Source organism: Defluviitalea raffinosedens (genome assembly GCF_016908775.1).
GTDB classification, from domain to species: domain Bacteria; phylum Bacillota; class Clostridia; order Lachnospirales; family Defluviitaleaceae; genus Defluviitalea; species Defluviitalea raffinosedens.
The window spans coordinates 173,015-230,685 of record NZ_JAFBEP010000003.1; the positions used below are offsets into that span (position 1 = coordinate 173,015).

General features: G+C 37.1%; 47 protein-coding genes and 1 other annotated feature (2 of these 48 running past the window's edge). Of the genes, 6 read left to right on the forward strand and 41 right to left on the reverse strand.

The annotated features are described in order from the left end of the window. The 24 genes from JOD07_RS04025 to JOD07_RS04140 all read right to left on the reverse strand — a co-directional run. Nucleotides 1-4,344 carry the 5' portion of an IPT/TIG domain-containing protein gene (locus JOD07_RS04025; protein WP_204612408.1) on the reverse strand. 1,821 nt of this gene lie to the left of the window's left edge, so 4,344 of the gene's 6,165 nt are visible here — the first part of the coding sequence; its start codon is at nt 4,342-4,344; the stop codon falls past the left edge of the window. A 44-nt stretch (nt 4,345-4,388) separates the two neighbouring features. Beyond that, complete coding sequence (locus JOD07_RS04030; protein WP_204612410.1) at nt 4,389-6,845, reverse strand: hypothetical protein; 2,457 nt, start codon at nt 6,843-6,845, stop codon at nt 4,389-4,391. A gap of 91 nt (nt 6,846-6,936) precedes the next feature. Beyond that, nucleotides 6,937-7,818: a UTP--glucose-1-phosphate uridylyltransferase GalU gene (galU, locus tag JOD07_RS04035; protein WP_243144524.1), complete on the reverse strand. Its 882-nt coding sequence runs from the start codon at nt 7,816-7,818 to the stop codon at nt 6,937-6,939. Between the two features lie 50 nt (nt 7,819-7,868). Continuing rightward, complete coding sequence (locus JOD07_RS04040) at nt 7,869-8,369, reverse strand: YwiB family protein (protein WP_158739343.1); 501 nt, start codon at nt 8,367-8,369, stop codon at nt 7,869-7,871. An 87-nt stretch (nt 8,370-8,456) separates the two neighbouring features. Further along, nucleotides 8,457-9,263, reverse strand: coding sequence for a glutamate racemase (gene murI / locus JOD07_RS04045; protein WP_158739342.1), 807 nt, complete (start codon nt 9,261-9,263; stop codon nt 8,457-8,459). Nucleotides 9,264-9,281: 18 nt separating this feature from the next. After that, nucleotides 9,282-10,349, reverse strand: a complete 1,068-nt coding sequence (locus JOD07_RS04050) for a D-alanine--D-alanine ligase family protein (protein ID WP_158739341.1) — start codon at nt 10,347-10,349, stop codon at nt 9,282-9,284. Nucleotides 10,350-10,685: 336 nt separating this feature from the next. After that, nucleotides 10,686-12,098 carry a germination protein YpeB gene (gene ypeB / locus JOD07_RS04055; RefSeq protein ID WP_204612415.1) on the reverse strand — a complete coding sequence of 471 codons (1,413 nt, stop codon included), beginning with the start codon at nt 12,096-12,098 and terminating at the stop codon, nt 10,686-10,688. A gap of 21 nt (nt 12,099-12,119) precedes the next feature. Beyond that, a complete protein-coding gene (gene sleB / locus JOD07_RS04060; RefSeq protein ID WP_158739339.1) occupies nt 12,120-12,824 on the reverse strand; it encodes a spore cortex-lytic enzyme in 705 nt (234 codons plus the stop codon). A gap of 18 nt (nt 12,825-12,842) precedes the next feature. Continuing rightward, a complete protein-coding gene (gene sleB, locus JOD07_RS15785; RefSeq protein ID WP_330576518.1) occupies nt 12,843-13,748 on the reverse strand; it encodes a spore cortex-lytic enzyme in 906 nt (301 codons plus the stop codon). Nucleotides 13,749-14,029: 281 nt separating this feature from the next. Beyond that, on the reverse strand, nt 14,030-15,496 hold the full coding sequence (locus JOD07_RS04070) for an aminotransferase class I/II-fold pyridoxal phosphate-dependent enzyme (protein ID WP_158739338.1): 1,467 nt from the start codon (nt 15,494-15,496) through the stop codon (nt 14,030-14,032). A 209-nt stretch (nt 15,497-15,705) separates the two neighbouring features. After that, nucleotides 15,706-16,401 carry a stage II sporulation protein R gene (spoIIR, locus tag JOD07_RS04075; RefSeq protein WP_158739337.1) on the reverse strand — a complete coding sequence of 232 codons (696 nt, stop codon included), beginning with the start codon at nt 16,399-16,401 and terminating at the stop codon, nt 15,706-15,708. Nucleotides 16,402-16,465: 64 nt separating this feature from the next. Then, entirely contained in the window at nt 16,466-17,632 is a 1,167-nt protein-coding gene (locus JOD07_RS04080; RefSeq protein WP_330636129.1) for a Ger(x)C family spore germination protein, read from the reverse strand. After that, entirely contained in the window at nt 17,610-18,716 is a 1,107-nt protein-coding gene (locus JOD07_RS04085; protein ID WP_204612419.1) for a GerAB/ArcD/ProY family transporter, read from the reverse strand. The genes JOD07_RS04080 and JOD07_RS04085 overlap by 23 nt, the downstream gene beginning before the upstream one ends. Before the next feature lie 9 nt (nt 18,717-18,725). Further along, complete coding sequence (locus JOD07_RS04090; protein ID WP_204612421.1) at nt 18,726-20,321, reverse strand: spore germination protein; 1,596 nt, start codon at nt 20,319-20,321, stop codon at nt 18,726-18,728. Nucleotides 20,322-20,335: 14 nt separating this feature from the next. Then, on the reverse strand, nt 20,336-20,545 hold the full coding sequence (locus JOD07_RS04095; RefSeq protein ID WP_204612423.1) for a CLC_0170 family protein: 210 nt from the start codon (nt 20,543-20,545) through the stop codon (nt 20,336-20,338). 105 nt (nt 20,546-20,650) lie between these two features. Continuing rightward, complete coding sequence (locus JOD07_RS04100) at nt 20,651-21,340, reverse strand: GntR family transcriptional regulator (protein WP_158739332.1); 690 nt, start codon at nt 21,338-21,340, stop codon at nt 20,651-20,653. Next, entirely contained in the window at nt 21,340-22,215 is an 876-nt protein-coding gene (gene ispE / locus JOD07_RS04105; protein WP_204612425.1) for a 4-(cytidine 5'-diphospho)-2-C-methyl-D-erythritol kinase, read from the reverse strand. Before ispE ends, JOD07_RS04100 begins: the two co-directional genes overlap by 1 nt. Nucleotides 22,216-22,429: 214 nt before the next feature. Beyond that, nucleotides 22,430-24,004, reverse strand: a complete 1,575-nt coding sequence (locus JOD07_RS04110; protein ID WP_204612427.1) for a DUF3794 and LysM peptidoglycan-binding domain-containing protein — start codon at nt 24,002-24,004, stop codon at nt 22,430-22,432. A gap of 88 nt (nt 24,005-24,092) precedes the next feature. Next, a complete protein-coding gene (locus JOD07_RS04115; RefSeq protein WP_158739329.1) occupies nt 24,093-24,368 on the reverse strand; it encodes a Veg family protein in 276 nt (91 codons plus the stop codon). 140 nt (nt 24,369-24,508) lie between these two features. After that, on the reverse strand, nt 24,509-25,342 hold the full coding sequence (yabG, locus tag JOD07_RS04120) for a sporulation peptidase YabG (protein WP_158739328.1): 834 nt from the start codon (nt 25,340-25,342) through the stop codon (nt 24,509-24,511). A 132-nt stretch (nt 25,343-25,474) separates the two neighbouring features. Continuing rightward, the gene (locus JOD07_RS04125; protein ID WP_158739327.1) at nt 25,475-26,614 is read right to left on the reverse strand and encodes a cation:proton antiporter; all 1,140 of its coding nucleotides are present in this window, start codon (nt 26,612-26,614) and stop codon (nt 25,475-25,477) included. Nucleotides 26,615-26,848: 234 nt separating this feature from the next. Continuing rightward, entirely contained in the window at nt 26,849-28,585 is a 1,737-nt protein-coding gene (locus tag JOD07_RS04130; RefSeq protein WP_204612429.1) for a phospho-sugar mutase, read from the reverse strand. 132 nt (nt 28,586-28,717) lie between these two features. Then, on the reverse strand, nt 28,718-30,064 hold the full coding sequence (locus tag JOD07_RS04135; RefSeq protein ID WP_204612431.1) for a PEGA domain-containing protein: 1,347 nt from the start codon (nt 30,062-30,064) through the stop codon (nt 28,718-28,720). A 96-nt stretch (nt 30,065-30,160) separates the two neighbouring features. Continuing rightward, on the reverse strand, nt 30,161-31,150 hold the full coding sequence (locus JOD07_RS04140; protein WP_204612433.1) for a CotS family spore coat protein: 990 nt from the start codon (nt 31,148-31,150) through the stop codon (nt 30,161-30,163). 179 nt (nt 31,151-31,329) lie between these two features. On the opposite strand from JOD07_RS04140, the gene JOD07_RS04145 reads away from it, so the two are divergent. The 4 genes from JOD07_RS04145 to JOD07_RS04160 are packed head-to-tail and all read left to right on the forward strand — an operon-like array spanning nt 31,330 to nt 35,282. Then, the gene (locus JOD07_RS04145; protein ID WP_158739323.1) at nt 31,330-32,301 is read left to right on the forward strand and encodes an ABC transporter ATP-binding protein; all 972 of its coding nucleotides are present in this window, start codon (nt 31,330-31,332) and stop codon (nt 32,299-32,301) included. Further along, nucleotides 32,285-32,986, forward strand: coding sequence for an ABC transporter permease (locus JOD07_RS04150; protein ID WP_158739322.1), 702 nt, complete (start codon nt 32,285-32,287; stop codon nt 32,984-32,986). Before JOD07_RS04145 ends, JOD07_RS04150 begins: the two co-directional genes overlap by 17 nt. A 17-nt stretch (nt 32,987-33,003) precedes the next feature. Next, nucleotides 33,004-34,329, forward strand: coding sequence for a GldG family protein (locus tag JOD07_RS04155; RefSeq protein ID WP_158739321.1), 1,326 nt, complete (start codon nt 33,004-33,006; stop codon nt 34,327-34,329). After that, on the forward strand, nt 34,326-35,282 hold the full coding sequence (locus JOD07_RS04160; protein WP_158739320.1) for a DUF4340 domain-containing protein: 957 nt from the start codon (nt 34,326-34,328) through the stop codon (nt 35,280-35,282). The genes JOD07_RS04155 and JOD07_RS04160 overlap by 4 nt, the downstream gene beginning before the upstream one ends. 85 nt (nt 35,283-35,367) lie before the next feature. On the opposite strand, the gene JOD07_RS04165 is transcribed toward JOD07_RS04160, so the two are convergent. Further along, nucleotides 35,368-36,708 (reverse strand): CCA tRNA nucleotidyltransferase, encoded by a 1,341-nt coding sequence (locus JOD07_RS04165; RefSeq protein WP_243144523.1) that lies wholly within the window; start codon nt 36,706-36,708, stop codon nt 35,368-35,370. A gap of 133 nt (nt 36,709-36,841) precedes the next feature. Here JOD07_RS04165 and JOD07_RS04170 point away from each other — a divergent pair, with 133 nt between their 5' ends. Beyond that, nucleotides 36,842-37,318, forward strand: a complete 477-nt coding sequence (locus JOD07_RS04170) for a general stress protein (protein WP_158739318.1) — start codon at nt 36,842-36,844, stop codon at nt 37,316-37,318. 44 nt (nt 37,319-37,362) lie between these two features. On the opposite strand, the gene proS is transcribed toward JOD07_RS04170, so the two are convergent. The 15 genes from proS to ytvI all read right to left on the reverse strand — a co-directional run bounded on the left by proS (nt 37,363) and on the right by ytvI (nt 56,277). Continuing rightward, complete coding sequence (proS, locus tag JOD07_RS04175) at nt 37,363-38,799, reverse strand: proline--tRNA ligase (protein ID WP_158739317.1); 1,437 nt, start codon at nt 38,797-38,799, stop codon at nt 37,363-37,365. A 190-nt stretch (nt 38,800-38,989) separates the two neighbouring features. Further along, nucleotides 38,990-39,221, reverse strand: a binding site (T-box leader). Between the two features lie 61 nt (nt 39,222-39,282). Next, entirely contained in the window at nt 39,283-40,221 is a 939-nt protein-coding gene (locus JOD07_RS04180) for an AEC family transporter (protein WP_204612435.1), read from the reverse strand. 229 nt (nt 40,222-40,450) lie between these two features. Then, the gene (locus JOD07_RS04185) at nt 40,451-42,127 is read right to left on the reverse strand and encodes a methyl-accepting chemotaxis protein (RefSeq protein WP_204612437.1); all 1,677 of its coding nucleotides are present in this window, start codon (nt 42,125-42,127) and stop codon (nt 40,451-40,453) included. Nucleotides 42,128-42,169: 42 nt separating this feature from the next. Then, complete coding sequence (locus JOD07_RS04190) at nt 42,170-43,405, reverse strand: sugar ABC transporter permease (RefSeq protein WP_243144522.1); 1,236 nt, start codon at nt 43,403-43,405, stop codon at nt 42,170-42,172. Between the two features lie 4 nt (nt 43,406-43,409). Further along, nucleotides 43,410-44,942 (reverse strand): ATP-binding cassette domain-containing protein, encoded by a 1,533-nt coding sequence (locus JOD07_RS04195; protein WP_158739314.1) that lies wholly within the window; start codon nt 44,940-44,942, stop codon nt 43,410-43,412. Nucleotides 44,943-45,020: 78 nt separating this feature from the next. Further along, a complete protein-coding gene (locus tag JOD07_RS04200; RefSeq protein WP_204612439.1) occupies nt 45,021-46,208 on the reverse strand; it encodes a sugar ABC transporter substrate-binding protein in 1,188 nt (395 codons plus the stop codon). Nucleotides 46,209-46,387: 179 nt separating this feature from the next. Beyond that, nucleotides 46,388-47,464, reverse strand: a complete 1,077-nt coding sequence (locus JOD07_RS04205) for a substrate-binding domain-containing protein (RefSeq protein ID WP_204612441.1) — start codon at nt 47,462-47,464, stop codon at nt 46,388-46,390. Between the two features lie 40 nt (nt 47,465-47,504). Continuing rightward, a complete protein-coding gene (locus JOD07_RS04210) occupies nt 47,505-49,088 on the reverse strand; it encodes a response regulator (RefSeq protein WP_204612443.1) in 1,584 nt (527 codons plus the stop codon). After that, the gene (locus JOD07_RS04215; RefSeq protein WP_204612445.1) at nt 49,081-50,601 is read right to left on the reverse strand and encodes a sensor histidine kinase; all 1,521 of its coding nucleotides are present in this window, start codon (nt 50,599-50,601) and stop codon (nt 49,081-49,083) included. The genes JOD07_RS04210 and JOD07_RS04215 overlap by 8 nt, the downstream gene beginning before the upstream one ends. Next, nucleotides 50,602-51,609, reverse strand: a complete 1,008-nt coding sequence (locus tag JOD07_RS04220; RefSeq protein ID WP_204612447.1) for a substrate-binding domain-containing protein — start codon at nt 51,607-51,609, stop codon at nt 50,602-50,604. 195 nt (nt 51,610-51,804) lie between these two features. Further along, the gene (locus tag JOD07_RS04225; protein WP_158739309.1) at nt 51,805-52,230 is read right to left on the reverse strand and encodes an ACT domain-containing protein; all 426 of its coding nucleotides are present in this window, start codon (nt 52,228-52,230) and stop codon (nt 51,805-51,807) included. 13 nt (nt 52,231-52,243) lie between these two features. Next, the gene (locus JOD07_RS04230) at nt 52,244-53,542 is read right to left on the reverse strand and encodes a phenylacetate--CoA ligase family protein (protein WP_158739308.1); all 1,299 of its coding nucleotides are present in this window, start codon (nt 53,540-53,542) and stop codon (nt 52,244-52,246) included. 16 nt (nt 53,543-53,558) lie between these two features. Next, nucleotides 53,559-54,122, reverse strand: coding sequence for a Fe-S-containing hydro-lyase (locus tag JOD07_RS04235; protein WP_158739307.1), 564 nt, complete (start codon nt 54,120-54,122; stop codon nt 53,559-53,561). Between the two features lie 182 nt (nt 54,123-54,304). Next, nucleotides 54,305-55,150 carry a fumarate hydratase gene (locus JOD07_RS04240; RefSeq protein WP_334296496.1) on the reverse strand — a complete coding sequence of 282 codons (846 nt, stop codon included), beginning with the start codon at nt 55,148-55,150 and terminating at the stop codon, nt 54,305-54,307. A gap of 59 nt (nt 55,151-55,209) precedes the next feature. After that, nucleotides 55,210-56,277 carry a sporulation integral membrane protein YtvI gene (ytvI, locus tag JOD07_RS04245; protein WP_158739305.1) on the reverse strand — a complete coding sequence of 356 codons (1,068 nt, stop codon included), beginning with the start codon at nt 56,275-56,277 and terminating at the stop codon, nt 55,210-55,212. A 147-nt stretch (nt 56,278-56,424) separates the two neighbouring features. Between ytvI and JOD07_RS04250 the strand changes: the two genes are divergently transcribed. Further along, entirely contained in the window at nt 56,425-56,625 is a 201-nt protein-coding gene (locus tag JOD07_RS04250) for a hypothetical protein (RefSeq protein ID WP_158739304.1), read from the forward strand. Nucleotides 56,626-56,693: 68 nt separating this feature from the next. Here JOD07_RS04250 and dpaL read toward each other — a convergent pair whose 3' ends face one another. After that, nucleotides 56,694-57,671 carry the 3' portion of a diaminopropionate ammonia-lyase gene (gene dpaL, locus JOD07_RS04255; RefSeq protein ID WP_158739303.1) on the reverse strand. The gene runs 249 nt beyond the window's last position, so 978 of the gene's 1,227 nt are visible here — the last part of the coding sequence; its start codon lies beyond the right edge, outside the window; the stop codon is at nt 56,694-56,696.

A 57,671-nucleotide genomic window follows, 5' to 3' on the forward strand; every position in this document is an offset into this window, starting at 1 on the left:
AACCTGTCGTCCATCAATGATCACCTGTTCTGATACAGGAGAAACATTTTGATTGGTAATGTCAGTAATAATCGGCTTGCTATCAGGATTTTTATAGATGAAGGTGGATTTAGCCTCTCCTCCGTCAGGATTAATTACTCTTAAAGATACTGTTCCAACGGTATAGTATGGTGGAGTCGTAACAGAAAGTTCCGTGCTGTCAATGTTGTTAACCGCCGGAGCAAATCCTCTTTCAACGATAAATCTTCTGTCCACAACAGAGAATCTTATTAATTCGCTGAAAGGATAAGCATTTCCATCTTTATCTACAAGTAAATTCGTATTGATAAAAGATTCTTCGTCATTAAAGTGTATAAATGTATTGGTATACGTTACGTCATTGTATTTTAAAGTCACCTGAATCTGGGCTGTAGAACCTGTTTTTGTGTCATACACTGCTTTATAAACAGCAGTAAAGTCCTTTTCAAGAGATACTTGTGCATTCCCCTGGTTAATAAGGCCCGAGTTAGGTTTATCTCTCGCAATGTCCTTATTGGTATTGTCTCCAAATTGGACCAATGTCATATTGCGGTTTTCTTTCTCTGATGTTGACGTATAAACCTTTATAGGTGACTGTCTGAAATCTGAACCATAAATGCCGATATTATCATTCCCCGACTTATTTCCTGTATTAGGAGATACCTTAGTAATTTTGGGGTTAGACCCTTCATAGGTATAGGTCACGGTATTGGATCTTCCTCCATCATTGTTTTCAACATATACCGCTGCCGTTCCTTTCTTGCCTTTTGGAGTAATTACTTTTATATAAGTACTGTTAAACTCTACAATCATTGCCCTTTCCATACCAAAGTACACTTTAGGAAGAAGTGGCGATGTATAATAATATTCATAAGGATATATAGGCGGGCTAAGCTCTTTTTGATCGTTTGGATCAAAGGATTTATCATATTTCCCATTGCCGTTTAAATCTGTAAAGGGTTCTCCTTCATCATACTCCTGATTTCTGTTAAGATCTTCAAAAGGTTCAGCAGATCTAAAGTCATTTCCAAATATTTCTACGATGGTTCCTCCTGCTGCAGTACCTGCACTGGGAATAATCCTTGTGATTTCTGGATGGCTCTTAGGAACAACGTAAGTGTACCCATTTTCTACAGAATAACTTCCTCCATCAGGATTAATCACAACAACAGGAACAGACCAGCGTCCAACGCCTTTATCTGCAAACAAATCTCCGGAATAAGGCGGAACAACAACCGTTATGGTGTTTCCAGAAGTTGAAATCTGAACTTTAGAAGGATCCACTTCTACACCATTGATAAATACTTTTGCCTTTTTATCTCCGGTTTCTATAAAATTACTACCGTAAATTGTAATAATATTGTTTCCAGCAACACTTCCTTCGGAAGGATCGATCCGATCAATTTTCGGTTTGCTTTGTGGCTGTGCATAATAGTAAAAACCATTTTCATCTTTCTTTGTATCTTTCTTCGTATCCGGGTTTTGAACCGTTACATCGTACCAGCCATCTGGAAAATCCAGGGCAGGTACAGTGAAGTAAATCGTATTTTTGTCTATTACTTTTACATTGTCTCCAACAATCCGATCTCCCTTTATCACAAAAGGCGTAACGATTTTAAAAGTAAGGATTTCAACAGAGCCTTTCCCAATTATAATGGTTCCATCTGCTTTAACCGTCAGGTCAAAGAGGTCTCCTCCTACCTTATTGGCCTGAAGTTTTAAACTGCTGCTGTCTACTTGAACTCTATACTCATTTCCAAGACCATCGGAAATAATGGGAATTCCGGATGGATCTAAATCAACGGTATAATATTTCCCTCCAGGCATTTCTTCTAATAAAATACTATGATAATAACTAGCTGTTATCAGTTCTTTATTCTTTATTGAAAACAAAAGTTCACCTGGATTTGTAAATTCTTTAAGTTCTATTTCCTTTGTAGAGGTATTGATATTATATGAATTAATGTCTTGCCCTTCGATTAAAACTCTTGTTCCGATCAGGCGATAAATCGCATCTTTCCCTCCGGTGGGGTCCGGTTTTAAGAAGTTATCCCCTTTAATCACAACCAAAGTTCCTGTATTTCCTTGTCTTGGCTGTATGGAAGTAATTTTGGGATCTGTAAAGGTTTTTACGTAGCTAAAGGGGAAAGTCGCCATTGCTCCTTCAGGATTCATCACCTGCAATTGGGTCTGTCCTTCTCGTCCTGGTGGCGCTTTAAAGGTAATGGTTCTTCCATCCGCTTCTCTTTTAATAGACTTCACTTCTGCTCCGTCTATAAATACTCTAACCCCATCAGTAAAATTACTACCTACAATAACAATTTCATCTCCTCCCTCTACAGGTACAACATTAGGAGTCACATTTTGAATTGTAGGATGCTTTGAAATATCCGGACTTACAAATTCAATAAAGTCATTAATCTGCGTACTCAATCCCATTTCTGTAGAATTTCTTATGGGATTTGTTACTTTAAGCGGAGCCTTTCCTATATTCACTCCTGGATCAGGGGTTCCTTCCTTTAATCTGATTAATATTTTGGTACCTAATTCGCTGCCGCTGGAACCGTCCAACTCTCTTCCATTGGCATCAAATATCTTTAAGAAAATATCCGGAGAACTGTTCTTGTCAATGACTATGGTTCCTAATTCCACAACAGGATAACGAACGATTTCTTTTCCTGTTTTTTCATCAGTAAATTTGTGAATCAAAAAGTTTTTCCCATAAATGGCAATGTATCTGTCACTGGGAATCTTTCCTTTGTCATTCACCTGAATCAAATTGGGAACTGCTTCTGTAATTTCGGGGGATACTTTACTTACAATATATGTGTATCCCTTTTCTTTCACTGCTCTTTCTCTAATAACAATATTTCCATCTGCTTTTGTTAAAACCGTCTCTGTTTCAATAACTACGTCTTGTATCGGAGATATATCTGCATTGGTAACCTGGGGAGTGCGCACTATTATACTGTCCAAATCTTTATTAAAAGAGTATTTATACAAGTTTCCCTCATTGTCTTTAAAAGAAGCCTTATTTCCTATAATCACACTAATTTTTTTAGTTACCGATGAAATAGGAGTGGATGAACCAGCTTTTTTATCATATTTTAAAACAAGGGTATTGGCATCGGCAGCTGATACATCTGTTAATTCATACTCATCTGAACTAAAGTTATCTATATTGGTTATATTAAGACTTCCAATAAATTGTCCTGTAATAGTAACCAGTTCTCCAGTATCCGGACCTGTTTTGGGATACACGGTAAGTATAGTCATCTTATTTTGAGAATCGATAATTGTAAATTTATCCTCAAGAATTGCTTCCCCTGTTATTTCCTGCATAGGATCTTTGCCTTCAGAGATCTTATTGGTTATTACCACATAATATTCTCCCAGAGGAAGATTCGGCACTTGTACAGAAAGGGTATCTTTCTCACTTGCAGATGTTTTTTGCTGATAAGTAGGATTAAGTCCCTTATTGGAATTGGTATAGGGATCAGTTCCATCTAACGTTGTTAAGAAAAATACATCATACAAATCTAATTTATCTGCTGTAAAATAGATGGTTTCTCCCGGCTGTGCTCTATTGGGAAACATTTCAATTTTCCCGCTGATAGGCAAGTCTTTGGTTAATTGAAATTGATCTTTGTAAGTATGGGTAATGTGTACATTAACATCTTTTTCTATGTTATTAATTTTAGTCTTTGTTTTGAGTTCACTGGTAAAAACAATATTTTGAATACCCAGATCTCCTGTGAGATTTTCAATTTCTACACTTGCTTCACTATCTTTAAATTTAGTTGCATCAAAGGTTGTATATGAATTACCTTTACCATACTTTGCCTCTATGATCTGGCCTTTTCCTGAACTGCTGGAATACTCATATACATTTTTTAGCTTTGATCCTTCAATTTTTAGCTTCTCCGTTGGTCCTTGCTTTACCTTTCGTGTTATTCCCGTTAATTGAGGCATATTTTGCTCATTAATAGAAATTACTGCGCCGCCTACATTAAGCTGTACGCCTAATTGATCTTTTTGCGCCAATTCAAACTGCAAAATATTATCGGTATTGATTGTTCGATTTCCTAAAGGCTTATAACCGCCATCAGTTGTCAGCATCAGGACGTCTGCATCCTTTAAGTATGCTCCCTCGATAATAATATACGCTTTTTCAATTAAACGATTTCTGTCATAAGTCTTACCGATAGTAACGTCAGTAACTTCAAACTTATCCGGATCAAAGGCATATATTACTTCTGTCGGCAAAAGACTTAAAGTCATGATTAAAATCATAAGTCGTGCCAAAAATTTATTGAATTTACGCATGTCATCATCCCCTCAATAAAGTAGGGAAGTAACTTCCCTGCTTTTTATTGTTCTATAATTACAAAGATTCCTGCCTTATTTGTCATGGCATTGACCTTTTGATTGATTTTATCCACATAGCTGTTTTCTTTCGTCCAGGTTCTTCTTGTAATATCGTATCTATATATGGCTAAACGATCCCCACTGCTGTTTTTGTATGGAATAGACAGTAATATTTCATCCCACACACAGTTTTCGCCTTTTATCTCTATAAAGTCTGATCTGGGGATCATTCCCTTAAGCTTACTTTTCGCCGCTTCCATAGCAACCGGCTCCAATCTGCCTATATAAAGGTCGATATCCTTTGAGTTCCCTCTTTGATCCAGAGTCAGATTATAAATCGTTACATCTGTGTATTTTGATTTTGTAATAAGTTCTGCAATGGAGTCTTTTGTATCTCCTCTGTAATTAATCCTTCTCGTCCATACTTCTTCTCCCATTAACTTATCGAGGTCCAACTCTACTCTGACATTGTCCCTGTAACTGCTTCTTAAATACAGGGTATCCCGGCTTACCTGAATATCAGATAATACATCGCCTTTAGCACTTTCATTTTTTACCCTGTATTCCTCTGTAGGAATATGCTCTCCCTCAGAAAGCACACTCAGAGTTCCGTAGGTTGTTACTGTATGATCATCGTCGTTTTGGATGATGATATTATATAGTCCAGGCTTTAACTTTCTATTTCTGGGAAGGAGAACTTCCAGATAAGTCCTGCCATCATGATCCTGTTTGACTGTAACATCACTCGCTTCTCTGTCATTGAAAAAAACTCGTATGGAAGATTTGTAAAAATAATCTCCATAAATTCTAATGGTTGTATCAGAATCATAATCCTCAATCACAGTTTGGTCCTTTACGCCCGTATCTGTTACCGCAGGAACTGCCATGGTCGTAAATTCCCAGGAGATACTCGGGCTGTATCTTTTGTTCTCATCGATGACACCATTTTCTGAGGCATCATTTCTTAATACTTTTTCTGCTATAGTCACTGTATAGGTTGCCTGAGGTGACAAAGGCTTCACAGGAATATAGAGATACGCTCTGTGACTGGCTCTGTCCTTCTTAAACAAATACTGGTTAATATAATCCGTATTTTCCTTACACATTTCAAGAAATTCTTTATCCAAATAATCTGTATTGCTTCCTGTAGCATATACACTGCTGGAAAGCAAATAACTAACACCTAAAGGCGAATTGAACTCAAGTTTTCCATCAATATCTTCAAAAGTTATTCTTAAAAAACTCCTGTCTTTTAAAATACTATGGGATAAGTCGTTTTCATTAAACCAAGGATATTCTCCAACGGATTTAGGATAGACTTCCAATACCTTAGGAGTTGATTTGGATAATAAGGTAAACCTTAAAGAGTCTTCTATATAATCCTTTTGATCAAACTTAAGGCCTCCGGTAATGACAAGGGTTTCTTTAAGTTGTATTCCGTAATTGTATAATACTTTAAAATCAACATCTGCAATATAATTCTTAAGACCTGATCCGCCGGAATAAACAACCATAACGTTGTATCCTCCCGAGCGATTATATGTCTTAAGTTTGTCTAAGGTATCTTTTTCAAAATAAACGTTCAGTTTGGTATTGCTTGCTACCGATAAATCTTTCTTTTGAATGACAATATCTTGTTCTTCAACGGGTAAAGATAAGGCTTGACCTGATATGGGCCTTAAAATAACCTTTTCAACTCCTTGGTTGAAATTGTTGCCAAAAATAGTCATCGTCCAATTTTTCAAGTCATCACTGAAGATCATATTGGTTTCATATTCTATAGTCATTTGTAAATCAGTACTGTTAATGCCTCCTGAAAAATATTTGGCATTATTGGCATCTAGGTTTAAACTTAAGGTTGTTTCATTTATGTATTGAACTTTTTCTTTAGGTAAAGTAATTTCCCAGGCTCCATTCTTGATATTGCTAAGAATCACCTGTTTGATGTCTTTTTTAAAATTCTGCCCTGTTACAGTAATTGTTCTGGGCTGATATTCTCTGTCTTTTCCAATGGTTAGTTTTGTTCCGTCGATATATTGAATTTCTATTTCATAAATTCCAGTAAAACTTTCTAAAGAAAAATCTGTTGCATTTTTGCCTTTTATACTAACTTGAAGTTCCTTATCTTTCGCAACGATATCACTTTGAGGGATGGTAATCGTTTTTAGATCAAAAGTTCGTATTAAATGAATTTCTTTTATGTCTTTAGTATTAACACCGTGGATTGTAAAAGTCCATCCTTCTTTTTCTCCCTTTAGATATAGATCTGTCACTTTTGCCGCATTGTTTTTTAAGCTGTATACATTCTCTGACACGGTTTGACTTTGAGCTGAACTGCCAGTGGCTGCTGGATTCGTGTCCGCGGCCAGCAAAGTTCCTTGGGGAACAATGCCAACAAGCATGGCAAAAATAAGACCCCATGCCATCTTTTTAGTTTTCTTTTTATGTAAATTTTTCAACTATATTCCCCCTTCAAACGCAAAAATACTATATTGTCTTTATCGTCAAATTATATAACCATCTTTAGAAAAAAAACCCCTGGAATAGGGGTTAATTTTGGTTGTTTTGGTTTAATATTGAATTTAAATATGCCAAAAACTCATCTTTTAAATCATCACGATTAAGGGCAAATTCAACCGTTGCCTGCAAAAAGCCCATTTTATTGCCTACATCGTATCTTTTTCCAATAAAATCATAGGCATACATTGCCTCTTCCTGAGAAAGTCTCTTTAAGGCGTCGGTCAATTGAATTTCTCCTCCTGCTCCCGCTTCCTGGTTTTCAAGATATTCAAAGATTCTGGGGGTAATAATATATCTTCCAAGAATGGCAATATTGGAAGGTGCTTTTTCTTTCTTGGGTTTCTCTACCATATCGGTTACTTTATATACTCTGCCTTCAATATGTTTTGCATCTACAATGCCATATTTATCCACATCTTCAAAAGGAACTTGCTGTACGCCTAAAATGGATGTCTTATACTCGTTAAATACTTCGATCATTTGTTTAAGACAAGGCTTTTCTGAAACGATAATATCGTCCCCAAGTAAAACTGCAAAAGGCTCGTCTCCGATAAAATTCTTTGCGGTGAGTATTGCATGGCCTAATCCCTTAGGCTCTTTTTGACGAATATAGTGGATATTGGCCAGATCTGAAGCTTGTCTTGCCAGCTCTAAGAGTTCGCTTTTGCCTTTTTTCTCCAATTCCAATTCCAATTCTATAGATTTGTCAAAATGGTCTTCTATAGATCTCTTGCTTCTTCCTGTTACTATAATAATATCCTCAATACCTGATTCTACAGCTTCTTCTACAATATACTGAATGGTAGGTTTGTCCACTATTGGAAGCATTTCTTTGGGCTGTGCTTTGGTTGCAGGAAGAAATCTTGTTCCTAAACCCGCAGCTGGAATAATGGCTTTTCTTATTTTCATCATCATTTCATCTCCTGTTTTTTTGGTGAACACACTTCACCTAATATTATGGTTTATTGAGGGCTTATCTGGTGTTCATCCATGTTATAAGGCTGGAGGGGAATACTAGCCCCCCCTTGTTCTATGGGATGAATTTTAATATGAAACGAATTGATGCCCATGGATACATGATCCATTTCCAATCCGTAAACTACTTCCAGTTCTCCTTCTCCATCATGCAAATTAATATTCATTTTTTTGGCAAAAACTGAAACAATTAAAGCCCCTTGCTTTGTATCATAATAGGTCGTATGCTTTTTATTCAGTTCAAATGTCATATTAGAATTAATGCTCCCAAAACGCATAATGGATACTTTTTGTCCGTCTATCTTAATGGTAGTAGTAGTATCTTCGTCTTCGCCTTCATGTCTTTCTTTATAAGTAATGTATGTTTTATCATTCTTTATATAGTAGCGTCCTGGTGCGACTACTTCAATAGAATCATCATAATCTTCGTATCTTTGAACTCCTAATATAGAGATCAGTACTTTCTTTTCTGTTGTTGTATTTCCCATAGGTCCACTCCTCGTTCAATCTTAGTATAATTATATCGACAAAAAGATATATTGACAAGGATAACTCAAAAACCCATAGGTTCTTCCTTAGTATCTCTCAATGTCAATCTTTTGTGCATGGGGAATTGATGTTTTTAGGGCCATTGCCGCTATTTGCTCAAATTTGGTTGTGTTGTCACTCACATAAAAAGCATGCCTGGGACTTTGCAAAGAATCCCTTAATCCGTCTTTTGAAATTAAAAGGTCTTTTAGATTTTTTGCAACTTCCAAAGCCGGGTTGATTAAGCAAACATGTAAACCCGTCACTTCCTGAATGACATCTTTAAGAAGAGGATAATGGGTACATCCAAGAACCAAGGTGTCAATTTGCTTTTCCTGGAAACACTCTAAATATTTTTTGGCCACCAGGTAAGTCACTTCATTATTGATCCAGCCTTCTTCTGCTAAAGGCACAAATAAAGGACAAGACAGGGAAAAGGTCTGAATATCCTTATTATGCATTTTTATGGCATTTTCATAACTCTTAGAGCGTATTGTTGCTTCTGTTCCAATGATGCCAATGCGATTATTTTTGGTCGTACGGGAAGCCATCACCGCTCCTGGCTCAACTACACCTATAATCGGAATATCAAAGGTTTCCTGAACTTCTTCTAAGCTGTTGGAACTAGCTGTATTACAGGCTATGATAATTGCTTTAATATTTTTAGTGAGTAAAAATCTGATGATTTGCTTGGAGTACTTGGTTACAGTTTCTTTAGACTTGCTTCCATAAGGAACCCTTGCTGTATCTCCAAAATAGATGATTTCTTCGTTGGGGAGCTGATCCATGATTTCACGGACAACAGTCAGTCCTCCGACTCCTGAATCAAATACTCCTATAGGGCGTTGATCCATATTTCTTCCTCTTCTCCATTAGTTTTCTGATTTTTTCAATGCTAATTCTATCAGCTTATGAACCAGTTCTTGCTTTGAAATCCCCATATTTTCCCAAAGCATAGGATACATACTGATGGAGGTAAAACCTGGCATAGTATTGATTTCATTAAAGACTACTCTGTTAGTGTCTTTTTCTACAAAGAAATCCACCCGTGCGAGTCCGGAACCGTCAACAGCTTTAAAAATGCGAATAGCCTTTTCTCTGACTTCTTCTATAATTTCTTTGGGAAGATCTGCGTTTAAGATGGTTTTGGATTCACTATTATTATATTTTGCATCAAAGTCGTAAAATTCTGCTGCCGGAATGATTTCTCCAACTAAAGACGCTTTAACATCCTTATTGCCTAATACTGCACATTCCACTTCTCTTCCAACAATGGTTTCTTCTATAAGTATTTTCCTGTCGTGTTCAGCTGCTGTTTTTAACCCTTCTATAAGTTCTTCCCTGTTATGGGCTTTAGTGATTCCGACGGAAGATCCGGCATTAGATGGTTTAATAAAGCAGGGATAACTTAAGGCAGCTTCTACTTTTGATACCGCTTTGTCCATTTCATCCAATTCGTCTTTATAGATCACCACATAAGAAGCCTGATCAATATTTTGCTTTTCCACTATGATCTTCGTAAATACCTTATCCATAGAAACGCTGGAAGCTAATACACCACAACCCACATAAGGAATCTTTGCCATCTCCAGCAATCCCTGAACTGTTCCATCTTCTCCATATAAGCCATGCAGCACAGGAAAAACCACATCTATTGGAATCGCCTTATATTTATCTCCTACAAGTTTTATAAGACTTTTTTTGGTCGCATCAGGACTGATAAATGCAGGAGTTGATAATTTTTCCCATTCTCCAGTTTCAATATGATTTAAGGGTCCATTATAGAGCATCCATTTACCTTCTTTTGTAATTCCAACTGTCAATACGAAATATTTATTTGGATCAATATTGCTGATGACATTTTTTGCAGATACCAAGGACACATCATGTTCCGATGATTGTCCTCCAAATAGCACAACAACTGTTTTCTTATTGTTCACGACAATCCCTCTTTTCAAATTATAAATATAATATATTGTATGACTTATAATTTATGAGAATAAATGAATATGTATAAATTATATAAAAATATATAATATATTATCCCATACCATTTTAATGTTTTGTACTAATGAATTCAAGTAATATTATTCACTGGAAAATTTTAATCCATAACAAGAAAGCCTTTCCCCTTCTAAACTCTCGCGCCGAGTGCAGCCAGCAAAACCGGCAAATTACAACATATACGAATGTGCAGCTTTCCGGAAGGATTTTTATTGTATAGGAAATTCTTTCGAATTTCCTATACAATGAAAAGGAGTGCTATAGGGCACTCCTTACTGTGTCAGAACTGAATCTTTATTTTGAATGATTTGCAGGATTTTTTCTTGTTTTCCGCTTTCCACATTGATATAAACGATAAATGGATTGTTTTCATATTCTCCTTTAAATTCATAGCATAATACTTCTCGTTTAGATTCCAGAGGAATAACGGCTAAATTGACCTTTTTAATTTTAAAATCCTGTTTGATTTTCTCCCTTGCTTCTTCTTCGGTAAGTTTAATTTCAGGAAGTTTTCTGTCATGGTGCATCATAATGTATCCTAAGGATTCAAAGCCGATGATTTCTCCATCATCCATAGATACTTTAACTTTGATTAAATCAGGATACATGATCACATGATCTTCCACTGGGGCAAAATTGATGACGACTGTACTATCTACCTTTTCATAATAACTGGCCTTCATATTGGGGTAGTTTCTCTCTTCTAAAAACTTTTCTGCTTTTTTTCTTGCTTCATCTAAAGTAAGTTCTTTCCCGGTCTTTTCTTTATCAGTGTAGTTAAGCATCCAAAGGACCATGCCCCCTTGTTGGGTAACGTCTATGGCTATGGTGGGGTCTTCCTGGTCTTTTAAAACTACTTCATAACTGTAAACAGGAATCGTATGTTCTGCTTTTGTATCCGTTTCACCTGTGAGTTTAACAGAAGCGATTTTGTCTTTTCCTATAAATTTCTCTACGACTTTTTTCCCTTCTTCTTTTGTTATCTTTTTCTTGTCCCTGATCATTCTGGGTTCCATTCTTTCGATATGGTCCGAAAAAGGTCCGTCATAAATTAACTGCGGCATGTCTTGAAACTGTTTGCTCACTTCCGATAAGGAACCTGTGATTTTTGTGGCGCCTTCTTTTCCTAGTTTTTCTTCTCCGCCTTTTTCTACTTCTTCCCAATCGATTCTTTTGCCATCGTTAATGTCCTTTTTGATATCATTTAGTTCTTTCGCCAGAGTTTGGGCATACATTTGAAGCCTTGATACCTTTTCCCAGTCCTCCTCATCCAGCTGGAGCCCATCTATAGCCTTACTGGTCATGGAAAAGGAAAAATCACTTAGCTGTGATAAAAATTTTAGAGCACTGGAAACACTGGCATGCTGATAAGGAAGCTCGCCCAGGTTTTCCTGGGCTGCAGCAGCTTCCTTCCAGATTTGGGCAAAGATTGGAGCACTTTGCTGGGGTTCCTTTGTAAGCTTTATTTTTGCCAGCAGATTGTCTACATTGTCTACATATGTTGTCGCCTCATAAAAGGCCTGCTGAAAACGGTTTTGCAGGTACTGCCTGTAATTTAGCTTCTGTTTGTACTGATAGATCCCAAAGCCTAAAGCAAGGGCTAAAGCAACCATTGTAATACTGTACATATGAACACTGGACAGACGTTTTTTCCAATCATACAATTTATTATTTTTTTCTTCCAATGCACTCACCTCTTTTTCGCTCTATTTTTTGCCAAAGACATGTTTTCCGATTCTCTTGGTAATGGGTATGGACCAAATCCATTTGCTTTTGGCGGTTGCAGGATTCCAATAGTAAGTCGCGCCTCCTGTGGGATCCCAGCCATTTAGAGCATCCCGGGCAGCTTTAAGAGAAGATTCATCCGGTTCCAAATTAATCTGACCGTCGGATACGGCATCAAAGGCTCCCGGCTGATAAATCACTCCAGCTATGGAGTTAGGAAAGGAGCTATGTCTTACCCGGTTTAAAATTACTGCACCAATGGCCACCTGCCCTACATAAGGTTCTCCTCTTCCTTCTCCATGAATGGCTGCAGCCAGAAGTCTTATGTCTTTATTCGTAGCGGAAGTACCTCCTCCTTGATTTTGATTGCTTTTCTTCACTTGAATGCCAAGCTTTTCTAAGGTTTGCTCTCCTGCTATTCCATCAGCTTTTAGTCCGTTTTTGGCCTGAAAAGACTTCACTGCTTCCCAGGTTTGATAGCCATATTTACCATCTACATTTCCTTTCAGATAGCCCCACTGCTTTAATTTTTGCTGTATTTGCCGTACGGTATCTCCTTCTGAACCCCAGGTATAGGAAGCCGTTTCTATGCTCTTTGGCGTTACCCTGTAAATCCATCCGGCATATAGCACATTGACAATCATGGCAAAACTAAGGATAAGAAGCAAAATCTTTTTTAAGTCCATTAGCCTACCTCCTATAGATTATTTAGCAAATACATGTTTTCCTATTTGAGTAATAATAGGTCTTGACCAAATCCATTTACTTGTGGCCGTTGCAGGATTCCAGTAATAAATGCAGCCTCCCGTAGGATCCCAGCCGTTTAGAGCGTCTCTTGCCGCTTTATAAGCTGTTTCATCCGGAGTAAGATTGATTTGTCCGTCTTTTACAGCATCAAAGGCTCCCGGCTGGTAAATCACTCCGGCAATCGTATTGGGGAAGGAGCTATGTCTCACCCGATTTAAAATCACTGCTCCTACAGCTACTTGTCCTGTATAAGGTTCTCCCCTTGATTCTCCATAAATAGCAGCCGCTAAGAGATAGACGTTTCTGCTGTCAGAACTTTGAGTACTTCCCGTTGCAATTCCTAAAGCCTGTAATGTAGCATTGCCTGCCACCCCATCTGCTTTCAGGCCGTTTTTTTGCTGAAATTTTTTGACCGCCGACCAGGTTCCATAGCCATATACTCCATCAATGTTGCCGTCATAATAGCCCCAGTTTTTAAGCCGTCTTTGAATTTCCCGAACAGTTTCTCCTCTGGCCCCCCATGAATACACACTGCCTGAAGTCGTAGTGGTGCCTGTACTGATCCCTATTTTCCTTAAAGTTGCAGGCCCAGCGATACCGTCTACTTTGATTCCGTTTTTCTCTTGAAACTTTCTTACTGCCAGCCAGGTTTGATAGCCGTATTTGCCATCCACGGCTCCGTTATAATATCCCCATTGCTTTAACTTAGTCTGGATCTCCCTGACAGTGGATCCTTCAGAGCCCCAGGTATATGTAGCAGCTTCTACCGCATCGGGTGTGATATGTTCTGTAAAAAATGCAGTACCCGTACTAATCATCATGGTAAAAAGCAATACGATCAGAATCACTCTTCTGGTATTCATGCATAACCTCCTCTAGCCCTTATAAGAGTACTGATAGTATTATTTGTTAAAATCAATTTTTTATCCCTTAAACATAGAAAGAGTTTCTCCCTCTCTCAAGGATTTCCTATGTAACAAGAAAGAGTTTCGCTCGCGAAACTCTAGCGCCGAGCGCGGTCGGCAAAGCCGACAAAATACAATATACGAGAGTGCGCATCCTGCCCGGAAGGCTTTTTATTGTATAGGAAATCCAGAGGATTTTCCTATACAATAAAAAAAGCAGGTACAACTCTGTACCTGCTTTACTCTCCTACACTTCTTCCAAGGACTCTTATGTAATTCACATAGGGGTCTGCCGTTCCCTGCATTTGACACTCTTCTTCTTTAAGAAGTTTTACATAATCAATAATGTCTTTTGTAAGTCTCTCTCCCGGACAAATAATAGGAATTCCCGGTGGATATGCCATGATCATTTCTGCACAGATGTGTCCTGCGCATTCTTCTAAGGGGACAGCTCTTTTAGGACTGTAGAAAGCATCCCTGGGAGACACAATAAGCTCCGGCATATCCGGCATATAAACGATATTCTTCACCTCATGAACGCCTCGTTTTTTTGCAATATCAGCCACTGCATCAACCAATTTGTCAATATCTTCTTTTCTGTCCCCCAAAGTGATAATGGCCATGATATTATAAATATCTGACATTTCAACCTGAATATTGTATTCCTTTCTTAAAATCTTCTCCATCTCAAACCCAGTAATGCCAAGCCTTCTCACATGAATACCAAGCTTTGTTTCATCGAAATCAAAACATCCCGGAGTTCCTACCAGTTCTCTTCCGAAGGCATAAACCCCTTCTATTTCATTTAATCTTTTTCTGGCATACCTGCAGAGCTCCAGAGTCTCTGTAAGCATTTCTTCCCCTTTGGTTGCCATAAGTTTTCTCGAGGTATCAATAGATGCCATCAAAAGATAAGACGCGCTGGTAGTAAAGTTTAGGTTTAATACCTGTTTTACAACTTCTTTTTCAATCATATTTCCCCTGAGAAGCAATACAGAGCTTTGAGTTAAACTTCCTCCGGTTTTATGCGTACTGCATGCACTCATATCTGCTCCCACTTCCATGGCTGTCAGAGGAAATTCATCATGGAAATGCATATGGGCTCCATGGGCTTCATCCACTAACACGGCCGTACCGTTTCTGTGAGCACTTCGAACAATGGTTTTTAAATCCGATACTGCCCCGTAATAAGTAGGATTGACAACAAAAACCGCTTTTGCAAAATCATGGACTTCCAGTGCCTTTTTGATTACTGCTGCCGATACACCCATGGCAATTCCCAGTTCTTCATTAATTTCTGAGGGAACATAAATCGGAATTGCACCGGCTAAAATGATACCCCCTATGGTAGATTTGTGAGCATTTCTCGGGATAATAATTTGTTCTCCCGGCCTTACAGCACTCATGATCATTGCCTGTATTCCGGAAGTTGTTCCATTGACAAGAAAAAAGGCCTCTTCCGCTCCAAAAGCATCTGCCACATATTCTTCGGCTTCTTTTATGACTGAAATAGGATTGCAGGCATTATCAAGGTCTTCCATCCCGTTTACGTCTGCTTTCATTGTATTCTCACCGAAGAATTCCAAAAGTTCCGGATTGCCTCTTCCATATTTGTGACCCGGCACATGAAAGGGTATGACATCTTTATTCATATGTTCTTTTAAAGCGGTGAATAATGGGGTCTTTGTATGATCTATTCTTCTCAACTGCCTGCCTCCAATTCTTTGCTATAATGTTATTAGGCCGGTAAAGCCGACAAAATACAATATGCGCGAGTGCACATCCTGCCCGAAGGGCTTTTATATTGCACAGGAATCTGGAAGAATTTCCTATGTAATATAAAACAAACAAAACAATATAATATTAATCAAAACTATTATTGCTTGCAATAGAAAAAAAAAGAATTATGAAAAATTCATAATTCTTTTTTTACAAATTGGTGTTTTTTGTCTTCTTTTCTTTCTTGCCACCATTCTACAATTTTCAGTTTAATTTTAATAGGAATGTCTTCTTCATAACTTGCCCTGGTAACTAATCTATACTCTTCATCACCAAGCACACTTTTTAATTCTTCTTTCGTTTCTTCTGGCACTACCCCATGGGTAACATCCACAAAACAGAGGGGCGGAAACATAACACACCACCAATTTTTCCCCTCTCCTTTCCCAATGGTTACCTTAAGTGCCTCATATTCTCCTGTTGGAAGAACAATATCACCATATTGCTTAGTAGGAAACACTGCCGGTCCCAGAGCAACTTTGACCGGATAGGACTTGCCCCATTTTTTAACAACTTCTTCGGCAATCGCTTTCATCTTGTCCATATTTTCTATAAGAAGCTTTCTTGATCCTTCGATCGAAGAAGAATCTGAAAGAATAGGGCTCATTTCTTTTAAAATAGCATCCCTTACTTCTTTCTTTAACTCCTGATCTTCTTCTGAATCACTGTTGGCAATCACATGAAAGCGAATAACATATTCGGCTATACCTGTTTGGATTGTTTCAGAATATGCTTTTGTATAATGAAGAATAATTCCTGTAATCAATGAACCTAAAATAAGTGATGCGATTAGAAAATTTTTTTCTTTCTTAAACCAATTTAATATTTTCATTTTTATTCCCCCTTTTCAATTTATTTTTATTATTTCCATTTATATTCTTTCTATACAGAAGAATCTATTTTGATTGTCCTATACGGCGAATATTGATCTGAACATCTATTGAAATAGGCAAAGTTTCAAATACTTCTTCCCAATGATCCTTCACTTTTTCCCATTCCTTCGGTTTTTGTCTTTCTAATTCTTTGCCGATACCTACAACATCTGCCTGATATTTTTCCTGGAGGGTTTTAAGGGAATTCTCTACTTCTTCTTTAATAGACTTCTCAATGGCTTCTTCCACTTTTTTTATTTCTTCCACATTTAATATGTTTCTATCCAATATGAATTCATCGAGATTTCCTTCTGCCTGGATGGTAATATGGCAGGAAAGCTCATTATCTTTATTCATAAATTTCATTTCTGATTTTGCATTGGATACATGATAAGCCACATGAAAGTCTTCATAGGGGGCACTGATTTCTAATCTCTGATTTTTCTTTCGTAGCCAGAGGGCCCCTCTGGTTTGTTGTTCATCCAGCCAACCCTTTAACTCATAATCTTTAATAATAGCTGCACCGGCAATTTTAATATCTTTTTCTCCTATAGAAAGCTTTGGAATCATTGCCATCTTATCTTCCTGGAAGTTTTGCAAAAGTTCTCCCAAATCCTTCTCTTGAAACCGCATGGTTTCATTTTTATTACTTTCAAATAACTGATTAATATAAATACTAACCAAAGGATTACCTTCTGGAATAATTTGAATAGCTTCTGTAGCAAGCCCATCAATCGCTACAATAGGAATACTTCTGCTAAAATCAGAATTTCTTTGAAGAGTATCCAAAACCTCTTTAAATAATACTTTATCTTTTAGAAGTTCTTTCCCAAATATAATGGACTTAATGTGCCCGAAATAAGGAGATTTATTAAGACGCCCTCCAAGGCCCTTATAAGTATTAGAAAAAGTTGGTCCACTGCTAATCATGACAAACTTCGGCTCATCACTTAAACCTTGTTCTCCTGCAAATTTAGCAATATTGGGAAAAGAAAAGGCAACCCTATATTTTGTTTTGTCGTTATTTAAGCTTGGATCGTCTTTCGCTTCATCAAAAATAAATTTATCTATTCCTAACCCCAGTACAAACGCTCTTCTGTCAATACTCATATTATCCCAACATCCTGTAAGCAGGGCTAAATTTAAAATCATACAAAGCAATAAAATTTTATTTTTCTTCAATGGACTCACCCAGCTTTCTTATCTTGGCCACAATTAATAAAAGAAGAGGAATGGGCAGCAAAAACAGTATTCTAATATACTTACGGAGAAATTCAATCCAATTAAAGGCCTCCACAATATTGTCAGGAATAAGAGAAATTAAGTATATGATTGGAACCAAAGGAAGTACCAAAAATTTATGTTCTTCTGCTTTTAAAATTCTTGTCAGTATAAAACTAATGAAGTACATCAATGTACTAATAAAAGAAAATACGATCAAAATCCAAAAAATCGTCATCAGTGCATCTTGTCTTTCAACAAAAGCTCCCGGAATTTCTATGATCTGCATTAAGGTCATAACCGGCCATATCTGTTGTTTTGTGCCAACAGATCCCAGTACACTGACTGTAATAATAGTTAAAATGACATTTATTATTCCCGTAAAGGTGATAGCAATAAAACTAACCCGTCTTGCTTTCTTAAGATCATTGACAAGGGGGCCCACCAGTAAAATTAGCTCTATTGGCGTATAGATAAATGATAAAAAATAACTGCCTTTTAAAAGTCTCGGAAAAGGTGTCGTAAAAATGGGTTTTAAATTAGAAAAGTCAGTGTCTGGAAGTACAAACAGCAAAATAGCAATTAAAGGTATAAATATGATAAAAACAAGAATTTCGCCAAGTCTTGCATTACATTCATATCCCTTACGTACCAGATAAGCACATGTAAGAAGCATGGACGCCATGATGATTTCAATAGGCGTCCTCGGAAGTAAAACCTGTTTGACCAGTTCTCCAAAAATTCTCAATTCCATAGCCATGGTAATACTGAGCTTGATTGAAAAAAGAAGACTGAGAAAGATTCCTACTGATTTCGATAGCACTTTGGAAGAAAATTCTACAAACGTATCTTCTGGAAAACGCTTAACAATACTGGTGATCGTATACCCGTATATAAAAGCTAACAGCGTTGCTCCTATGACAGCAATCCATGCATCCTGGTTAGCAATTTCTACCGCCATTCTGGGAAAAGAGAGTATAGAAACACTAAATAAATCTAAAATGAGTAGAATTTCTACCTGACGAACGGATACCTTATCATTTTTTGAAAACATAGTGTCCTCCTACTCATTCTTTTTCTTGTTCGTTCTTAATCGCACTCTTTTATCAGCTCTCGAAAAAATAGGTCTTTTGTTCATCATAAATACTGGAAGTCTAAAAACGGAATCTTTTAAATCCTCATAATCATTGATGCCAGAAGCAACAAAGGGAGACATATAGGGCATATTAAAGCTCTTAAGAGAAACCAGATGAATAAGGACAATTAAAACTCCCAGCAAAAATCCATACAATCCAAATATAGACGAAAGACCAATGATCAAATATTTTACAAGACGAAATCCTACCGTCAGAGCATTATCAGGAATCGCAAAACTGGAGATCGCCGTAACAGCTACTACAATAACAACAATAGGACTTACAATTTTTGCTTCAACAGCAGCTTGTCCTATGATCAGTCCTCCTACAATTCCAATGGTGCTGCCTATAGGCCCCGGAAGCCTCGTGCCTGCTTCCCGGAGAAGCTCAAAAGCCAATTCCATTAAAACTACCTCTACAACTGAAGGAAATGGCACCTGTTCTCTTGAAGCAGCGATCGCCATTGTAAGCTGAGTTGGAATCATTGAAGGATGATAATCTGTCAATGCCAGATACAAGCCGGGGACCCCCGCTGCAAAAAAAGCTGCCATATAACGGATCATTCTTGTAAAACTCATAATGCTCCAGCGCTGATAATAGTCCTCCGAAGATTGAAAAAAATTGTTTAAAGTCGTTGGGACGAGTAAAACAAAAGGTGTATTATCTACAATGATAGCAATTCTTCCTTCAAGGATGGCAGAAGCTGCTTTATCCGGCCTCTGGGTTGCCTGAATCTGGGGAAAAGGGCTTCTCCAATCATCTTCTATAAGTTGTTCCAGCTGCCCACTGTCCAGAATTCCATCAATCTTAAAATCCGTCAGGCGTCTTTCTAGATCTTCTAAGATATCTTTTCTCACAATATCTTCTATATACATAAGAGCAATATCCGTTCTGCTTCTTGTGCCTATCTGAAGCTGCTTGACCTTAAGTTTGGTGTCTCTTATTCTTCTTCTGATTAAAACAGTATTCATCCTAAGTGCTTCGCTAAAACCTTCTTTTGGACCTCTTACCACAACTTCCGAATCCGGTTCCTGGATCCCTCGATTTGGCCATCCCTTTGTAGCAACCACTATAACTTTCGCATAACCGTCAATGAATAAAATCGTATCTCCCGATAAAATGGCCAAAGCTGCTTCATCCAAAGTATCTACTTCTTTAATATCCGCAGTGGCAATGCCCCCGTCCCGGATAAAGTCATAAATAGATGATCTGATTTTATCCATATGGGGCGGAACACCTCTTACCTGAAGCATAAGCTGTTCTAATAAAGACTCTTCGATAATGCGGCGATCAATCATCAAATCAATATAAGCAACATACATATTGACTTCTTTATGAATACCTACAGGAAACTTTCTGCTGACAAAGTCTCCGCAATCTTTAAAGAGTAACTCTAAATTCTTAATATTTTCTTCTAAGTCTTTGGAAAGAGGGAGTGTCACTTTATTATCTGCATCATGGAATTTATCTTCCCATCGTTCTTTACTCAGTTTATTTCCTACCCATCTTCTTAATATCTTCATCTTATGCCTCCAAATCAGGTTAATAGCTTAATAAATAGAAAAAAAGCTACTCCTCCGATCATATAAATTAATCCAATCCATTTTGCCCATCTGGCCTCTTTTAGATTTTTTTGATACTTTAGGGTTTTACAATCTACAAAAAGGGTATATATTCCAATACCAACTGTGAGAATCATTGGCCATATGGAATAAATACTTAATAATTTTTTAAGTACCCTATCCATTTATTCTTCTCAACTCCTCGTTTTGTATTCATTTTCTGTAGTTTTCTTTTTTTTATACACTCATAAAGTCAAAAAAATAAAGCCTTCAGGTAATACCTGAAGGCTTTATTTTGATGTTCCTTTTCGTATATATTGAATAACTGCGTCCTCCTGATTCTTGATATGCCTTGCTGCCACCGATTCACCAAGTGTAGCATCCCTATTTTCAATGGCAAATACAATTTGCTCATGTTCTTCATTAATCACTTTAAAGTTATCAAAACTCTTTAAATACGCTACCCTATATCTATGAATTTGCTCTCTTAAGTTATTGACTATTTGAATAAGCTTTTCATTTTTAGTGGATCTAAAAATAATATCATGAAATTCTACGTCTTTTTCAATCATCATTTCTATGTCTTCCCGTTTTGCTGCCTCGGAAAATTCTCTCATAACCCGCTTTAAATTGCTTAAATCTTTATCATCCATGTTTTTACAGGCCAGTTTTACAGCCAATTCTTCCAAGGCACCTCGCACTTCCAGAACATCTTGAATGTCCTTTTCAGTAATTTCGGCAACCTGTGCGCCTTTTCTGGGCACCATTACTACAAAACCTTCTAACTCCAGTTTTCTGATGGCTTCTCTGACAGGCGTCCTGCTAACCCCCATCTTTTCTGCCAGCTGCTTTTCCATCAGTCTTTCTCCCGGCTTTAAATCTCCGGACAAAATTGCTTTTCTAAGAGCATTAAATACAACATCCCTCAGGGGAAGATAATCGTTTAAATTTACGTTTACGTTTAATGTGTCTTTGTCCATCATACTCTCTCCCTATTAAATATAGTGGTAACGAAAATATCCTTAGCTTTACTGTGTAACCTGAGTTCTTTGGCCGCAGCCTGGGCATCTTTACTGTTTTCAAAAAGTCCGAAGACTGAAGGGCCACTGCCGCTCATAAGTGATCCTAGAGCACCATATTCTACCAAAGTGTTTTTAATCTCCTCAATAATAGGGTGTTCCTCTATTGTAACACTTTCTAATACATTTCCCAGATTCTTTGCAATTTTTCTTAAATCTCTCTTTTTAATTCCTTCGATTACCTCTTCTGTATTAGGGTGAAAAGATATTTCTTCTAAATTAAGGCTTTTGTAGACATGGGCAGTAGACACGCTGATCGGAGGCTTTGCAATCACCACATGACAAAAAGGCATTGGCGGAAGCTTTGTCAGTCGCTCTCCTATCCCCTGAGCCAGAGCAGTTCCTGTTAAAATGCAATAAGGAATATCTGCTCCTAATTTCACTCCTAAATCCATCAAGTCAGTTTTTTGAAGATTCAGATCAAACAGTGTATTCAATCCTACAAAAACCGCAGCTGCATCAGAACTCCCTCCTGCAAGACCTGCGGCAACGGGTATTCTTTTTTTCAGTTCAATTAAAATACCTTGATCTATGTTGTAAGTTTCCACCATTAATTTTGCTGCTTTGTAAGCCAGATTTCTTTCATCCTCCGGAAGCCATTTTAAATCCGTTTTTAGCTTGATTCCCGACGCTCTCATCTTTCTAATTGTAATATAATCGTATAGGTTAACGGTCTGCATAATCATCTCTACTTCATGATATCCGTCAGGCCTTTTACCTATAACATCAAGAGTTAAATTAATTTTTGCCCGCGCCTTCAACTCAATCTCATGCATAATAAAATTCACCCTGTTTTCAGTCCAAAGTATGTATACTTTATATTATATACATTGTACCAAATATAAGTCAACAAATATCCATATAGTATATACATTGTACCAAATAGGAGGGAGCAAACAACCATGGAAACCCTGTACATTTCAGTATTGATCCCATTTAGGAAATATGGCGGAATTTCCTATACAATAAAAAAGGCTTGCAGTGCAAGCCCTATACATTCAATACTTTTTTAATAATCAAAAGTTTTTGTCCTGGATATAACTTTTCAGGATTTTCAATGTCGTTAATCGTTGTCAGTTCTTCAATGGTAGCATTATATTTTTTTGCAATCTTCCATAAAGTGTCTCCATTCTGCACGATATAAATGATTAAACTGGGCATATTCATAAGAACTTCCGGATCTATGTCTTGTTCTGTCATATCCATGATGATCTCTATTTCCTGTTCATCCATAACTTCAACATCCAGTTGAAGGGTTAATTTTACTTCCACATCTCTTCCTGAACTGGTATTGCATAAAATATCATCCACATCAACTCTCACATCGGCTTTTTTATCCAGGGAAACGCCCTTTAGATCTACACTTTGTCTAAAAGGTATAAGCCCATCGTAAACATAGATAGGATTTTCCTTATCGTCTGTAATATAGGTTAATTGAATATCAGTACTGCCTTCTACCATCATTTTATCATCCAGAAGGCGTACTTCTTCTACATGAGGTTTTGCCTGTATATTATAAACATAGGCAACATTTGGCGCACTGGTGTCCAGGTTTAAGACTTCTTTCAACACAAGGCTGTCACGCTTTTTGTTTAAGAGTTTTTGATAAGGAATTCTTTCCTTCTTAAGTTTAATATCTTTACCCGGGCAATAAGCATCATCTATAATCTGTATTTCTTCCACAGAAATAATTTTTACATTCACAAGTAGAACCACTTCTACTTCCAAAACTCTTTCTTCTCCGTCTAAATCCGGACGAATTTGAATGTATTGATTTAAGATCTTGATATCTGTATTGCAATACATGCCTTCTTCTGCTCCAGGGCATTCTATGGTTCCGTTAAAGGGGATTTGATGTTCCATATAATCCATTTCATTTTCTCCCATAGCCCCTGCATAAAGTGTCCTGATATTAAGATTTCCCTTTACAGAAACAACTCCTTCTCCCACCTTAGATTCTTTGTTGCAAATTCTTATATCGGTTTTTAGAACTTCCTGTATATTGGGCTTACCTGCAGGTACCATAAGTTCATCTTTTATAATCATTTTGTCCTGATTGGTTGCGGCTGTTCGATAAAAGGTAAAAGGCTGCATCTGAAGCTGAATGGGCAGAGGACTTTTGGCATTGACGATGATATCACTCTTTCTTTTTTCCGATACTTTTGCCCCGATCGAAACGATGGCTTTAACATTTAACTTTCTGCTGTTAATCCATGTGTAGTCTAAATGCTCTAAATCATACTCCATAGTATAGAACATATCTTTTTTGATTCCGTCCATATTGATAAAATCATCCAGGGTCAATGTTCCCACCATACTATGTACCAACCTATCCGAACCGTCTGCAGCATAGAGCACATACACTTTAATTTGTCCTTTATAATTAAGTCTGTCTGCAGAAATGTCCACTTGTTCCAGTTCAATTTTCCCATCAATTTTTAAAACTTTTGCCATATCCGGTTTAACGTCGGGAACAATAAGATCCTCTTCTACAATAACCTGGGTAGTTTCTTTGCGGACAGGCTGATCAAATTCTATGGTTTCTTTTATTAGTTCTAATGACATAAATTTCCCTCCTTAGGACCTTTGTCTATATAAAATGTATGAGTGATCCTAAGACATTTATGACTAGAAAAATAAAAAAAGAACAAAATCACATGAGCTGACTTTGTTCTTGATCTCCTTCATTATAAAAAGAAAGTTCGACTGTTTGAGTGAGAATATCGGTGTAGCTGTAAGAAACTCTTCTAAAAGTATTTTCAAATGTATTTTTAACTTTAACGACGAAAACATTAGAGTAAGCATCTTCTAGTATACCTTCATTGATGACAGTTTTTTTCCTTCCTTTGTTTGTCTTAAGTTTAACCTTAGTACCTACAAACCCTTCAATGTCTTTCCGAATTTGGGAAAGATCTTGCGGAACTATCACTTACATCACCTCATCCTATGTCACTTAATTTAGTATATCACAAATCAGTCGTAATGTCAATAAATTTTTGATTATATCAAAATTCTTGATACCATGTCAATAGATTTACCAAAAATTCAAATTCAAAAACTTTCAAAAAACTACAAAAAACTTGGGGCTCCTTCTCTGTACTTTCCTCTTGTCTGAAAGCCCCCTATCCCCTTAATTCCTGTAATAGTGTTTTCTATGATTTCATTAATGGATAGAATAGTAGCCATGGATGTATAAGCTATTTTTTCACAAATAAACACCGGATCCAGGGCATGGATCATGACTCTTTCCGGAGAACTGGCAAAATTTGCTCCTGCTTCGATTAAAGCTTCATAATTGGATTGGCAGGCACCTGCAAATATAACCAGTTGATCCATATTTGGTTCATAGTCTCTTGCTTTTTTTACTGCTTCAACAAAAAATTTAGAGTTTCTATAATTATTGATGTCTTTATAGTTTTCCGCTCCCTTTGAAATCGAATCATGCCCTGTAATGACTAATATATCCGGTCTATGTTCCTGCAAAAGAGATAAAATTTGAACAGGGTGCTCCCGTTCCTCTAAAGTTTTTCCAACCACATCAATTTTGAGCTCCTCGTAGTATTTCAAGCAAATTCTTAAATACTCTGGGTCTCCATCGACATGAAGCACCTTTCCCGGCTTTTTTAAGATAGATTCGCCCCTTGCAACTTTTCGACTTTCTTCTGACAATCTTTTTTTTAAAATAGCTCTTACATTTTTTTCTGCCTGAAGTAAAGCCATTTCATGATATGGATTGGGGGCACCATAGTAAACCTTTTGCAGATCCTGCCAGGGAGCATCTGCCAAAACTCTATAGCTTAAGCCAACTAATTTTACCATTCCATAAGGAGTAATCTCGGTTATACGAAAGTACATATCTCCCCCATAAGATTTTCTGACAACTATATCTCCCACCTTTAGCATATGGATTCTCCCTTCCATCAGCTCATAATCCATATTATGTAAATAAAAGGAGCGGTGCTACAATAAAATACGGCTACGCAGCACTTGTGAAACAAAAACAGGCGGCCAAAGGCCGCCCAATACTTTTATGTTTTATTCTTTGTATGCAAATTTTAACCATATAGGAGTAATAAGAGTTGTTACAATAACCATAATAATGATGGGAGCAAAGAATGCCTCCTGCATTAATCCAATTGCTGCTCCTTTGTTGGCAACAATCAGTGCAACTTCACCTCTGGAAATCATACCTACACCAATTCTATAAGAGTCTTTTGAAGAATATCCACATAATTTTGCACCTAAACCGCAACCAACAACTTTACTTAGAATAGCAACAACAACAATTAATACTGTAAACAAAATGATGGTTCCATTCATTCCCATTATGGAAGTTTTTATTCCTATGCTTGCAAAAAAGATAGGAGATAAAAGCATATATGAAATAATTTCTACTCTTCTTCCTATATAATGGGCATGAAGGGTATTACACAAAATTAAGCCTGCGATATACGCCCCTGTAATATCTGCTACACCAAATTCTTCTGCCACATAAGACAATATTAAGCAAAAAGCAAGACTAAAGATAGGAATTCTTCTTTTTTTACCTTCGTGCTTACTAAGCCACTGGAAAAAGTAATAAAACAGCATTCCTGCCACAATACATACAACAAAGAACCCTAAGATTTTCAAAAGTACAATCAGGATACTGGGAGAATTGGGACTGGCTGTACTTGTCACTAAAGTTAAAGCAATAATGCCCAAAATATCATCAATAACAGCCGCACCTAAGATAGCCGTTCCAGACTCTGTTTTGAGTTTCCCCATTTCCTGAAGGGTTTCAACGGTGATGCTCACAGAGGTTGCCGTTAAAATCACTCCGATGAATATATCCTGAAGAATATTCTTATTAAAAATTAACGCAATTAAAGTTCCGCATAATAACGGAACCAATACACCAATAATAGCAATAATTAAGGAAGCTTTCCCACTCTTTTTTAATTCTTTTAAATCCGTTTCTAAGCCTGCAGCAAACATTAAAACAATAACTCCAAGTTCTGCAACAGAAGAAAGAAAATCTGTTTCATGCAAGAGATTAATCCCCGCCGGTCCAAGGATCAGGCCTGCAAGAAGCGCCCCCAGTACTTGGGGCATGCTGAAACGCTTAGTAATTAATCCAAATATTTTTGTAAAGGTTAAAATAATTGCAATGTCTAATAAAAAATGCGTAGACATATTAACACCTCTCAAAGTAAAAGAATATCTATATGCTCTGTATAAATTATACAGTTATATTATTAGCGAGCACCAAGATAATATTCTAACACAAAGTTTTAAAGATTCAATAGAATTTTTTATTAAAAAAATATTTATGCCGCACTAGCGAAATTAAAAAAGTTTGATCTCTTGCAAGCAAGACGAACTTCCATTCATAACAAAAAAGAGGCGCTTTAAAAGCACCCCTTTGTATTATATCTGGTTTATTTTTCCCATTACATCTTCTATTAAATTGGCTAGCAGTTCTTTTGCATGCTCTTCATCTTTTCCTTTAACACCAAAGTACATTTTTACCTTGGGCTCTGTACCGGATGGTCTGATACAGAACCATGCGTTATTTTCTAATACAAAATACAGCACATTGGATTTTGGAAGATGGATCTTTGCTTCCTGATTGGTAATCAGATTCTTTGCCATTTGCTTTTCATAATCTCTTAATTCTAATACTTTAAGACCAGCAACTGCTTTTGGCGGATCATTTCTTAAGAATGTCATAATAGACTGTATCTTCTCAAGGCCTTCTATGCCCTTTAAGGTGATGGACTCTAAGGCTTCCTTATAATATCCATACTTTTCATACAGCGCCTGTAAACCTTCATATAATGTCATACCTTTATCTTTATAAACGGCTGCCAGTTCACATGCCAGCATAGAAGCCACCACTGCATCCTTGTCCCTTGCATAGGTGCCTGCCAGATATCCGTAACTTTCCTCAAATCCAAAAAGATATTCATGTTCTCCGGTTTGTTCAAATTCTTTGATTTTTTCTCCGATAAATTTGAATCCAGTTAATACTTCTAACAGGGTAATATCATATTCCTTGGCAATGGCTCTTGCCATTTCTGTTGTAACGATGGTTTTAATAAGCGCTCCGTTTTTAGGCAGGGTTCCCTTCGCTTTTTTAGCAGACAATAAGTATTCTGCCAAAAGCACTCCTGTCATATTTCCGGTTAAGACAACATATTCTCCCTTTGCATCCCTTACCAAAACACCAACTCTGTCCGCATCAGGGTCTGTCCCTATAATAATGTCGGCATTGTGTTCTTTAGCCAGTTTGATCGCTAAGCCAAATGCCGCAGGATCTTCCGGATTGGGATAAGACACGGTTGAGAATTCAGGGTCTGGATTTTGCTGTTCTGGCACAATGATTACATTTTTAAATCCTACTTCTTTTAAAACTCTCATAACCGGCTTATGGCCTGTTCCATGAAGCGGTGTATACACAATCGTGAAATCATCCGCCATTTTTTTAATAATATCTCCATTGATGCTTTGGGCTTTTACTTCTTTAATGTATGCATCATTGGCTTCTTCTCCGATAATTTTTAGAAGTCCTGCTTCTTTTGCTTTTTCAGTCTCCATGAGTTTAACTTGTCTAAAGTCTGTAATTTTGTTAACCTCAGCAATGATTTCTGAATCGTATGGTGGAGGTACCTGTGCTCCGTCACTGCCATATACCTTATATCCATTATATTCTTTTGGATTATGGCTTGCAGTAATCACAATGCCTGCCACACAACCTAAATATCTAACGGCAAAGGAAAGCTCCGGTGTTGGTGTAAGTTCTTCGAATACATAGGTTTTTATACCATTTCCATTAAGGACCATAGCGGCTTCAAAGGCAAATTCTCTGGAATAACGTCTTGAATCGTATGCTATAACAACGCCTTTTTCTTTATTCTTTTCAGCATTTTCTAATAAAATATAATTGGCAAGGCCCTGGGTGGCTTTTCTTACAGAATACTTATTCATTCGGTTGGTTCCTGCGCCAATGATTCCCCTAAGTCCTCCTGTACCGAATTCCAGTTCTTTATAAAATCTTTCCTGTATTTCTTTTTCATCACCAGATATATCTTTTAATTCTTTTTTAGTTTCTTCATCAAAGTAGTCATCTTCTAACCACTGATTGTATTTCTCCATAAAATCCATCGCTATAACCCCCAATGCTTGTATTAATGATTAAATATAATTTAACGGATAAAAAACTATTTGTCAATCCTATCCATTTTCATCTGGATTTTTGCTATTATTTTTAATTTGCAAAAATATTTTATCATTTCCTTATTGTCCCATAGCTTCTTGCAGAGTAAACAGGAAGCTCCTTTGCTTTTGAGTCTCATTTAAGCTGATGGGAATCTGAAGGGGACTGTATCCTTCTTTTACAATAGCAATCTTATGTTCTCCATAAGGAAGCTTTGTTTCTACGGGAGATACACCTACATAATTGTCATCTATAAATACTTCTGCCCCGGAAGGATTGGTATCTATGGATACTTTTCCAAGCTTAGAAGTTTCATTGCCAGGTGTTTGTTTTTGAGGCATATCTTCCACTACTTCTTCTTTTTGAAGGTCAATATCAATTCTTTTTGTCTCTTCATTCATTTTAATATCTTTGGACCAGTCTTTATAACCTTCTTTTTTCACTGCCAAATGGTAATCGCCATATTCCAGCAGGATGGTTTCATCTCCCGGATATTCAATATCATTAACGAATACTTTGTAATCTGAAACACCTTTAGCAACTACCCTTAGTTTTCCAACTTTCTTTTGCATTTCTCCTAAATTGATTTCCACAGTCTGCATGGAATCTACCTGGACATTTTTTGCAATTGGCTCATAACCTTCTTTTTTGATGACAATTTTATGGGAGCCTTCTGTTACAGCAATGTTTTTGGCTTCTTGTATGGAAAGGGTCCTGCCGTTATCGATTTCTACCATACCTTCTTCGTCTTTTGAAGCAGTTACATTAATATAGCCATGGGATAGGGTGACTTCAATAAACCAAACCTGGTTTTTATAACCCCTTAAGGTAAGTTCGTCTATCGGATCGATCTGATCTAAGGAAATAGGCTCTCCTTTATACAGAGCAATAAGATTATTTGAATAAGTATAGATATTGTTTCCTATCTCTACAGTCTGCCCTTCTGTATTAATTTTTGCATTTTTAACCCGGGTCTGCTCCCAGGCTTCTCCACTGATTCTAAGATATTTGGGTACCTTACTGCCCTTATCGTACTTTGTTTCAATCATATCCCCAATTTTAAATTCTCTTAGACTCATAGACTGCCCATAGATGTCTTTCATCTCAACGCCATTTTCAATCTGAAGCACGATTTCTTTTTCATTTTCAACATTGAGTATATGAACCGTGTCAGCCCCCACATCTTTTGTGATGATTCCTATCACTTCTTCCATCTCTCCTGTTGCTTTGCTTTCTTCTGGAGTTTTTTCTTCTATTGAGAATTCTTCCTCATCTTTTATCTTATTGGAATTTTTTTTTGTCATTGTGGAGGCTACGATAATAAGTGTAAGAATTAAGATCACCAATCCTCCTATTCCTGTTAAAACCATGAATCGAATAAAATCAGACTGGGTTTTCGCACTCGTTTTCTTTTTTTTGTCAGGCATTTTAACTCCCTCTTTTCAATTCATTTTTTGTACGCCTTTCATTATACACTAAAAAAGTTACAAAAAAAAGAAACCTTTTAGGCTTCCAAAATTAAACTAAAGAGATTCTATATATTTTATAAACTGAGCTACATTTTCTTTTTGCTCTATAATCAGATTTAATTTTCTTAAAAGACTCTGAGAGGCCCACGCTCTTCGAGTATTATAATATCGGTTGCATACTTTTAAAAAGTCATCAGGAAGGATTAAAAGGCTGACTAAAAGATTCTTCTCATCATCTATATTGACTTTGTCCATATATAAAGAAAGAAGCTCATTTGCAATAGTAATATCCCAATTGTGCTTTTTCATAATCTTCTTTAAAACAGAAACTAAATCATAAATGGGAAGACCGTATCTGCATTCTTCAAAATGAGTGACGTATAAAGCCCCACTGGGAGCTATAAGTAAATTATGATATGTATAATCATTATGGCAAAAACATTTTTCTTTTTTTACCTTTTCTTTGGTTTCATTATAATTGGACCGATTAAGCCATTCAAGGGATCTTTTACAAACTTCTTCGTAATATTTATAGTATTTTAAAAAGATTAAGTCAAACTCACTCATATGACTTTGTCTGTTAATTCTTTTCTTCATCGTGGTCAATTCACTGATTCTTTTTTGGACGACCAAAGGCAAGCTTCTTTCATCATATCTGATGCGGCTTCCTTCTAGCGGAATCAGACCTTTTGATACCTTATGCATATCTGCCAGAGTGGAAATCGCTTTTTTAATATCCTCCAGATGATCAAAATCGCATTCTCTTCCATCCACCCAGTCTGTCATGACATAGGCTGTCCCTTCATGGATATAATAGGGGGCATTGTTTTCAGAAATATAAAATCGATCAACCCATTTAAATCCATTTTGATACAGATGTTCTTTCGCACTGTGTTGAAAAAGAAGCTGCGGGATATCTCCATCCACTGCTTGAATGACTTTTATTCCTTGGTTTGTCTCACATATAAAAGAATTTCTAAAGTGCGTATAAGTTTCAAGCTTATATCCAAATCCTTTTACGATTTCTGGGTTTAGCCCTTTCACTGTCTCACCCCCGCTCTATTTACGAATTCACATTTTTAGTGGACTCTTTATATATCTATGAAGATTACAGCAAAAATATGAGGACAGGAATCTATGATTTTAATTTACAATTTGTTCATAAATTGTTCACAGGAGTCAATTATACTATAAGCGATTATCCCCTCAAAAGGAGTGTTCTTATGATAGAGGTCAAAAATTTGTCCAAAACTTATGGTTCCCTAAATGCTGTAAGTGACATCAGTTTTTCTCTTGAAGACGGTGAGATCTTGGGATTTCTGGGACCTAACGGAGCCGGAAAATCAACCACCATGAATATGATCTGTGGATTACTGGTTCCTGACGAAGGAAAAATAGAAATTAACGGAATAGATTTATTAGAATCTCCAAAAAAAGCAAAAAAACATATCGGATATCTTCCTGAAAATCCTCCTTTATATCCTGAAATGACTGTTATGGAATATCTTAAATTTTGCTGTGAGCTAAAAGGTATTGGCAAAAAAAGCAAGGAAGAATCCAGCAGGGTAATGTATCTCTGTGGAATTGAACATGTTAAAAATCGGCTGATCAAAAATCTTTCAAAAGGTTATAAGCAAAGAATTGGGATCGCAGCAGCCCTCACAGGAGATCCTGCCGTACTTATACTGGATGAACCAACAGTAGGCCTTGACCCAAAACAGATTATTGAAATCAGGAATATGATTAAATCCCTGTCAAAAAATCATTCCATTATATTAAGCTCCCATATCCTTCCTGAGGTCAATGCCCTCTGTGACAGGGTCATCATCATGAATAAAGGCAAAATTGCTGCCATAGATACTCCTGAAAATCTGTCCACAGATTTTCAAAGTGTTTCTAAACTTTATGTAGAAGTTGAAGGTCCTAAAGAAGAAGTGTTGTATACTATTTCGTCTCTTCAAGGGATTCTGGCAGTAGAAGTAGTTAAAGAAATAGATGAAAACATTTTTGGATATCAGGTAGAAGGTGAAAAGAATAAGGATCTTCGTCGTCCTTTATTTTATGCTTTGGCAGAGAGCAGAATGCCCATTTTGGAAATGACGGTTAAAAAGATGAGCCTAGAAGACGTATTTTTACATATTACTTTAAATGAAAACACCAGTGAGGAGGAATTAAATCATGTGGATCATCTGTAAAAGAGAATTAAAAGGATACTTTTATTCTCCTCAGGCTTATATACTTATGGGATTTTTCCTGCTGTTAACAGGATTTTTATTCAGTGATTTTGTGATTAGGGCCAGTTCTCCCAACGTTCAATATGCCATGTCCAGTTGGCCTATAATCTTCTTATTCATTGCACCGATGTTAACCATGAAACTTTTTACAGAAGAAAAGAAAAACGGTACAGAAAAGCTCATCTTTTCTTCTCCTGTTTCGGTAGAAATGGTTGTCCTTGGAAAGTTCTTCAGTGCATGCCTGGTTTATTTGATTGCTCTAGGCTTTACGCTGATTCATGTGATCATTGTTTTTATGCTTGGAAAACCGGATATAGGAATTGTTTTTTCCTCATACCTTGGAAATATCCTTCTTGGATTTAGCTTTCTTTCCGTAGGGATTTTCGCTTCCTCCTTAACGGAAAATCAAATTATTGCCGGAGTCATAAGCTTTGGAATGTTGCTGTTTTTCTGGCTTGCGGATCTTATGCAGAATATGTTTTCAGGTGTTTCAAAGGAGTTTATTAAAGTACTGAGTCTTTTTGAACCCTATGCACCTTTCCAAAATGGTATTGTGTCGTTATCGGGAATCATCTATTATCTAAGTTTTACAGGAATATTCCTATTTTTGACCATTAGAGTGATTAAAAGTCGATGGCTTCAGTAGCAAACAAGGAGGTCCCTATGAATAAAAAAAAGTTTCAAAAACATCTAAAATATGGAACAAACTCAGCCATATTTACCATTGCTGTGGTTGGAGCTGTAATTCTTATCAATTTAATGCTTAGTTCTTCTAAGATTAAATGGGATTTAACCCGGGATAAAATATATTCCCTTTCAGAACAGGGAAAAAATGCTCTTAAAAATGTAAATGAGGAAGTAAAAATTCTATTTTTTGCAGAACCCACAGATTCTATTGCAATGGATGTCAATGAGCTCTATGAAAATATGCATAATGTAAACGATAAAATATCCATGGAAATCATTAACCCTATGCAGAATCCAAGCCTTGTGAATGAATATCAGATTACTTCTATGTATACTTCCGTCGTATCATCGGATAAAAGAACCAAGCAAGTCCCTGCCTATGATTTAATCCGAACGAATTATGAAACGGGAGAGCAGTATTTTGATGGAGAAGGCGCTCTCATTCAGGCAATTCTGGATGTTACTGCCGAAAAGCAAACCAAAATATACATCATGGAAGGGCATGGGGAATTTCAAAAAAACAACGATTTGTCTGTTCTAAGTTCTCTTTTGGAGCAGAAAGGGATAACCGTTGAGAGTTACTCTTTAACAGGTAAAAATAAACTGCCTGATGATGCCGACATCCTTTATATCATTGGTCCTCAGATTGACTATACAGTGGATGAAATCAATCTGTTAAAGGACTACCTTAATAAGGGCGGAAAAATGGTATTGGCCTTTAACCACTATACGGAAGGAGAAAATCTTAAAAATCTAAAAGAACTTTCTGCAATTTACGGTATTAATGTGCAGGATAATATTTTAACCGACCCTGTCCGCAATTATTCCGGAGATGAACAAACTCTAATTCCAGAATATGTTTATCACGATATTATAGAAAAGCTTGAAGAAGATAAAATAGCAACCATTATTCCAAAAGCAAGAGAGCTTTCTGTTAATGAAAACAGCGATATGACTACCAATATCATATTGCAAACTTCAGAAGCCCGTCCTATTGCCATAGCTGCTGAAAAAGAACTGGACGGCAATCAGAAAACACAGCTCTTAGTCATTGGAAATTCTTTCTTTGCTCATGACCAGGTGATTGGACTGGCTGGAAACAGTGAAATCTTTTTTGGAGCATTAAAATGGTTTAGTGCGGATTCCTCGATCGTGGATATCCCTGCCAAAACCTATACCTCAGAACCTATTGTACTCGTTGGAAGCCAGGCTATTTTAGTCTTTGGTGTAACGGTTTTATTGGTTCCTCTCTTTGTATTCATATTTGGCGGAATGATATATTTTAGGAGGCGATCTTTGTGAAAAAGATTCTTCCAACCCTTATTGCTTTAGGAGCATTTATACTGGTGTTTGCTTATTATCAATACTTTCAGAAAGAAAAGCTTGCCAAAGAAGATCAAAAAACACATATCTGGCAGGAGGATCAGAATAAAATTACCGAAATAGAGATTTCAGGAGAAAATCAGGCGATAAAAATCAAAAGAAACGGAAGCACATGGGATATTGCTTCTCCCATAGAATACCCGGCAAATTCCTATACAATTGATACAATATTGTCTAACTTCTCTTCTCCTGAAGTCAATGGACTCGTTGAAGAAAATCCAAAAGATTTATCCATTTATGGACTTGATCCTCCAGTTAAAAACATTACTTTAACAACAGATGAAGGTGTATCCAGAGCTTTAAGTCTGGGATATTCTGCTCCTTTAGGAAAAGGATATTATGTGCTGGACCAGGATACAAAAAAAGTATATACAATGGCTGCCTCGCTTTGGAGTGAGGTATCTTTAGAGGTGAATTCCTTCAGAAATAAAAATCTCTTATCTTTTGATGAAGAAGCTGTAAGCAAAATTGAAATAAAAAACAATGACACAACATTTACTATAACTTCCAAAGAAGAAGATCTAAACACCCGATGGTACAGTGGCGATAAAAAATTAAATGAAGTTAAAATAAATACCTTTCTGGCTTCTTTAAGAGGAAAGGTCATCAAAGAATTTACAGTGGATCATCCAGATGAAGAATCCTTGGATCAATACGGACTTAAAACCCCTCGGGCTGCGATAACTTTATATTTAAATGATGAAAAGAATTCAACTTTAACTTTATATGCAGGCAATACAGTAGAAGAAGATGAAGATACTTATGTTACTTTAGCAGATAAGCAATTCATATATAAGGTTCAAGCTACATCTCTGCTCCCGGCAGAGTTAACCATAGATCAGTTTGTTGTCACAGAAAAAGATGAAAAGTAACCTTTTCCTCCCTCCTAAAAAAACCCCATGTTATAAAGAACATACAGCTTCCTGCTTAAGTTCTTTATAACCATGGGGTTTTATGTCATTGAACATATTTTTCTTTTGCACGGGAAAGAAGAATCTCTTTCTTATTGAGTTCAGGATTTTCTATGACGATTTTAAGAAGGTATTCAAGAACTTCACCTATTTGCTTTCCTTCCTTTATACCTGTTTTAATTAAATCCTGGCCATTTACTTCTAAATCTCTTAAAGTAAAACATTCATGTTTTACTTTAATTTCTTCATAAATGGTATACAGATTCTTAATCTTTTCTTCTTTCTCTTCGAAATATACAGGATTTTGAGCCCTGGCATCGGCTAATTGCACTTTTAGAAAGTCCAGGAAAGCTTCTTCTCCTATCTGATAGAGCAACTCTTTTACAGTCTGCTTGTCTTCTTTAATTCTGTAATCGTGCCATTTTATAAGCTTTAAGATATGGTTCATGCTTTTTTTATCAAATCGAAGTCTTTTCATGATTTTTTCTGCTAAGAGAACACTTTTTTCCACATGACCGTGAAAATGGCTGATGCCCTTTTCATCCGTTGTCTTATGTTCCGGTTTTCCAATGTCATGAAATAGCATCGTCCATTTAAGAGGGAGAATGTTATCCACAGCTTCTACTGCTTTTAGGGTATGAATCCCCACATTGTCCACATGATGGGGATGGTTTTGGGCTACTTCAAAACATCTGTCCACTTCAGGGAGAATAAACTTAAGAATACCTGTATCATGCAAGATTATGAATTTATGAATATACTTTGCTAAAAGAATTTTATCCAGTTCTTCTTTTATTCTTTCAGCACTGACATATGAAATAAGATGAGCATTGGTTTTAATAGCCTCTAAGGTATTTTCCTCTATCGTAAAATTCAGCTGGGAAGAAAACCGAATCCCCCTAAGCATTCTAAGAGCATCCTCCTCAAATCTCTTATGGGGATCTCCTACGCAACGTATGCTTTTTTTCTTAATGTCTTCTATGCCTCCTGTAGGGTCTATGAACCCTTCTTGGGGATGGTAGGCAATGGCATTCATCGTAAAATCTCTTCTCGACAAATCTTCTTCCAAATCATTGGTAAAAGTTACTTCTTTGGGCCTTCTATGGTCTTCATATATCCCTTCTATTCTATAGGTAGTGATTTCAAAGTGTTTATTGTTTAATATGACTGTTACGGTTCCATGGGCAATACCTGTATCATAAGTTCTTTTAAACAAACGTTTAACTTCTTCCGGCTTTGCGGAAGTGGTCAAATCCCAGTCCGTAGGTATTCTGTCCATCAAAATATCCCTTACACAGCCACCAACAATATATCCTTCATAACCGTTTTCATTTAAAGTCAGAATGATTTCTTCTACTTCCTTTGGAATATCTATTTGTTTAAGCATTGAGTACCTCCAAAAGTTCTGCATATTCCTTTACTTTATATTTTATATATTATATTAGTTTTCCAATTTTTAAAAGCTTCCATGAATAAATTTATGGAAATCACTTAAACTATGGATGAAAGGAGGCCAAAGCATGGATAAAACTGTAATTGCACTGTTTCATACAAGACAAGACGCTGAAAATGCAGCTTTCGAACTAAGAAGTCAAAATCTTCGTATGGACGATATATCAATTGTTGCAAAAGACAGGGATGATCATAGCTATGAAGGGGAAGAATTAACCAATGACAATATCTCTGACGGCATTACAACAGGAAGTGTCCTGGGTGGTCTTGCAGGCCTTTTAATAGGTGCAGGTTCCTTTGCCATTCCCGGTCTTGGAGTTATTGCAGCGGCAGGGCCCATTGCCGGCTTACTGTCTGGCGCAGTTACCGGCGGCATCGTAGGAGGTCTTATTGACCTGGGTGTTCCTGAAAGCGCTACACCCCGTTATGAACAAGGCTTAAAAGAAGGCAAAGTGATTTTAACAACCAAAGCTACAGAAGAAAACGTAGATGCGGTTACCGATATCCTTAAAAACTTTGGAGGGTACGATGTAGAGGTACACTAAAAATAGCCCCTGAAATCAGGGGCCATTTTAAATTTATTTATTTTTTAATATGCTTTACCCCAGTATAGCATATCTTTGGCAGGTTTTCCACAACATACACAGGTATCAGATATTTTTTCCTGCTCAAAAGGAATGCATCTGGAGGTAGCGCCTGTTTCTTCTTTAATTTTGATTTCGCAGGCTTCGTCTCCACACCACATTGCTTTAATAAAGCCAGGGGTATTGGTGATGATTTCTTTAAATTCATCGAAAGTCCTTGCCACATAAGTTTTAGTATCCCTCATGGCTCTTGCTTTTTCAAGCAAGTCTCTTTGAAGGCTATCCATAAGTTCTGGAATTCTGGTTTCCAGTTCATCCATAGAAACAGTGATTTTTTCTCTTGTATCTCTTCTTACCAATACAACTTGATTATTTTCAATATCCTTTGGTCCTATTTCTAAACGGAAAGGTACCCCTTTCATTTCATATTCACTGAATTTCCATCCAGGCATCTTATCACTGTCATCTAAATCTACTCTTACAATAGCAGAAAGTCTTTCTTTTAATTCACGGGCTTTTTCAAGTACCCCTTCTTTATGGGCAGCAATAGGAATAATAACAAGTTGAGTTGGTGCAATTCTTGGAGGAAGTACCAGACCGCTGTTGTCTCCATGAACCATGATGACAGCACCTATGAGTCTTGTAGTCATTCCCCAGGAAGTTTGATGCACATATTTTAATTCATTGTTTTTATCTGTATATTGGATGCCAAATGCTCTTGCAAAGCCATCTCCAAAGTTATGGCTGGTTCCTGATTGCAAGGCCTTTCCGTCATGCATCAAACTTTCGATGGTATAGGTTTCCTTTGCCCCTGCAAATTTTTCTTTATCGGTTTTTCTGCCTTTAACCACAGGAATTGCAAGGACATTTTCACAGAACTCTGCATAAACATTTAACATCCTGATGGTTTCTTCCTGAGCTTCTTCAGCAGTTGCATGGGCTGTATGACCTTCCTGCCATAAGAATTCCAAAGTTCTTAGGAATGGTCTTGTGGTCTTTTCCCAACGTACTACAGAACACCATTGATTGTATAATTTTGGCAAATCTCTGTAAGACTGAATCACATTGGCATAATGCTCACAAAACAGAGTTTCAGAAGTTGGTCTCACGCAAAGACGTTCGGTTAATTGCTCGCTTCCGCCATGGGTAACCCAAGCCACTTCCGGAGCAAATCCTTCTACGTGGTCTTTTTCTTTTTGAAGTAAGCTTTCAGGGATAAACATAGGCATGTATACATTCTTATGCCCTGTTTCTTTAAAGCGTTTATCCAATTGCTGTTGAATCAGTTCCCAAATGGCATAACCATAAGGTTGAAGGATCATACATCCTCTGACACTGGAGTAGTCTATTAATTCTGCCTTTTTTACCACATCGGTATACCATTGTGCAAAGTCTTTTTCCATATCGGTGATTTCTTGAACGAACTTCTTATCTTTTCCCATATTCATTTCCCCTCTTTATTTTTTTAATGACAAGCAAGAAAGCATTTCGCTTGCAAAACTCTTGCGCCAAACGTAGTGGACAAAGCCGGTAAAATACAATATGTGCGAGTGTTCATCCTTTCCGGAGGACTTTTTTATTAATAGAAATTTCGGAAGAATTTCCTACACAAATAAAAAAACCTCCATCCCAAAAAGGGACCGAGGTTATCGGCGGTACCACCCTAATAATGCCAAGATATTAAAAATACCAAATATCTTTAATATCAAGCATCTCTCATTTAAATAACGATAGCCAAACTACCGCTGCATTCATCATGCAGAACTCCAAGGCGGGACATAAATAAGCTTTTTAGAAATCTTTCACCAACCGATTTCCTCTCTGTGAAAAAACTTTATTTATGATTCCTCTTCACTGTCTTTGTCCTTATTATTTGGCTTTATGATAAAGCATAAATCCTTAAGTTGTCAAGGGTAAATCCTTTTTTACAGCCAAAGATTCGTAATTAAATTAAAGACTGGAATAGTGATCACAGAAAGTAGGGTAGAAACTGCTATAATCTGTGCCCCATATTCCCCATCCACATTATATTTGGCAGGAAACAGGGTGATGGATGCCGCCGCCGGACAAGCACAGCCTATAACATTGACCATTACTACTTCATGAGCACCGGGCATCCAGTTTGCAACGCCTAGGATCTTAATAATGATTAGCATAATCATAGGAAGTAAAATTAATCTTAGGGCTGTAACAAAATAAATTCGTTTATTGGTAAAGGTAGATTTTAAATCAATATTGGCTAAAAAAACACCTGTTGTAATCATGGCTAGAGGCGTATTCATATCTGAAATGCTTCCCATAACTTCTGTAATCATATCGGGAACAGGGATTTGAGTGCAGTAAAGAAGTAACCCTATTGCAAAAGCAATAAGTGCCGGATTGCTTATAATGGATCTTAGATTAAACTTTTTCTCCCCGCTTAAGAGCATCACCCCATGGGTCCACAAAACGATATTAAAGATGCTGATATAAGCCACAGCATAAAATATCCCTATATCCCCAACTGCAGCATAAATTAAAGGAATCCCCATAAAACCACAATTTGAATAAATTACACCCATTCTTTCAATGCGGTACCCTACATCTTCTCTTTCTTTTATGAGCAGGGATGACACAATAATCGCTATCATATGAAACAATGCCGCAAGGCCAATGGCCAGAAATATGCCTAATAAATGCTGCCTTTCCATTGGGCGGATATAACTTTTAATCACAACACAAACCATAATTACCGTCACTATAAAATTAGAAAATTGCTTTCCTGACTGGGAAGTAATGATTTTCTTTTTCACACAGAATATCCCGATCAAAACATATATAAATATGAGTAAAACCCGTCTTCCTACCAGTAATGCTTCTGCCATTCTATGCCCCCCTGAGTAAGTAATCAATAAAGTATATTAAGAAAAATAATCTTAAAAAAACATCCTAAAAATATTATTATACCATATTTTATAACTGCTTTAACTTTTATGTTATCTTTTTTACTTAAAAATATCAATATACATCACCATATTTTATAAAAACATTAAAAACCATAAATGAAAAAATGAAAAGGACAAAAGTCAGAATGACTTTTGTCCTTTCTTTAGATTACAAAGCAAATTTGTTTACCATAAGAGTGAGATTGTTTGATAACTCATTAAGCTTATTGACCGTAATTTCTATGGTTTGCACACTGGCTAACTGCTGTTCTGTTAAAGCCGTAACTTCCTGAGAATTTGCACAGGTTTGCTGTGAAGTAATCAAAATATTTTCCACCATTGCCACACTGCTTTCCGTACTTTTAGTCACTTCTATAATTTGCTTTGTGATCGAGTTAATATATTTAGACATATCTTTCATCTTATTATAGATCTCAAACAAGGCAATATTGGTTTTCTTAACAGTCTGGTCCTGTTCTTCCACAGTCTCGCGACCTTTGATCATATATTCTGCCACGCCTTGTATCTGTTGCTGAATCTCCTTTATAAAATGATTGATAGAAACTGTCTGTTCAGCAGTTTTTATAGCCAGCTTCCTAATCTCATCAGCTACTACAGCAAAACCTTTTCCGGCTTCTCCTGCCCTTGCCGACTCTATAGCTGCATTTAGAGACAATAAATTGGTTTGATCTGAAATGGAACGAATAACTCCCGTCACAGAAGAAATTTCTATGGATTTTTCTTCAAGCAGTTTAATCTGCTCATTTAACCAGTTAAAAGTCTTTATAGTTTCATTGGATTTGGCAGACAGATCTTCTGTTGCCATACTTCCTTGTTCTACGGCCATTTCTACTTCATCTGTAATTTTGCTCATGTAGGTTATAGTGTCTCTTGTATGTTGTGCAGATTTAGAAATCACTTGCATTGCTGATGTGCCTTTCTCTACATCCATTGCCAGAACTTGATTGGAATGGGCAATTTCATTGATTGCTTTTGCAACTTCTTTTGAATTGTTAACAGTTTGATCGATACTCTGTTTTGTATCTTGTATAGCCGTATGCAGAATATCCGTAGAATCTTTAATATTGGAGGTTAATTCTCTTAATGTATGAATCATGCCATTAAAACCATTGGTAAGAATGCCTATTTCATCCTTACTCTTGATATTGGTGATCTTTACAGAAAGATCTCCTTTCTCAACTTCCTTCATTGCTTTAGACAGAAATTCAATAGGTTTCATCTGTTGGGTCATAATCACATAGACAAGGATTCCTGATAAGATCAGAACGATTGTTCCAAATAGAATCAATGTCCTCAGCGCTGTTTTTTGCGCAGCTATAAATTCGTCATAAACACCGGATAGAGCAACAAATATATCCCAATCCTGATGATAGGTGTAGTACGCGAACTTTTCCTTCCCTTCCCAAATATAAGAAATCATTCTTACTTTTGCTCGGCCATATCCATTATTATTCACATTGTCTTTATTGTCCAACATGATCTGAGCAAAAGGATATTGCAGTGCATCGGTACCTATAAGCTCTTTCTTGGGATGAAAGACAAATTTTCCTTCGCCGCTGATGATAAAACCGTATCCGGTTTTACCAATCACCCGATTGGAAAGATATTTCACAAATTGATTCTTTGCTGCCTCTTCTGATGGTGCTACTGCTCTAAAACCTTCTATAATGCTAAAAAGGCTGGCTGTTTGCTGGTCCATTTGGGTATACAATATCTGATCGCTTTGAGTAACCGTCGTATGATAACTTGGAATGCCTATTCCTAACGCAGTAACTAAGATGATGAGTAGTGTAGCAATTACCATCTTATCGCTGATTTTCTTCATATATATCCCACTCCATTTTAAAGAGGACAACAAGTATTACTCTTACTTTTTCCTTGTCATTACATCAAATACTACTGCCCCTACAAGTACAATACCTTTGATCATATACTGATAAGAAATACCTATTCCCATCAAGTTCATACCACTGGTCAATGCCATCATAACCAATGCACCTACAATAGAACCGGTTACTTTACCCACACCTCCGGCTGCCGATACACCACCTACATATGCAGATGCAATAGCATCCATTTCAAAAGCTGTTCCTGCTGTTGTAGTTGCAGACTGCAATCTTGAAGTATAAAGAATGCCGGATAATGCCGCTAGCATACCCATGGATGCATAAACGATAAAGATAATTTTATTTACGTTGATCCCACTTAATTTTGCTGCTTCGGGGTTTCCACCTACAGCATAAACATATCTTCCCACAGCAGTTTTGGTTGTAATAAAATGATAGATCCCAACCACCAAAATAACGATCACTACTGTCCAGGATAATCCATTATAGTTGGCAAGAATCCAAGTAATGTATGCAATTACAGCGGATACGAGAACAATTTTGGCAGCTAACATAGCTGGAGAAATAACTTCAAAGTTATATTTCAACTTATTTTTTCTTGCTTTAAGCTCAGACCAGATAAATAATGCAATGGCTACTCCACCTAAAATCAGTGTCAACACATGGATTCTTCCATTGGTAATATCCGGTATAAATCCATTGCCTATAGCATTAAATACTGCATTGTCTATGATGATGGTACCGCTTCCTTCTGTCACAAGAAGCAGTGCGCCTCTAAAAATTAACATACCTGCAAGAGTTACCACGAATGAAGGTATGGAAAGTTTTGCTACTAAAAATCCCTGATATAAACCAATCAGTATCCCTAAAACAAGAATAACCGGAATTGTAACGACTACAGGTATCCCCAGTTTTGTGAGCATGATCGCTGCGATAGCACCTAAAAATCCCGCTACAAAACCAACAGATAAATCAATCTGTCTGATAATAAGCACCAATGTCATGCCAACTGCCAACACAGCAATATAGCCTGTTTGATTGATTAAGTTACTGATATTTCTTGAAGACATGAAAAGTCCTTTTGTTGTAATAGAGAATATTACCATAATCACAATGAGTGCAATATACATTCCATATTCACGAATATTCTTCCTTAACAGAACTCTTAATTCCTGAAAGAAGTTCATCGTTTCTGCTTCTCGGTTGCTAATAACTGTATTCGCCTTGCTCGTTTGACTTTTTACCACTTGACTCATGTTTTTACTCCCCCTTTGTCGCCATTTCCATAATTCTTTCTTGAGTTGCTTCTTCGATTGGCAATTCACCTGTTACTCTGCCTTCAGATATAACATAGATTCGATCACTCATGCCTAATACTTCCGGCAGTTCAGAAGAGATCATGATAATACTCATGCCCTTTTTCACCAAATCGTTCATAATGGTATAAATTTCATATTTTGCACCAACATCAATACCTCGAGTGGGCTCATCAAGGATCAGAATATTGGGCTTTGCAAAGAGCCATTTTGCCAGAGAAACTTTTTGCTGATTTCCTCCGCTTAAATTTCCAACGATTTGCTCAATGTTTGGTGCTTTAATATTTAAACTTTCCTTATATCCATTGGCAATCATGATTTCTTCGTTTTGGTCAATGACATTATTGGCCGTGATCGCCTGCAGATTAGATATAGAAATATTTTGCTTTATAGTCTGAATAAGTATTAATCCGTCACCTTTTCTGTCTTCTGTTACATATGCAATACCAGCTTTGATGGCATCGCTGGGTTGTTTGAAGACTTTCTTTTCTCCGTTAACGTATAATTCTCCTTGTAATTTGTAGTTCTTTGCATTCCCAAAAATACTTCTGGCAAGTTCCGTTCTGCCGGCACCCATTAATCCGGCTAAACCTACAATCTCACCTTTTTTGATTTTGATGTTAATATTCTTTAAAACATCCCTGCCAAGGCTCGTATCATAGGCACTCCAGTTTCTAAGCTCTAACACCACTTCTTCTCCATGGGTAAAATCTCTAGGAGGATAGATATTGGTAAGTTCACGGCCAACCATGTGTTTTATGATCACACTTTCAGTGATTTCATCTTTCTCTGCATCCAGAGAACATATCGTTTGTCCGTCCCTTAATACGGTAATGGTATCTGCAATGGCTAAAACTTCTTTTAATTTATGAGAAATCATGATCGATGTAATTCCCTGTTTTTGTAATTCCTTTAACAATTTCAGCAAGTTTTCACTGTCATCTTCATTCAGTGCTGCTGTAGGTTCATCCAGAATGAGTAATTTTACATCTTTGCTTAACGCCTTTGCGATCTCTACCAGTTGTTGTTTACCAACACCCAAATCTTTGATCTTGGTTTCTGGATTAATATCTAATCCAACTTTTTCTAACATTTCATTGGCTTTTACAATCGTTGCATTCCAATCGATAATCGAACCATTTTTAACTTCATGACCCAGATAAACATTTTCGTATACTGTTAATTCAGGAACCAGGGCTAATTCCTGGTATATGATTGCGATTCCTACATTTTCACTGTCTTTTACATTCGTAAATTTTTGAATTTGTCCGTTATATACAATATCTCCGCTGTATTCGCCATATTTGTAAACACCGCTTAAAACTTTCATAAGGGTGGATTTCCCGGCTCCGTTTTCTCCTACAAGACAGTGTATTTCCCCTCGTCTGACTTTGAAGTTTACATTGCTTAAAGCTTTTACTCCCGGGAACTCCTTTGTAATGTTTCTCATTTCTAAGATATAATCTTGATTTCCCATAGCTGCCTTTCGCTCCTTTATTCACACATTTTAGAATAGCCAGGAAGTATGCCCTCCTGACTATTCTCCAAGTAATTATTAAAGACCTGTGAATTCACTTGCTTCATAGTATCCAGAATCAATTAATGCAGCTTTTACATTTTGTTGGTCAACTACAATAACTTCTGTTTGTTTTGCTTTTACATCGATCTTGCCATTGTTGTAAGAACCAGTTGTTTCTGGCGTAGATCCTTGTAATACGGTAACAGCCATATCTATGGAATCTTTAACCAGTGTACGTACATCTTTGAATACGGTCATGGATTGTTTTCCATCGATAATGTATTGAATGGAAGCTTTTTCAGCGTCTTGACCTGTGATAACATAGCTGGTTACATCCTTATCTGTTGTAAACACGTTTGCAATTGAACGAGCTGTTCCATCGTTTGGAGCAAGAATGAATACATCTCCTTTATCTTCTGGTTTAGCAGCTGTTAAATGTGCTTCAGCCTTGTTTTTAGCTTCGTTAAAATCCCAGTTTGTAGTTACCTGAGAAATAATTTTACTCATTTCTTCACGGGTTAATGTTGCTTTGTCCTGAAGTGCTACAGCTTCTGAAGAATTCTTGATTACGAAAGTACCGTCTGCAATTTTGGGTTGTAATACAGACCATGCGCCTTCAAAGAATAAGAATGCATTATTGTCGGAAGCTGCTCCGGCATATAAGTAAAGTGGGTTTCCTGTTCCACTTGCTTTATCAATCAGGTATTGTCCCTGAGCTTTACCAACTGCAACACTGTCAAATGTTACATAATAATCGATGGCATCTGTATCTGTGATTAATCTGTCATAAGAGATTACAGTTACACCTTCAGCTTTGGCTGCTTCTGCCGCTGCCGCTGCTGCCGTTCCGTCATGCGGACAGATGATCAATACTTTAATGCCTTTAGCAAGTAATGCTTCAACGTTTTCTTTTTCTTTCGCTGAAGATCCCTGGCTGAATAAAATTTCTACAGAATAGTCGGTATCTTTTAAAGCGTCAATGAATCTGGTTTCGTCTTGCACCCATCTTGGTTCGTCCTTTGTCGGAAGTACGATACCGATATCTACAGTATCCCCTGAACTCTTCGCTGGTTCTGATGCGGTTTGCTCCTGTGCGGTATTTTCTGCAGCAGGTTGATTCGTATCAGTAGTTGTTGGTTGTGAAGAAGAACATCCAGTTAACATTCCAATTGTCATTACTCCCGCAACTGCAAGAGCTGATAATTTTGATAACACTTTTTTCATTTAAAGACCCTCCTCTTTTTTTTATAGCGTTTCCGCTTGATGATGTGATTATAGCATGACCCCCGCTAGACATAGTTAATGGCCTTCTGTATATTTTTCGCCTTTTTGATATTGTTTTATATTTTCATAGGATTTTTTTCTCATTAAAAAAAGTAAGTTGTCCTTTCGGACAACTTACTTCAATCAATCTTTGGACGCTGAGATTTCGGTATATTCATATAAACATCTTCAAATGCATGGAATTTATCTTCGATAATCACATCAATCATATTGTCTTTCGTTACGAGTACAGGATCTATTTTGTAATAAGGGATATAATATTTTCCGTCATAGATTTTTTCGTCTGTCTGAACTGATTCCCCTTTTGCCATAGTAATGGCATACTCTACTGTCTTTTTGGCAAGCTGATCGATCGGTTTATAGATCGTGGCAACTTGTATCCCCTCAACAATTCGCTGACATGCATCCAAATCTGCATCATGTCCTACAACCGCTACTTTTCCTGCAAGTCTTCTTTCCGCTAATGCATTGACTGCCGCTGCGGCCAGAGTGTCATTGGCTGCAATAATGGCATCAATTGGGGTATCCGTATGCAAAATTTCATCTACAAATTTAAAAGCATCTTCGTAAAGCCAGTCCTTAACCCAGGTTTCGCTGACAATATGAACCTTCCCGCTTCTGATACTATCCCCCAGTGTGTTTTTATATCCTTCATTAAACATAAAAGAATTGTTGTCAGATTCCGAGCCGTTTAATATCAAATAGTTCCCTTCAGGAGCTGCTTCCAGAGCAGCCTGTCCCATCATTTCTCCAACTTTAATATTATCAAAAGATATGTATAAATCTGCATTAGCTTTCTTTACCAGTCTGTCATAGGAAATCACTTTTACCCCTTTATTTTTGGCAGTCTTAACAATGGCAGCCGCACTTTCTGCATCATGGGGTACCAGCACCAGGACATCGATATTTTGGTCTAAAAGATACTGTACTTGTTTCTTTTGCTCTTCTCCGTCGCTATTGGCAGTCTGAACAATCACTTCTGCCCCCATTTCATTGGCCCTTGAAACAAATATATCCCTGTCCCTTAACCACCTTTCATGAACCAGGGTATCCATTGCAAAGCCAATGATAATTTTATCCTCGTCCATATCATTTAGCGTTTCTTTGGTCTTGCCTTTTATAAAGCATGTTTTTAATATCAAAAAAAGAATTAAAGTAAGACAAAACCCTATAAATATCTTTTTTAAATAATGCATGTTACCCCCCCTGTTTAAATGGTTCATTTATGCATTATACCTATTCCTTATACTCTGTTGGAGGTACGCCCACAACCTTCTTAAAAATCCTGCTGAAATAGTTAGGATCACTGTATCCTATGTGATAACATATTTCTTTTATACTCAACCTGCCCTGGGATAATAACTTTTTGGCGGCTGAAATCCGAACATTGGTCAAATAATCAATAAAGTTTTTCCCGGTTTCTTCTTTAAACAGTTTGCTGAAATACTGTGGACTTACATTGATTTCCCTTGCAACATCTTCCAATGTAATGGATTTTGCATAATTGGCATCGATATATTCTTTTGCCTTCTTGGTCAGAGTTCCTGCTCTGTTTTCACGGCTTGAACGAATCTGCTGCGCTACATGTTCGACTCTTCTTTTACACCAGAGTCTTACTTCACTCATGTCTTTCATGGAAAGCATTTTTTCAAGAAAAAAAACTTCATTTGTATCTTCTTCCATTCCTGATTCCCATGCCATACGATAGACTAAAAAAATAATTTCCAGTAATTTATTCTTGATCTTAAGGGGCTGGTCCCCATATTCTCTTACAAGCCAGTCAAATAAGTAATTAAGATCCTCTATACTTTCTTCCACGTCTCCGGCAGACACTTTCTGCAACAGAAGTTTTTCTCTATGCAATGGATATCCTTGACTGCGGCTTGTTACATTAGGCATATCCATATAATGCATAACGCCTACGGTTGTAAGACCTCTTAAAGCTTCTAAGGATTCTTCATACGAATTGCCGAGGGATTCAAAACCATCGTAAGTTCTGCCTATACCGATCTTTAACCCGCAATTTAGTCTTTCCGACAGCTTTAAAAATAGTTTTTCTGCAAAAGCTACGGCTTCCAGCCGGGCTGTAAACTCATCCGCATTAGATTCACAGGGAACAAATACAACGATACGATTTAACATCACCGGACCCACAATGCATCTTCTAATCATATTGATGGTATCTCTAAAAAAGGGATAAAACCCTTGACTGCGTACACTATAACCTATCTTATTCTCCAAAGTTCCGTTTTCTTCCTCACCAAACTCCATTGTCATGACATAACCGCCGTTTTCTTCTATATCAAATAGTTCTTTATAATTTAGAAGTTCTTTATAATTGTCTTCAAACAATATCATAGAGTAAATAAAGCCATGTTCCAATATGGGAAGAACGGTTTCCAGCTTCTCCTTTAACTCCAGCTCCAATTTTCTTTTTTCTCTTTCTGCTTTTATAGTTTCTATCGCCTTTTCGATCACTTCCACTATTTTGGTACGGCTGACAGGCTTTAAAAGATATTCAAAAACCCCTAAGTTAACGGATTCTTTTGCAAATTCAAACTGATCGAATGCAGTGAGGACGATGAAGATAATAGACTTATGTCTCTTTTTGATTTCTTTAATTGCTTCAATACCATTAATCCCTGGCATTCTGATATCCATGAATACAATATCCGGTACAATATATTCTATTTTTTCAATGGCTTCCCGACCTGATCTGGCAACTTCCACAATTTCAACATTTTCAAAGTTCTTCTCAATAATAAATTGAAGAGAATCTATTACAATCTTCTCATCATCTACGAGCATAACTCTAACCATTGCTAACCCTCCTTCCTTCATAATCAAGCGGTATACGCAGAACGACTTCTGTGCCACCCCCTATTTCGCTATAAATACTCATGATATTGTCCTCGTTATAGAAAATCTTCAATCTGCTCAAAATGTTATGAATGGCTATACCATTGCTCTTATTCGTATCCTTTTCTCTTGCTTTACCGGTTAATATTTCCTGTATTCTTTCCTCTGAAATACCTTTCCCGTTATCCTTAATTAAAATTTCCGCAAAGGAATCGGCAAGGCAAGCCTTAACCCATATCGTACCTGTGTGCTCTATATCTCCCAATCCATGCATCAATGCATTTTCAACAATGGGCTGGAGGATCATGCTAGGCATTTTCACATCGAGAATGCTTTTATCTATTTCCAGTATAAATTCTATTTTATCAGCGAAACGCTCTTTTAATAAATGCATATAGTTTTCAATGTTCTTGATTTCATCTCCGATGGTGACGGGCTTGTCTAAATTTCTAAGATTATAACGCAAAAGTTCTGCTGTTCTTTCTATAAAGGTGCAAGCTCTGTCAGCTCCTTCAAGCATAGCAAGTTGTGCGCCTGTATTCAGGGTATTAAATAAAAAATGAGGATTGATTTGTGCTTGAAGGGCATGCAGTTCAGCTTCCTTAAGGTCGCTTTTGATACGCAGATTTTCCATTTCCTGCTGCTTTAGTCTGCTTTCTAATTCCGCCTTTTCCTTGATCTCGCTGACATATTCTCTTATACTCTGGGTCATACGGTTAAATGCCCGGGCCATAACCCCTATTTCATCCTCATAATCCACTTGTATATGGGGAACATCATAATTCCCCTGAGTAATTTCGTCTGCAGCTTTTGAAAGCTCAGAAATTGGCTGCGTAATGTTATGGATAAACCAGATCATTAAGATGATATTGAGCAGAACAACAGAAACGATCACACCTATATTTAAGGTTTCTACAAGATAAACTCTGTTATTTACAGAAAGGTATCTGTCTGTATTTTGTAAAAACAAAGAGTTGTTCAGCTTTTGAATGTATTCATTAATGTACCCAAAGATTTTATTACTCTTTGAGTAATATAAGTAATATTCATCCACATCTCTTCCTCTTCGTGCCATGACGGCTGCGTCAGTTTGCTCCATATACGTTGCAATCATATTCTTAATATCCTTCAGGATCAGGGCATTTTCAATATTGCTATAGTCAATCTTTATTGAATCAGCTTCTTTTTTTAATGCATTGCAGTACTTATAATAATCATCAAGGCTTCTTGAATACTTCAGGTTTAAATATTCTTCATAGACGCTGTTTAGATTTTCAAGGGTTTTATGAAGATCGTTAAGCTTTACATTCATCTCAAAGGTATTGCTCATTTCCTCCATCAATACACTGATGGTATAGAACGGAAATATACTGGTGACACTCATAAGTAAAATGGTCGCCATAAAATGAATAATCAATCTCTTTTTTAATGTATGTTTTCTTAAGAAATTTTTCAGATCTCTTAATGCATTCATTTACTCTTCCCCAGACTTTATATATTTAGAAACATTTTGCTTGGTAATTGTAAAGGAATCTACTTTAAAATAAGCAGATATCCTGTCATTTTGCCTGACATCTACCAATGCGCGAATCGTATCGTATCCCATCTGTTCATGGTCCACGTTCACTGTTCCAAAAACAACGCCTCTTTCTATATATCTGAGTAACTCGGAAGAATTTCCATACCCAATAATGTTGTATCCTACCTTGTTTAAATCCACCAATATATCTGCCACTGCCAGAGTGTCTTTTTCAGAGGTACACACCAAGGTGCTAAGTTCCGGATTGTCTTTAATCAATGTGCTGACCGCATCTTCAATTCCAAGAAAGTTTGAACTGTCGTATTCAACTGTTGTCATATGAATGTCAGGATAGTCTTTTATGATGTCCCGGATGCCCATAATCATCAGGTTTTGTGCCATGACTTCGTTGCCCTTCTTATTGGAATCTAAAAGTACCACCCCTCCTTTTTTCTCTGTTACCGCAATAATCATTCGCCCTAACTGAACACCGGAGGTGTACTTATTCTCTCCCACATAGGCAATGCGCTTACTTTCTTTCGCGTCTGTCCCTATGGTGACAACCGGTATTCCTTCCTCCATAGCCCTGTCAATCAAAGGGCCTGTTTGGCCGTCATCCCAGACATAGGTCACAATGCCATCAACTTTGGAAGCTATGGCAATATCTAAATACTTATATAAATCTTCTTCATTGGATGTACTTACGGTATTAAATTCTACAGCTACATTAAATTCTTTAGACGCTCTTTCTACGCCTTTCTTTATGGAAAGCCAGGCTGGAGCATCATCATCCTTGCAGATCATCGCAAAATGATATTTCGGAATCTGATCAGGAACGATGATTCCCGTATTATGCCTCGTATCTTTAAGCGTACTTCTGATGCGGTAAAATATTACTCCCGTAGTTGTTAAAATTAAGATGACTAAAAATAGAACAAAAGTCACAAAAAATTTATTTTTCATATGTATCCTCTTTACTTTTATCCATATTATACCATTATAGTTGTACAATCTAACCATAATTGTATACTTAAATCTTAAACTTTTCAATATATTTACCAGATTCTCAGATAAAGGGCCGCAGAGCATGCTTTTTATTTCCAATATAAAACTCCACTGTAACGGAATAGTTACAGTGGAGTTGACTATTTGTGCTGATTAAATCTGATAAATGTCGCTGGCTTCTATAAGCTCCATTTTATGCGCCGTAATGGTATCAATCGCTTTATGAATATCATCGGCTTTAATAATTACCAGTGCCTTTTGTCCTACTTCAAAGGCATACATATATTCAACGCTGATACCATCTTTAGAAAGAATATCCAGGGCCTTCGCCAATGCACCGGGAGTATGAGGAGTTGCAAGACAAATTACATCGGTTAAACTTACAGAAAACCCTTTTTCTTTTAAGACCGTAAACGCCTGATCAGGATTTGTTACAATCATTCTGAGAATGCCATATTCTGCAGTATCCGCAATACTTAAAGCAGAAATATTAATTCCTAAATCCCCTAAAGTTTTAGTGACTTCTGTAAGTCTTCCAGATTTGTTTTCCAAGAAAACCGATAGCTGCTTAATAATCATAGTATCTCCTCCTTTAGATCTTTCTCTTATCGATCACTCTTTTAGCTTTTCCCTCTGTCCGTTCGATAGTCTTTGGCTCTACCAGTTTTACTTTGACACTGATACCAAGGGTGCTTTCTATCTGATGTTTTATTTTCGCCGTCAACGCTTCTAATTTCCTGATTTCATCGGAGAAAAAGCTTCCTTCTACTTCTACCCATACTTCTAAAATGTCAAGATTATTCACTCTATCTACAATCAGGAGATAATGAGGCTTTGTTTCTCCCATATTAAGCAGTACACTTTCAATTTGTGACGGAAATACATTAACTCCTCTGATAATGAGCATATCGTCGCTTCGGCCTTTACATTTTTCCATTCGGATTAACGTTCTTCCACATTCACATTTTTCTTCATGAAGAGCAGTTAAATCCCTTGTTCTATATCTTAAAAGAGGAAGGGCTTCCTTGGTAACCGCTGTAAATACTAGTTCTCCTATTTCTCCTTTGGGAACGGGTTTTAGAGTTTTAGGATCTACTGTCTCTGGGATAAAATGATCTTCATTAATATGTAATCCATTTTGCATCTGGCACTCGCAGGAAACACCAGGCCCTATAATTTCACTTAAACCAAAAATATCAATCGCCTGAAGGTGCAATTTGCTTTCAATTTCTTTTCTCATTTCCTCTGTCCATGGTTCTGCCCCAAAGATACCAACCCTAAGAGACAGCTCCTTAGGATCAACACCCATTTCTTCCATAGCTTCTGCAAGATAAAGGGCATAGGAAGGAGTACAGGCAAGAACTGTACTTCCAAAATCCTTCATGAGCTGAATTTGCTTTTGCGTGTTCCCTCCAGATATAGGAATAACCGTTGCCCCTACTTTTTCACTGCCATAATGAAGCCCCAGTCCTCCCGTAAATAAACCATAGCCATAGGCAATCTGAATAATATCATTTTTTCTGACACCCGCAGCATAAAGACATCTTGCCACAACTTCCGACCAAGTGTTAAGATCCTTTCTTGTATAACCTACAACAGTGGGCCTTCCGGTGGTTCCGGAAGAAGCATGCACTCTTACCACTTCGCTCATAGGCACTGCAAACAAATCATAGGGATAATTGTCCCGTAGATCCTGTTTTGTCGTAAAGGGCAGCTTTTCTAAGTCCTCGATCCCTCTTATATCCCCCGGTTCGAGGCCTAATTCCTGCATCTTTTTTCTGTAAAAAGGAACATTGTAGTAAACTCTTTCTACAGTTTCACGAAGTCTTTTCCCTTGAAGTTCCCGCATTTCCTCCCTTCCCATACATTCGATATGCTCATTCCAAATCATAAATATCCCCCACCTTTTAATTTTGATTTAGCATGTTTTTGTATTTCTCCTTCTGTGTATCGTATAAATTATTGCCTTTGGTATCAATCGTTACGACCACTGGAAAATCTTCTACATAAAGCTTATAAATCGCCTCAGCCCCCAAGTCTTCATAAGCAACAACCTTTGCTTCCTTTACCCGATCAGCAAGCAAAGCACCTGCGCCTCCAATGGCTGTAAAATATACCGCCTGATTCTTGATGATCGCATCAATGACTGCCTGATTTCTTTCTCCTTTTCCGATCATGCCCTTTAACCCCTGTTGCAAAATCATAGGAGTATAAGCATCCATTCTGCCACTGGTTGTAGGTCCACAGCTTCCGATAATTTCTCCCGGTTTGGCAGGACAAGGCCCTACATAATAAATGATTTGATTTTTAAGGTCTACCGGAAGTGGTTTGTTCTCTTTTAAAGTCTCCACCATTCTTTTATGAGCTGCATCTCTGGCAGTATATATTATGCCGGAAAGCAATACTTCATCCCCAACTTCTAATGTTGAAATTATTTCATCCTGTAAAGGTAGAGTGATTTTCTTTTTCATATTTTCCCTCCTAGTAAGTAAGAGTTTCATTTGCGAAACTCTCGCGCCGAGCGCAGTCGGCAAAACCGACAAATATAATACGCGCGAGTGTGCATTTTGCCCGAAGGGCTTTCTATTGCATAGGAGATTCAGAGGAATTTCCTGTGTAATAGAAAACGTGCAAAAATTGCACGCACTTTAAACTATAAGATCACTGTTTTATGTCTTGTGACATGGCATCCTATATTGACTGCTACAGGCAAGCTTGCAATATGAGTAGGAAATACTTCGATATTGACGCCAAGAGCTGTCGTTCTGCCTCCAAGCCCCTGAGGTCCTATGCCTAATGCATTAATTTTCATCAGCAGTCTGTCTTCCATTTCTTTAATATGTTTTTTAGGATTGGATTGATTGATCGGCCTAAGAAGTGCCTTTTTGGCAAGTAAAGGTGCCATCTCAAAGTTTCCTCCAATGCCAACACCCACTACCAGAGGTGGACAAGCGTTAGACCCTGCTTCGTCCACTGTTTTTAGAACGAACTCTTCTACTCCTTCCATTCCGTCCGAAGGTTTTAGCATTTTTAAGGCACTCATGTTTTCACTGCCGCCGCCTTTCGGCGCCAGGGTAATTTTTATATGTTCTCCTTTAACAATGGAATAATGTATGATTGCAGGAGTATTGTCTTTGGTGTTTACCCGAAGGAGAGGATCTTCTACCATGGATTTTCTTAAAAATCCTTCTTGATAACCTTTTCGTATGCCATTTTGAATAGCTTCTTCCAGAGAATCGCCTACCACATGAACATCTTGTCCTATTTCAACAAAGACAACCGCCGTTCCTGTATCCTGACATATGGGAATTGCCCTTTTTTGTGCAACTTCTGCATTTTCAATAATATCATCGAGAATACTTTGACCTAAAGGACTTATTTCTTTGGCTTTTGAGCTTATGAGTCCTTCCTTTATATCTTCTGATAAATAGTAATTGGACTCCATGCAAAGCCTGGCAACTGCATCTTGGATTTTACTGGTATGTATTTCTTTCAAAATTGACACCCCATTACATTTTTAATTAATAATTATACATTAATTATGAATATTATACAAGGTTATTTCCATTTGGGAAGGATACCTATTTTCTGCAGAGTTTTTAAGAAAATCACAAAAACAGGTCCTATAATAATCCCCAGAAAACCAAATAATTTAATACCTATATACATGGCCATTAAAGTAAATAGAGGATATACACCGATTTGACTTCCTAAAACCTTCGGTTCAAAAGTCTGTCTGAAAAGTACCACTACGCCATAAATAATCAAAAGGCCTACTGCTTCATAAAGATTGCCCGTTATCCCATGATAAACCGCCCAGGGAATCAGGATTGTTCCGCTTCCAAAAACAGGAAATGCATCTACGATACCAATGAGAATACCTATTAAAAGAGAATATTCAAATCTCAGAATGCTAAGGCCAATCATGCAAATCGTTGATGTAAAGATCATAAGAATGAGCTGGGTTCTTATATATCCTAAGAGCGCTCCTAGTAAATCCCTTCTGATAATATCCATCTTTATAACCCAGGATTTGGGCATCTGCCTTTCAATAAAGGCACGCATTTTTTCTTTATCTTTACTCATAAAGAATGTGGCAATCAAAGTGACGATTGTAAAAAATAAGGCATTGGGAAGGGCTGCCACAAAGCTTATGGAACCTTTACCCACTCCTGGTGCCAACATATTGGAAAAATGCTTAATTACTTGATTTATATGATCCATTAAAAACGTTTGGATATTGATGGGCAGTCCAAACATTAAGCTCTCGGTTTTCCACCTTAAGTTTTCTAAAGTCTGTGTGAAATTTGCATAATAACTGGGAAGTTCTTTGGCAAATTCCTGGGCTTGCTCACCGATTTTCATGATAATGCCTGTACATATGGTTCCAATAAAAATAAGCATAATGATAATGGACAATATGCTGGAAAACCCTCGGGAAAGTTTAAGTTTTTTGTGAAACCACCGTACCATAGGCTCTATCAAAGAAGAAAGAATCCAAGCCACAACAAAAGGCGCAACATAAGAGAAGATATATCGGAAAAATAAATATACTCCCAATATAATTATTCCTATAATCAAAAGCCTATGGATAACTTGTTTATGTTTTTGATAGAAATCCGTCATATATTTCTCCTCTATATAATGAATATTCTATTTATATGATTATATGATACAAAATTTAACATATTACTTCAATTCATTTACTAATTATAATTACGATTTTAGTACATACTAAGTTTATTCTATGATATTTTTGAAAGGAGAATACTTATGGAATCTATGGATTTTAAACTGCGTTCAATTGAAAATGCACGCATTCGCTTAGAAGAAATTGAAGATGAACTTCAATACAACCAAAGAAGTTTGGATAAAGAAACCTTAGAAAACCAACAGGAGCTTATAAAAGACTCTATCAAGGTTATTGAAAGAGCCAAAGAAGAATTGGGAAGACTGGAAAGAAACTTAGAATAAGCATATAAGGAGAGCTGCGCACCTATATTTCGCATGGCAGCTCTCTTGGAATAAAAAATATCATATCTCTATTCAAAAATACTCGGATTTTTTCCATCATCAACAACCTTTTTATAATCTTCGGGATCGGTATCTCCTTCAGTGCTAAAACATAGTATTACTGAATGCTCATCTAACTGCAGTTTATTTTTTAACTCCTTTAATTCTTCTCTTTCCAGAAGTAAAGATACAAGGCCTAGTCCAACTGCTCCTGACTCGCCAGATACCACTTTTCTGTCACTTCCTGTAGGATTTGCCAATACCCTCATTCCTTTAGCCGCTACATAATCAGGACATGATACATAGGCACCGGCAAAGTCCCTTAAAATTTCCCAGGTGACTATATTGGGCTCCCCACAGGCAAGGCCCGCCATAATAGTGTCTAAATCTCCTGTAACAGAATGGGGATTGTTGTCATTTATTAAAGCAGACTTATAGATACAGGCAGCCTTTTCAGGTTCCACTATAATCGTTATAGGACATTGGTCTTTAAAAACATTTACATAATAACCAAGAACTGCTCCCGCAAAAGATCCTACTCCTGCCTGCAAAAATACATGGGTAGGTCTTATAATACCGTCCAGCTTCATTTGGTCCAAAGCTTCAGCCGCCATAGTTGTATAGCCCCGGCAAATCCAATTAGGAATTTTTTCATATCCCTCCCATGCCGTATCTTGCACCAAAAAGCCACCGATTTCTTCAGCCTTTTGCTTGGCTAACCTGACAGTATCATCATAATTGACCTCTGTAATATAGACTTTTGCCCCAGCTTCCTTAATCGTCTGAACTCTTCTTAACGAAGAACCCTTCGGCATATAGACAATGGATTTGCATCCCAGTTGAGTGGCAGTCCAGGCTACTGCTTTTCCATGGTTTCCATCCGTTGCAGTAACAAATACCATATCCTTTATTTTTTCTGCAACTTCCGGTAATTTAAAGTAATCAAAGCCTACAGAATCTATATCTACATCTAATTTTTCACATAAAAGCTTTGCTATGGCATAAGT

Excerpts from the sequence above, each read along its gene's own strand:
- sleB (WP_330576518.1), bottom strand. The coding sequence starts at position 13,748 with ATGAATACCAGAAGAGTGATTCTGATCGTATTGCTTTTTACCATGATG.
- JOD07_RS04125 (WP_158739327.1), bottom strand. The coding sequence starts at position 26,614 with ATGTCTACGCATTTTTTATTAGACATTGCAATTATTTTAACCTTTACA.
- galU (WP_243144524.1), bottom strand. The coding sequence starts at position 7,818 with ATGATGAAAATAAGAAAAGCCATTATTCCAGCTGCGGGTTTAGGAACA.
- JOD07_RS04190 (WP_243144522.1), bottom strand. The coding sequence starts at position 43,405 with ATGAGTCAAGTGGTAAAAAGTCAAACGAGCAAGGCGAATACAGTTATT.
- ispE (WP_204612425.1), bottom strand. The coding sequence starts at position 22,215 with ATGCATGAGATTGAGTTGAAGGCGCGGGCAAAAATTAATTTAACTCTT.
- JOD07_RS04235 (WP_158739307.1), bottom strand. The coding sequence starts at position 54,122 with ATGAAAAAGAAAATCACTCTACCTTTACAGGATGAAATAATTTCAACA.
- JOD07_RS04230 (WP_158739308.1), bottom strand. The coding sequence starts at position 53,542 with ATGATTTGGAATGAGCATATCGAATGTATGGGAAGGGAGGAAATGCGG.
- JOD07_RS04220 (WP_204612447.1), bottom strand. The coding sequence starts at position 51,609 with ATGAAAAATAAATTTTTTGTGACTTTTGTTCTATTTTTAGTCATCTTA.
- proS (WP_158739317.1), bottom strand. The coding sequence starts at position 38,799 with ATGGGAAAAGATAAGAAGTTCGTTCAAGAAATCACCGATATGGAAAAA.
- JOD07_RS04195 (WP_158739314.1), bottom strand. The coding sequence starts at position 44,942 with ATGGGAAATCAAGATTATATCTTAGAAATGAGAAACATTACAAAGGAG.
- JOD07_RS04250 (WP_158739304.1), top strand. The coding sequence starts at position 56,425 with ATGGAATCTATGGATTTTAAACTGCGTTCAATTGAAAATGCACGCATT.
- spoIIR (WP_158739337.1), bottom strand. The coding sequence starts at position 16,401 with ATGAAAATATTAAATTGGTTTAAGAAAGAAAAAAATTTTCTAATCGCA.
- JOD07_RS04095 (WP_204612423.1), bottom strand. The coding sequence starts at position 20,545 with ATGGATAGGGTACTTAAAAAATTATTAAGTATTTATTCCATATGGCCA.
- JOD07_RS04090 (WP_204612421.1), bottom strand. The coding sequence starts at position 20,321 with ATGAAGATATTAAGAAGATGGGTAGGAAATAAACTGAGTAAAGAACGA.
- JOD07_RS04145 (WP_158739323.1), top strand. The coding sequence starts at position 31,330 with ATGATAGAGGTCAAAAATTTGTCCAAAACTTATGGTTCCCTAAATGCT.
- JOD07_RS04225 (WP_158739309.1), bottom strand. The coding sequence starts at position 52,230 with ATGATTATTAAGCAGCTATCGGTTTTCTTGGAAAACAAATCTGGAAGA.
- JOD07_RS04100 (WP_158739332.1), bottom strand. The coding sequence starts at position 21,340 with ATGGACAAAGACACATTAAACGTAAACGTAAATTTAAACGATTATCTT.
- JOD07_RS04200 (WP_204612439.1), bottom strand. The coding sequence starts at position 46,208 with ATGAAAAAAGTGTTATCAAAATTATCAGCTCTTGCAGTTGCGGGAGTA.
- JOD07_RS04205 (WP_204612441.1), bottom strand. The coding sequence starts at position 47,464 with ATGCATTATTTAAAAAAGATATTTATAGGGTTTTGTCTTACTTTAATT.
- JOD07_RS04165 (WP_243144523.1), bottom strand. The coding sequence starts at position 36,708 with ATGCTTAAACAAATAGATATTCCAAAGGAAGTAGAAGAAATCATTCTG.
- JOD07_RS04150 (WP_158739322.1), top strand. The coding sequence starts at position 32,285 with ATGTGGATCATCTGTAAAAGAGAATTAAAAGGATACTTTTATTCTCCT.
- JOD07_RS04130 (WP_204612429.1), bottom strand. The coding sequence starts at position 28,585 with ATGGATTTTATGGAGAAATACAATCAGTGGTTAGAAGATGACTACTTT.
- JOD07_RS04110 (WP_204612427.1), bottom strand. The coding sequence starts at position 24,004 with ATGTCATTAGAACTAATAAAAGAAACCATAGAATTTGATCAGCCTGTC.
- JOD07_RS04210 (WP_204612443.1), bottom strand. The coding sequence starts at position 49,088 with ATGGTTAGAGTTATGCTCGTAGATGATGAGAAGATTGTAATAGATTCT.
- murI (WP_158739342.1), bottom strand. The coding sequence starts at position 9,263 with ATGGATCAACGCCCTATAGGAGTATTTGATTCAGGAGTCGGAGGACTG.
- JOD07_RS04155 (WP_158739321.1), top strand. The coding sequence starts at position 33,004 with ATGAATAAAAAAAAGTTTCAAAAACATCTAAAATATGGAACAAACTCA.
- JOD07_RS04170 (WP_158739318.1), top strand. The coding sequence starts at position 36,842 with ATGGATAAAACTGTAATTGCACTGTTTCATACAAGACAAGACGCTGAA.
- yabG (WP_158739328.1), bottom strand. The coding sequence starts at position 25,342 with ATGCTAAAGGTGGGAGATATAGTTGTCAGAAAATCTTATGGGGGAGAT.
- sleB (WP_158739339.1), bottom strand. The coding sequence starts at position 12,824 with ATGGACTTAAAAAAGATTTTGCTTCTTATCCTTAGTTTTGCCATGATT.
- JOD07_RS04180 (WP_204612435.1), bottom strand. The coding sequence starts at position 40,221 with ATGGCAGAAGCATTACTGGTAGGAAGACGGGTTTTACTCATATTTATA.
- JOD07_RS04085 (WP_204612419.1), bottom strand. The coding sequence starts at position 18,716 with ATGTTTTCAAAAAATGATAAGGTATCCGTTCGTCAGGTAGAAATTCTA.
- JOD07_RS04040 (WP_158739343.1), bottom strand. The coding sequence starts at position 8,369 with ATGGGAAATACAACAACAGAAAAGAAAGTACTGATCTCTATATTAGGA.
- JOD07_RS04185 (WP_204612437.1), bottom strand. The coding sequence starts at position 42,127 with ATGAAGAAAATCAGCGATAAGATGGTAATTGCTACACTACTCATCATC.
- ytvI (WP_158739305.1), bottom strand. The coding sequence starts at position 56,277 with ATGACGGATTTCTATCAAAAACATAAACAAGTTATCCATAGGCTTTTG.
- JOD07_RS04215 (WP_204612445.1), bottom strand. The coding sequence starts at position 50,601 with ATGAATGCATTAAGAGATCTGAAAAATTTCTTAAGAAAACATACATTA.
- JOD07_RS04135 (WP_204612431.1), bottom strand. The coding sequence starts at position 30,064 with ATGCCTGACAAAAAAAAGAAAACGAGTGCGAAAACCCAGTCTGATTTT.